The following is a 57369-nucleotide window of genomic DNA, read 5'->3' as shown; positions in this document are numbered from 1 at the left end:
GTCACCCCGACCGCCCAGAGCAGACCGATCTTGAACGAGTTCCAGAACAGCTCGTCGCCGAGCAGTTCCCGGTAGTTGGCCAGCCCGGTGAAGCTGATCTCGACGTGGCGCCCGGCCCGGGCGTCGGTGAAGCCGAGGTAGATGCCGCGCACCAGCGGGAACACCGACAGCACCACGATGGGCAGCAGCGACGGGAGCAGCAGCAGGTAGATGCCGAGCCGGTCGGAGCGGGACCGGGCCCTGCGGGGCCCGTCGGCGCGGGCGACGTCGGGCCGTTCGGCCACCGTGGTCATGCCGTCACCTCCGGGGTACGCGGCGCGGGAGCGGGCAGCGACGCGGCGGCGCTGGAGGCGCGCACGGCGAGGCTAGGGGCGACCTGCTCGCGGCGTGGCGGCAGGGTCGGGTCGGCGATGCGCTGGAGCAGCAGTTCGGCGGCGCGGCGACCGCGCTCGGCCGAGCCGAGGGAGACGCTGGAGAGCTGGGGGAACATCATCCGGGCCAGCACGGTGTCGTCCATGCCGACGACCGCCACGTCCTCGGGGACGCGCCGGCCGGCGGCCAGCAGGGCGTGCAGCGCGCCGACCGCGATGAGGTCGTTGGCGCAGACCAGCGCGTCGGGCTCGGCGCGGGCGAGGAGGCGCTCGGTGGCGGCCCGGCCGGGCTCGTACCGGAAGTCGCCGACCTCGACGAGGCGCTCATCGAGCGCGATGCCGTGCCCGGCGAGGGCGGCCCGGAAGCCGGCGTCGCGGGCCGCGCCGGGCACCGTGTCCAGCGGGCCGTTGACGAAGCCGATCCGCCGCCGCCCGGCCGCGACCAGGTGGTCGACGGCCAGCCCCACGCCGGTACGCGAGTCGGTGCGGACGTTGTCCACGGGCGCGTCGGCGGCGAGCTGGCCGACGACGACCACCGGCACCGGGCTGTCGACCAGCGCGGCGAGGTGGTCGTCGGTGACCCGGATCGGGGAGACGATCATCCCGTCGACGTAGCGGTGGGCCAGCCGGCGCAGCAGGGCGGTCTCGTTGGCGATCTGCCCGCCGGTGGCGTGCACCAGCAGCTGCCGGCCGGACGCGGCCACCACGGACTCGATGGCGCGCATCATCTCGACGTACACCGGGTTGCCGATGTCCTCGACGGCGAGCGCGACGAGGCCGGTGCGCTGCGACTGGAGCGAGCGGGCGATGGCGTTGGGCACGTAGCCGACCTCGGCCGCGGCCTCGCGCACCTTGCGGACGGTCTCCGGGCTGCCGCCGACGCCGTTGAGCACGCGGGAGGCGGAGGCGATGGAGACACCGGCGCGGGCGGCGACGGTGTGGACGGTGGGCCGGCCGTCGGCCGACTCCTTTAAACGTTTACGACCCACGCCCCGCACCTCCGCCTGTCTGCTGTAAACGTTTCCGGGAGTCTGCGCCCGACCCGACGGTCAGGTCAAGGGCTCGTTACGAAAACGTTTCCAACGGCGGTGAGCTGGGCGGGGACGAGATCAGCCGGGGCGGGCCGGTGTCCGGGCGGCCAGGGGGCGGCCGGCGAGGCGGCGGATGGCCAGGTAGCCCTCGCAGCCGAGGCAGAGCCCGAAGGCGGCGTTGAGGAACGCGGCGGCGAGCGCCGCCGCGGTGGCGACCAGCCCGAGCAGCGGCACGCCGGCCAGCCAGCCGGCCGCGCCCACCGTGGCGAAGGCCAGGCCGACGAGCTGGGCGAAGCGGACCGGCGCCACCGGCTCCAGCTCGGCCGGCGGGGCCAGCCGGGGCGCGACCAGGGCGCGGAAGAGCAGGCCGTACGGGCCGAGTCGCGGGTGGACGGCGGTCAGCGCGAAGACGACGGCCTGGGCCAGGACGAGCCAGCCGGAGCCGGTGACCAGGGCGACGGCGAGGACGACGGTGGTGAGGGCGGCGGCGAACCGCGGCCCGCGAGGGTCGAGCAGCATGGGGGCTTCCGTTCGGCGGCGAAGGGGTCGGTCAGGCGGTGGCGACCGGCGCACAGAGGCTCGCCGCGAGCCGCCCGTGGTCCACCACCCGCCGCCGGATCAGCCGGACGCCGGTCACGCCCGCGCCCCGGCGGTCAGCGGCGTGAGCGCGGCGAGCAGGTCCGCCCGGTCGGGCACGCCGGAGGCCCGCCGGACGATCCGGCCGTCGCCGTCCACCAGCAGCACCGTCGGGGTGCGCCACACGTCCAGCTCGCGGGCCCGGTCGAGCTGCTCCTCGACGCCGACCTCCAGGAGTGCGACACCGTCCACACGGCCCGCGACGTCCGCGAGCACCCGGCGGGCGGCCCGGCAGGGCGCGCAGACCGGGGCGGAGAACTGGATCAGGGTGACCACGCCCGGGCGGACGCCGAGAGCGGCCAGCGCGGCCCGGTGCGGCGCGACGGCGGCCGGGGACACGGCACGCAGCCGGCCGTCGCGACGGCGCCGCCACCAGCCGAGGACGGTGGCGGCCGCGAGCACCGCGACGAGCACGAGGACGCCGGTCAGGCGAGGCGGCTGCACGGGTCCAGGCTGCCACGACGACCGGCGGCGGGAATCCCACCGTCCCACCCACCGGACGTGACATCGCCTACTCCGGTGGTGGGAATGGCGGGCCGACCGACGGCCCCGCGATCGACAGTCGTCGCATTTGTCCTCTGGCGCGCCGACCGATCCTGGCAATATTCTCCACTTCGCGCGCAGCTTTTGGAGTTCCTTTACACGCCCGCACACCCGTCGGGCCACCGAGGAGATGCCATGCACTTCGACCACCCCGAGCTGGACCGCCGCACCCTGCTGCGGGCCGGCCTCGGCGCCGCCGCGGTCGCGGTCGTCGGGAGCGAACTCGCCTTCCCGGCCGCCGCGCAGGCCGCGCCGGGCGCGGACCTCGACTGGATCATCAGCTGCGACGAGTGGGGCGCCCGCCCACCGGCGGACCCGCTGTCGATCAGCGCGATCCCGACCAACAAGATCATCGTGCACCACATGGCATTCCCCAACAGCACGGACTACTCCGAGGAACACGCCAAGCAGCTCGCCCGCGACTGCCAGAACCTGCACCTGGACGTGAACCGGTGGTCGGACACCGGGCAGCACTTCACGGTCAGCCGGGGCGGCCACGTCCTGGAGGGCCGGCACGGCAGCCTGGAGCGGTTGCAGGCCGGCGACCGGCAGATGATCTCGGCGCACTGCCCCGGCGAGAACGGCCGGGCCATCGGCATCGAGAACGAGGGCACCTACGTCACCGACACGCCGCCGCAGGAGCTGCTCGACTCCCTGGTCAAGCTCTGCACCACCATCTGCCAGCAGTACGGGCTGCACGCGCACGACATCTTCGGCCACTGGGACTTCCGGGCCACCCAGTGCCCGGGCGCCATGTTCTACCGCGAGTTCCCCGCGCTGCGCCGGCGGGTCTTCGCGAAGCTCGGCACCGACCTGGGCGACGTGCCGGCCCGCCGCTGGCCCGACATCTGGCGCTTCGTCGGCGGCCCGGTCGTGAAGGTGGCGCAGTACCTGCTCACCTTCCGCGGCTACACCGTCCCGGTCACCGGCGTGTTCGACGCCGCCACCGTGGCGGCCGTGCAGGACTGGCAGGCGCGCAACGGCATCCCGGTCGACATCGACGCCACCCTGACGGCGCCCACCTGGGAGACCCTGGCGCCGGAGCTGGACAAGGACGCCACCGGCATCCCGGTCCAGGCGGTGCAGTTCATGCTCAACTCCAAGGGCTACGCCGACGTGGCGATCACCGGCGAGTACGACCACCCGCCCAAGAAGGCCCTCCAGGACCTGCAGGAACTGCACGGGCTGGACACCAACGGCAAGGTCAGCACGACCACCTGGTGCGCCCTGGTGGGGGGTGTGGTGCGCCAGTCGTTCCAGCAGAGCTGACGGCGCACCGGCGGGGAAGACGGTGGGGGTGGCAACGGCGCCACCCCCACCGTTGCCGTCCACACTCACCCGTCGCGCCTCGTAGGCCGCGGCCCGTCTCTCTGCGACGATGCGCAGGTCACGAGACCGAGGAGGCGAGATGACGTCCCGACTGAATCCGTACCTGAGCTTCCGCGACAACGCCCGCGAGGCGATGGAGCACTACCAGCGGGTGTTCGGCGGCGACCTGCGGATGAACACCTTCGGCGAGTTCGGCAACCCGGACCCGCAGGTGGCCGACCTGATCATGCACGCGCAACTGGAGACCGACCAGGGCTTCACCCTGATGGCCTCCGACACCCCGCCCGGGATGGAGTTCACGCCGGGCACCACCATGGCGGTCAGCCTCAGCGGTGACGACGCCGACGACCTGCGCCGCTGGTGGGAGCAGCTCGCCGAGGGCGGCAACGTCACCATGCCGCTGGAGAAGCAGATGTGGGGCGACGAGTTCGGCATGTGCGTCGACCGTTTCGGCACGTCCTGGATGGTGAACATCGGCCAACCCCAGGCCTGACCGCCGGGCGGGGGTGGCCCGAACGGCGGTGTCCACGCTGGTGGGACCGGCGTTAGCGTACGCGGATCCACGGATCCCGCCGGAGAGGACGACAGTCATGGACGGCAGCTCTCGCGCACACCTCCGACGCCTGGCCAGGCTGGCCACCGCGGCCGCCCTCGCGGTGGCCGGCCTGGGGCTGGTCGCCCCGCCGGCACACGCGGAAGCCGGACCCAAGGTCGCCGTGCTGACCCGCAACCTCTACCTGGGCGGGGACCTCACGCCGTCGATCGCCGCGCCGACCCTGCCGGCGTTCCTGGCCGCGAACGCCGCGCTGCTGAACCACGTGGACCTGGTCGACTTCCCGGCCCGGGCGGCGCTCATCGCCGACGAGATCCGCGAGCGCAAGCCCGACCTGGTCGGCCTTCAGGAGGTGGCGCTCTGGCGCACCGGGCCGCTCGGCGACCCGGCCCCGGCCACCGAGGTCCGGTACGACTACCTGGCCCTGCTCATGGCGGAGCTGGCCGAGTCCGGTCACCCGTACGACGTGGTGGTGACGCAGGACGAGGCGGACCTGGAGGCCCCGGCCGGGGCGCCCTACCTGCGGGACGTCCGGCTGACCATGCGGGACGTGATCCTGGTGCGGCACGGCGGCCGGATCACGGTGAACGGCACCTCGTCGGGCCACTTCGTCAACAACCTGGTCTTCCCGCTCGCCGCCACCGGCGGCACCGCCACGAGCACCCGCGGCTGGACGGCGGTGGACGCCGCGCTGGGCGGCCGCACCTTCCGGTTCGTCAACACCCACCTGGAGGCGTTCCACCCCGGCGTGCGCCTGCTCCAGGCGCAGGAACTGCTGCGCGGCCCGCTGAGCGTGCCCGGCCGCCTGGTCCTTCTCGGCGACCTGAACAGCGGCCCCGAACTGCCCGACCCGAACAACCGGCTCGCGTACCTGGCCCTGGTCGCCGGCGGAATGGTGGACACCTGGCCGATCCTGCACCCCGGCGACCCGGGCTACACCTCCGGCCTGGGCGACGACCTGACCCAGCCGGCCGACGACGTCGAGCACCGGATCGACATGGTGCTGGTCCGCGGCCCGGTGACGCCGGTGTCCAGTGAGGTCTTCGGCAACAAGCGGCAGACCCCCGGCGGCCGCTGGGCGTCGGACCATCTCGGACACCAGGCCGTGCTCGCGCTGCCCTGATCGAGGCGAAACGTCGGCATTCGCGCGTGGTGAACGGCACCTATCCCCACGCATGGAACGCCATCAATCATTACCCGGAGGTAGACATGAGTCACTCTCACCTCCGGGTATGACGCCCGGGCACGGAGGGCGAGACGTCGGCAAGCGGCAGCCGGGCGTACGACCGGCCCGACTCCGCACCCCGGAGGAATCGCCATGCCCCGTCCCACCACCCGTGCCCGGCTCGCGGCGCTGACCGCCGCCACCCTCACCGCCGGCGCCCTGACGGTCGTCCCACCGTCACCGGCCGCCGCCGCCACCACCTTCACCGGCAACGACTACTGCCTCGGCCAGTGCGCCGACATCCTGCCGCCCGGGGAGAACGGCAACGCCACGCTCGCCGCGATCCTCGCCCACCAGGCGCTCGGCACCCGGCCCGGGCACTCCAGCGACCAGCTCGACGAGTACGCCAACCTGGTCTACGGCTACGCCGGGCTCACCGACGAACAGATCGCGCAGTTCTACAACGACGCCTCGTTCGGCGTGCCCGACGCGCAGGTGGAGAGCACCGTGCGGCCACGGGCGGACGTCACCATCGTGCGGGACAGGGCGACCGGCGTGCCGCACGTCACCGGCACCACCCGCTCGGGCACCATGTTCGGCGCCGGCTACGCCGGGGCCCAGGACCGGCTCTGGGTGATGGACCTGCTGCGGCACGCGGGTCGCGGCACGCTCACCTCCTTCGCCGGCGGCGCACCGGGCAACCGGGAGCTGGAACAGAGCATCTGGGCCAACTCGCCGTACACCGAGGCGGACCTCCAGGCGCAGGTCGACGCGCTGCGCCAGAAGGGCGCCCGCGGGCAGCAGCTCTACACCGACGTCACCGACTACATCGCCGGCGTCAACGCCTACATCGACCAGTCCATCAGCGCCGACAACTACCCCGGCGAGTACGTCCTGGCCGGCGCCGGCAAGCCCCAGCACTTCACCATGACCGACCTGATCGCCACGGCCGGCGTCATCGGCGGGCTGTTCGGCGGTGGCGGCGGCTCCGAGATCCAGTCCGCCCTGGTCCGGGTGGCGGCGCGGGCCAGGTACGGCGCCACCGAGGGCGACCGGGTCTGGCAGGCGTTCCGGTCCCAGAACGACCCGGAGACGGTGCTCACCCTGCACGACGGGCAGAGCTTCCCGTACGGCGCCACCCCGGCCGGCGCGACCGGGACGGTGCTGCCCGACGCCGGCAGCGTCGTCGCCGAGCCGCTCGCCTACGACCAGACCGGCGGGGCCACCACGGCCCGGACCACCACGGCCCGGACCACCGACGGCAGCGCCAGCACGCAGCCGCTGCTCAGCGGCCTGGCCGGGCTGCGGTCGCACGGCATGTCCAACGCCGTGGTGGTCTCCGGGCGGCACACCACCACCGGCAACCCGGTCGCCGTGTTCGGCCCGCAGACCGGCTACTTCGCCCCGCAACTGCTCATGCTCCAGGAGTTGCAGGGGCCGGGGGTCAGCGCCCGGGGCGCCGCCTTCGCCGGGCTGAACCTCTACGTGCTCCTCGGCCGCGGCCAGGACTACGCGTGGAGCGCCACCTCCGCCTCCCAGGACCTCACCGACACCTACGCCGTGCCGCTGTGCACCACCGACGGCAGCGCGCCCACTCTCGGGTCCAACAGGTACCTGTGGCACGGGCAGTGCGTGGCCATGGAGGTCCTCCAGCACACCAACTCCTGGTCGCCGACCCTGGCCGACTCCACCCCGGCCGGCTCCTACACGCTGCGGGCGCTGCGCACGCGCTACGGCCTCGTCGCGTACCGGGGGCTGGTGAACGGGCAGCCGACCGCCTTCACCAAGCTGCGCTCGACCTACCGGCACGAGGCCGACTCCGCGATCGGCTTCCAGGCGTACAACGACCCGGCGGCCATGGGCTCCGCGGCGGCCTTCCAGCAGTCCGCCGCCAGCGTCGGCTACGCCTTCAACTGGTTCTACGTCAACTCGACCGAGGCGGCGTACTTCAACTCCGGGTCGAACCCGGTCCGGCCGTCCACCGCCGACCCCAACCTGCCCACCCGCGCCGAGGCGGCCAACGAGTGGATCGGCTGGGACCCGGACACCAACACCGCCACCTACACCCCGGCCGCCGCCCACCCGCAGTCGGTGAACCAGGACTACTACGTCAGCTGGAACAACAAGCAGGCCCGGGACTTCGGGGCGGCCGACGGCAACTTCAGCTTCGGCTCGGTGCACCGCGGCCAACTCCTCGACGGCCCGGTGCGCGCCGCGATCGCCCAGCGCAAGCTCGGCCGGGCCGACGTCGTGCGGATCATGGCCGACGCCGCGGTCACCGACCTGCGCGGCCAGCAGGTCCTCGGCGACCTGCTGCGGGTGCTCGGCACCGCCCCGGTCACCGACCCGGCGCTGGCCGACGCCGTGACCAAGCTGCGGGCCTGGCAGCAGGCCGGCGCCCGCCGCGTGGAGACCGCCCCCGGCTCCAAGGTCTACCAGCACGCCGACGCCATCCGGATCTTCGACGCCTGGTGGCCGCTGCTGGCCGCCGCGGAGTTCCGGCCCGGCCTCGGCCCCGACCTCTACGCCGCGCTGGTGGACGCCATCGAGGTGAACGAGGCGCCGTCGGGCGGCCAGAACGGCGGCCGCGACGGCACCGCCGTCTGGTCCCTCCAGGGCCAGCCGCACAAGGGCTCCTCATTCCAGTACGGCTGGTGGGGCTACGTCGACAAGGACATCCGCACGGTGCTCGGCGACCCGGTGGCCGGCGGGCTGGGGCGGACGTACTGCGGCGGCGGCAGCCTCGGGGCCTGCCGGCAGAGCCTGCTCGACACCCTCGCCCAGGCGGCCGCGGCGCCGGCCACCACCGTCTACCCCGGCGACAAGTCCTGCGGGGCGGGCGACCAGTGGTGCGCCGACGCCATCGCCCAGTCCGGGCTCGGCGGCATCACCCACCCGCTGATCGCCTGGCAGAACCGCCCCACCTACCAGCAGGTCGTCTCGTTCCCGGCGCGCCGCGGCGACGACGTCACCAACCTGGCCCAGGGGCGCCCGGCGATTGCGTCGAGCACCCAGTTCCTCACCAGTTACACCCCGGACAAGGCGGTCGACGGCAGCCTCGGCAGCCGCTGGTCCAGCAGCTACAACGACAACCAGTGGATCCGGGTGGACCTCGGCGCGGCCCGCACGGTCGGCCGGGTCGTGCTGCGCTGGGAGGCCGCGTACGGCAGCGCGTACCGGATCGAGGTCTCCGCGGACGGCGGCACGTGGCAACCGGTGTTCAGCACCGCCGCCGGCAACGGCGGGACGGACAACGTCACCCTCGCCCCGGTCACCGCCCGCTACGTGCGGGTGTACGGGGTCAAGCGGGCCACCTCGTACGGCTTCTCGCTCTACGAGTTCGAGGTCTACGGGCGGTGACACCGGCGGTCGGCCGGCGGGGCCCCACCCGCCGGCCGGCCACCCGGCATAAGGTCGTCGGATGGGCGGCGGCGGCACGGTACCGATCGGCCCGGCACTCGTCGTCGCGCTCACCGCGCTCACCCTGGCCGGCGCCGCCGTGCTGCGGCTGGCCGGGCTCGGCCGGGCCCGGACCGTGCTCACCGCGGCGGCCCGGGCCACCGTCCAGCTCGGCGCCGTCTCGCTGGTCATCGTCGCCGTCCTCCGCGCCTGGTGGAGCACCGCCGCGTTCGTGCTGCTCATGTACGTCGTCGCCGCCCTCACCGCGCGCCGGCGGATCGGGGCCGGCGCGCCGGCCCGGGTCGTCCCGCTGGCCATCGCGGCCGGGGTGGTGCCCAGCCTGGCCGTGCTCCTGGCCAGCCGGGCCCTGCCCGCGACCCCGCTCGTGGTGCTGCCCACCGCCGGCATCCTGATCGGCGGGGCGATGACCGCGACCAGCCTGGCCGGCCGGCGTACCCTCGACGAGCTGCGCACCCGGCACGGCGAGTACGAGGCCGGGCTGGCCCTGGGGCTGCTCCCCCGCGACGCCGCGCTGGAGATCTGCCGCCCGGCCGCCGGGCAGGCCCTCGTCCCGGCGCTCGACCAGACCCGCACGGTCGGGCTGGTCACCCTGCCCGGCGCGTTCGTCGGCGTCCTGCTCGGCGGTGCCGGGCCGGTCCGCGCCGGGGCCACCCAGCTGCTGATCCTGCTCACCCTGCTGGCCGTGGAGGCGGTGGCCATCGCGGTGGCCGTCGAGCTGCTCGTGCGGGACCGGGCCCGCACCGCGCCCTGAGCCGGGTGTAGCGAGGGCGCGAAGGGGTAACGGCGGCCCGATGACCTGGGTCCGCAACCTGCGCGTCCGGCCCGACCTGCTCTACGTCGCGAGCGGGTGGAGCACCCTGGTCACCGACGTCCGCGGCCGGATCGCCGGGGCGGACCCGCAGGGCTTCTTCGCCCGCAACACGCGGGTGCTCAGCCGCGAGCGGATCACCGTGGACGGCCGCGAGCCGGTGCCGTTCGCCACCGCCAACGTGGGCGGGCACGCCCAGCTCTCCTACGCCGAGCTGGGCGACGGGGAGGCGCTGCCGTCGCGGGCCGCGTACCTGACCGTGGAGCGGTTCGTCGGTCCCGGGCTGCGCAGCCGGTTCACCGTGGTCAGCTACGCCGAGCAGCCGCTGCGGTTCCGGTTGGGGCTGGCGGTCGAGGCGGACTTCGCCGACACCAGCGAGGCCGAGGCGGGCCACCGGCTCCAGCTCGGCGAGGTGCACAGCCGGTGGGATCCGGCCGCCGCGGAGCTGCTCCTCACCTACCGGCACGAGGGGCTGGACCGGTCGGTGGCGGTCCGGCTGCGCGCCGACGCCCCGGTGGCGTACGCCGACGGCGGATTCACCGTCGAGCTGGTGGTGCCGCCGGGCGGCCGCGCCGGGGCGGACCTGCTGGTCGAACCGGTCTTCGACGGTGAGCGGCTGCCCGCGCCCCCGGCCACCTTCGCCGAGCCCGACGACCCGGCCGCCCGGGCGAGGGCCCGGCTGGACGCCGAGCTGGCCCGGCTGAGCAGCAGCAACTTCGACCTCACCGCGGCCTGGCGGTGCGCCGTGCGGGACCTGGCCGTGCTGCCGCTCGGCGAGCCCGCCGGCCCGGCGGCGCCGATCGCCGGCCTCCCCATCTACCAGGAGATCTTCGGCCGGGACACGATGACCGCCTCCTGGCAGGCGCTGCTGGCCGGCCCCACCATGCTGGCCGACAGCCTCCGGCTCAACGCCCGGCACCTGGGCCGGCGGCTGGACGACTGGCGGGACGAGGAACCCGGCAAGCCGCTGCACGAGGCCCGGCAGGGGCCGGTCTCCCTGCTCGGGCTGAACCCCTACAGCGCCTACTACGGCGACTGGTCCACCGCCCCGGACTTCCTGGTGTTCCTCGGCCAGTACCTGGCGTGGACCGGCGACCTGGACACGGTGCGGGAACTGCTGCCCACGGCGGGCCGGGCGCTGGAGTGGATCGACCGGTACGGCGACCCGGACGGCGACGGCTTCCTCGACTACCACTGCCGCTCCCCGGGCGGGCTGAAGAACCAGGGCTGGAAGGACTCGGACACGGCGATCGTCGACGAGCGGGGCGAGGTGGTGCCGAACCCCATCGCCAGCAGCGAACTCCAGGGCTACTGGTACGCCGCCCTGCGGCACGCCGCCGTGGTGTTCACCGTCACCGGGCACCCGGCCCGGGGCGCCGCCCTGCTGGCCCGGGCCCGGGGGCTGCGCCGGCGGTTCCACCGGGCGTACTGGCTGCCCGACCGGCGCTGCTACGCGATGGCCCTCGGGCCGGACCGGCGGCCGGTCCGCTCGACCAACTCCAACGACGGTCACCTCCTCGCCACCGGCATCGTGCCCACCCGGGTCGCCGAGAAGGTGGCCGACCGGCTGCTCGCCCCGGACATGTTCAGCGGTTGGGGGGTGCGGACCCTGTCGGCGGAGCACCCCGCCTACAACCCGTTCAGCTACCACCGGGGCAGCGTCTGGCCCGTGGAGGCGGGCACCATCGGCCTGGGGCTGGCCCGGTACGGGTGCTGGCCGCACCTGCACCGGCTGGCCGAGGGCATGGTCGGCGCCGCGGCGCTCTTCGCGGAGCACCGGCTGCCCGAGGTGCTGAGCGGGCTGCCCCGGGACGACGCCCACCCGCACCCGGGCGTCTACCCGAACTCGTGCTCCCCGCAGGCCTGGTCGGCCAGCGCCGTGGTGGCCCTGGTCCAGGCCCTGCTGGGGCTGCGCCCGGCCGCGCCGCTGCGCGCGGTCCTCGTTGACCCGCACCTGCCCGCGTGGCTGCCCGACCTGCGGCTGGAGGGCGTACGGGTGGGCGGCGCGACGGTGGACCTGACGGTGCGGCGACGGCGCGGCGGGCGTACCTCGGTGCGGGTGCGCGGCGACCGGCTCGCCGTGGTCCGCCGCCCGCCGCGGCAGGCGATCACCCTGGCCCGGCGGGAGGTGTAGTCGGCGCAGGGCGGGGAAACCGGCCGCGCCTGGGGGCCGAGAAGGAAAGGACCGGCATGGAGAGTCGCGCGAAGTCGATGGGGCACGCCATCCACCCCATCCTGATCGTGTTCCCCCTCGGACTGCTCGCCACCTCGGTGATCTTCGACATCCTGTACCTGATCACCGACCGGACGGGTTTCCAGGTGTCCGCCGCGTACACCATCGCCGCCGGCGTGATCGGCGGCCTGGTCGCGGCGGTGTTCGGCCTGATCGACTGGTCGGCCATCCCGGCCGGCACCCGCGCCAAGCGGGTCGGCGCGGTGCACGGCCTCGGGAACGTGGTCGTGCTGGTGCTGTTCGCGGTGAGCTGGCTGCTGCGCCGGGCCGCGGACAACTGGGACCCCAACGCCGGCGCGCTGGTCTGCAGCTTCGCCGGCATCGTGCTGGCCGGTTTCACCGGCTGGCTCGGCGGCGAACTGGTCGAGCGGCTGGGGCTGAGCGTGAGCGACGGGGCGGGCGTGAACGCGCCGAGTTCGCTGTCCCGCCGGGCGCGCGCCCGCGGCGCCTGACCGAGAAGGGACGAACGGATGCGGGCGATCACTCTCGATCGGGAGGGGGCGGCGCCGGCCGCCCGGGACGACCTGGCCCGGCCCAGCCCCGGCCCGGACGAGGTGCTGGTCCGGGTGCGGGCGTCCTCGGTCAACGCCTTCGACCGGAAGGCGGCGGCCGGGATGATGCGCGGGTCGATGGACTACCGGTATCCCGTCGTGCTGGGCAAGGACTTCGCCGGCGAGGTCGAGGCCATCGGCGGCACCAGCCCGTTCCGGGTCGGCGACGCCGTGTTCGGTGTGCTCATGCGTCCCTACCTGGGCGAGGGCACGTGGGCCGAGTACGTGACCGTCGGCGGCGGGGACGGCATCACCCGCGTCCCCGACGGCGTCGAACTGTCCACGGCGGGCGTGCTGGGGCTGGCCGGTGTCACCGCCCTCGACGCGCTCGACGCGCTGGCCGTGCGGCCGGACGACACGGTGCTGGTGGTCGGGGCGACCGGCGGCGTCGGCGCGCTGGTCGTGCAGTACGCCCGGCTGGCCGGCGCCCGCGTCGTCGCCACCGCCCGTCCCGGCCCCGCCACCGACTTCGTCCGCGACCTGGGCGCCGCCGAGGTGGTCGACTACACCGGCGACCTGATCGGGCAGGTGCGCGCCCTCGCGCCGGACGGCGTCACGGCCGTGGTGCACCTGGCCGGTGACGGCGCGCCACTGGCGGGGCTGCTCGCCCCCGGCGGGCGGCTGGCCTCCACCATCGGCTTCGGCCCCGACGAGCACCCGGCGGCCGTCTCGATCTTCGGCCGGCCGGAGCGGGCGACGCTCGACCGGCTCGCCGACGACGTGCTGGCCGGCCGGGTCCGGGTGCCGGTCGACCGCCGCTACGAGCTGGACGAGGTGCCGCGGGCCCTTGCCGAGTTCTCCGGCGCCCTGGGCAAACTCGCGGTCAGCATGCCCTGACCGGCCCGGCGTTCGAACATCTGTGCGAACATGTGCTGGTGTCGAGCGAGGCCACCATCCTGCACGCCGACCTGGACGCGTTCTACGCCTCCGTCGAGCAGCGCGACGACCCCCGGCTGCGGGGTCGTCCGGTGATCGTCGGCGGCGGCGTGGTCCTCGCCGCGAGCTACGAGGCGAAGGCCCGCGGGGTGCGCAGCGCCATGGGCGGCCGGCAGGCCCGCCGGCTCTGCCCGGACGCCGTCGTGGTGCCGCCCCGGATGGCCGCCTACACGGCGGCCAGCCGGGCGGTGTTCGAGATCTTCCGGCGGACCACCCCGCTGGTCGAGGGGCTCAGCATCGACGAGGCGTTCCTCGACGTGGGCGGGCTGCGCCGGCTCGTCGGCCCGCCCGCCGACATCGCGGCGGAGCTGCGCCGGGAGGTACGCCGCCAGGTCGGCCTGCCGATCACCGTCGGGGTGGCCCGGACCAAGTTCCTCGCCAAGGTCGCCAGCGGGGTGGCCAAGCCGGACGGGCTGCTGGTCGTCGCGCCGGAGGGCGAGCTGGCCTTCCTGCACCCGCTGCCGGTGGAGCGGCTCTGGGGCGTCGGCCCGGTCACCGCCGCGAAGCTGCGCGAGCGGGGCCTGCGCACCGTCGGGCAGGTGGCCCGGCTCGACGAGCCGACCCTGGTGTCGCTGCTCGGCGCGGGCGCCGGCCGTCACCTGCACGCCCTCGCCCACAACCGCGACCCGCGCGCCGTGCAGGTCGGGCGGCGGCGCTCCTCGATGGGCGCCCAGCACGCGCTGGGCCGCGAGCCGCACTCCCCCGCCGAGTTGGACGCCGTGCTGGCCGGGCTGGTCGACCGGGTCACCGGGCGGATGCGGACGGCCCGGCGCACCGGGCGCACGGTGACCCTGCGGCTGCGGTTCGCCGACTACACCCGCGCCACCCGCGCGCACACGCTGGACAAGCCGACCGCGCAGACCGGGCCGCTGCGGGCCGCCGCCCGGTCGCTGCTGCGCACCGCGCTGCCCGAGATCGAGGCCCGGGGCATCACGCTGATCGGGGTCGCCGTCGGCAACCTGGACGACGGGCACGTGCAGCTCACCCTGCCGGTCACCCGCGACCCGGGGCCGGCGCTGGACGCCGCCGTGGACGCGGTGCGGGACCGGTTCGGGTCGCGGGCGCTCACCCGCGGGGTGCTGCTGGGCCGCGACCCGGGGTTCGAGATGCCCATGCTGCCCGACTGACCGTAGGCTCCAGCGCTCATCGCCTGGACGGCCGACCCCGACGGCAACCCGATCCAGCTCGTCCAGTCCCCGCCGGCCGACCGGACGTGAGCCCGCGCCGCCTCCTCCCCGGGTAGGAGGCGGCGTCTCCGACCCGCGGCCGGCATCGGGGCCTCCGGTCGGGCGCGACGGGGCGGCCACGCCACCAGCATCTACAGGCATGACTACCGTGCTGAACCGGGCGGCGCGCTGGCACCGCCCCCTGATGCTCTTCGTCGCGGCGATGGCGGCGCTCACCGTCGTCGCGGCCGTCGGCGTGCTGGCCGACCCCCGGGTGCTCACCGGCGTGCCGATCTGGCTCAAGCCCCTGAAGTTCGCCATCTCGTTCGTGCTCTACGGCACCACCCTCGCCTGGATGCTCACCCTGCTGCCCCGGCGCAGCCGGATCGCCGAGTGGGCGGCCACGGTGATCGTCGCCATGTCGGTGGTCGAGATGGCGATCATCGTCACCCAGGTGCTGCGGGGCACCACGAGCCACTACAACGGCACCACCCCGCTGAACGGCGCGCTGTTCTCGGCGATGGGCGCCGCCATCATGGTGCTGTTCGTCGCCCAGCTGGTCATCGGGATCGTGGCGCTGCTGCGGCCCACGGCCGACCGGGTCGCCGGCCACGCCGTCCGGCTCGGCCTCGGCCTGTCCCTGCTCGGCATGCTGGTCGCCATCCCGATGGTGACCCGTACGCCCGACTCGGCCGCCGAGGGGATCAGCGGGGCGCACAGCGTCGGCATGGCGGACGGCGGCCCGGGGCTGCCCCTGGTCGGCTGGAGCACCACCGGCGGCGACCTGCGGATCGGGCACTTCGTCGGGCTGCACGCCCTCCAGGCGCTGCCGCTGCTCGCGATGCTGCTCAACCGCTTCCTCGGCGACCGGCTGGACGAACGGACCCGCGCCCGGCTGCTGCTCGTCGCCGGCGCGGCGTACGGCGCAGCCACGCTGCTGCTCACCTGGCAGGCGTTGCGCGGGCAGCCGCTGCTGCGCCCGGACGCGCTCACCGTGGCCGTCGCGGTCGCCCTGCTGGCGGCGACGGCGACCGCGACCGGCGCCGTGCTGGCCCGGGGGCAGCGCCGCGCGGACGTGGTGGTGGTCGCATGACCGGGACCCTGTTCACCCTGACGTTCGCGGTCGCCGCACCGTTCTGGGCGCTGATGATCCTGCTGCCCCGCTGGTCGTGGACCGCCCGGATCGTCGGCTCGCCGCTGATCGTGCTCCCGGTCCTGCTGATCTACGCGGTCCTGATCCTCCCGGCGCTCGGCCGGGTGCTGCCGGTGGTCACCGCGCCGACCCTGGAGGGCGTCCGCGACCTGCTGGGCAGCGCGGACGGCGCGACGGCGGCCTGGGCCCACATGATCGGCTTCGACCTGTTCGTCGGCCGCTGGATCTGGCGGGACAGCCGGGAGCGCGGCATGCCGGCGCTGCTCATGGCGCCGGTGCTGCTGCTGACCATCCTGCTCGGACCGCTCGGCCTGGCCGTCCACCTCGGACTGCGGACCGGCTGGGCGCCGGCCCCCGTCGGCAACGGCGGCGGGACGACCAGTGCCCGGCCGGCGGGTCCTCCGGTTCCCGAGCGCACCCCCTAGGCTGGCGTCGTGGGCTGGGTGGGACGCCTGTTCGACGCACGCGACACGCTCGCGCGGATGCTGCTGCTCGACCTCAGCGGCCTCGGCTACCTGGTCTTCGGCGCCCAGGGCCACCACGCCCCGACGGCCACGCAGTGGGTGCTCGCCCTGGTCGCGTTCGGCACCGCCCTGGCGTGTCACCGCCGACCAATGGTGAACCTGGCGGCGCAGGCCGCGCTGCTGGCGGTCGCCTTCCCGCTGGTCGACGACACGACGATCAACCAGGTCGGCGCGAGCTGGGCGCTGCTGGAGCTGACCATGTGGGCCGACCGGCCCCGCACCATCTGGCTGGCCGCCGGCCTGCTGGCCGCGGTCGACCTGACCGACTCGATCGGCGACCCCGTCCGGCGGCTGCTCTCCGGTGTCTTCGGCCTGACCGTGGAGGTCGGCCTGCCGCTGCTGCTCGGCCTGGTCATCCGGACCACCCGGGAGCTGGCCCGACAGGCCGAGGAGCGGGCCGCGGCCGAGCAACGCCGCCGGGAGTCGGAGAGCCGCGCCGCCCGCGCCGGCGAGCGCAGCGCCATCGCCCGCGAGCTGCACGACGTGGTCGCACACCACGTCGCGTCGATGGTGCTGCGGGTCGGGGTGGCCCGGCACGTGCTGCCGGACCTGGATCCGCGGGTGAGCGAGGTCTTCGACGACGTGCACGGCACCGGCACCGCCGCCCTGAACGACCTGCGCCGCCTGGTCGCGGTGCTGCGCGACCCCGACGGCGTACGCGGCGACGCCGCGCTGACCGCGATCGAGCCGGCGGCGGTCCCGGCGGCGCTCGACGCGGCGGTGGACCGGGCCCGCCAGGCCGGCATCACCGTGGAGGCCGACGTCGACCCGGCGGTCGGGTCGCTGGACGCGGTGCGGGGCCAGGCGGTCCTGCGGCTGACCCAGGAGGCACTGACCAACGTGGCCAAGCACGCCGGCACCGCGGCCCGGGCCCGGCTGGCCGTGGCGGTGGTCGACGGCGCCGTGCACTGGGAGGTGTCGGACGACGGCCGGGGGTCGGTGCCGGCCGCGGTGCCGGCCGGCGGCGGCCACGGCCTCACCGGGATGCGGGAGCGGGTCGAGGTGCTCGGCGGGCGGCTGGAGGCGGGACCGACCGGCGCCGGCTGGCGGGTCCGCACGGTCCTGCCGGCCGGGGGCGTCGCGGGGCCGACCGACTCCCCCGCCCGCCCGCCGGAGCCGGCGGCGCCCCGCCCGCGCCCGGCCGGCCCGCAGGCGCCGGAGCCGGCATGATCCGCGTCCTGCTGGTCGACGACCAGCACCTCATCCGCGCCGGCCTGCGCATGCTCTGCGACGCCCAGCCCGACCTGGAGGTGGTCGGCGAGGCCGAGAACGGCCGGGAGGCGATCACCCTCGCCGCGCGGCTGCTGCCCGACGTGGTCGTCATGGACCTGCGGATGCCCGGCGTCGACGGGATCACCGCGACCAGCCGGATCCTCGCCGACCGTCCCGCCACCCGGGTGCTGGTGCTCACCACGTTCGGCGACGACGACCACCTCTATCCCGCGCTGACCGCCGGCGCCTGCGGGTTCCTGCTCAAGGACGCGCCCCCGGTCGACCTGCTCGACGGCGTACGCCGGGCGGCCGCCGGGGACAGCCCGTTCAGCCCGGAGGTGCTGCGGCGGCTGGTCCAGCGGGCGGTGCACGCGCGCGCCGGGGCGCCGCGACCGGTGCACGGCCTCACCGCGCGCGAGCGGGACGTGCTGGACCTGGTGGCCGAGGGCCTGTCCAACACCGAGATCGCCGACCGGCTGCACATCGGCGTCACCACGGTGAAGACCCACATCACCAGCCTCATGACCAAGACCAGCAGCCCGAACCGGGTACGCCTGGCTCTGTGGGCCCGCGGCGCCTGAGCGCCGGCCGGCGTCACTCCTCGATGGCGCCGCCCACCGCGCGCAGGTGCTCCCGGAACGTCAGCGCCGGGTTCTCGGCCCGGCCCGCCAGGTACGCCCCGAACCCGACCTGCGCCCGCAGCGACTCACCGGTCCGGATCCGGTCGGCCTGCCGCCGCTCGGTGTCCCGGATGGACTCCGCCAGGTCGAACAGCTCGCCGACCCGGCCGGCCGGCACGAAGAGCACCCCGTCCTCGTCGGCCAGGGCCACGTCGCCGCGGTCGAGCGTCCATCGGCCCACCCGCACCGAGGCCAGCGCCGCGGCCGGCCGGGGGTCCAGCCGCTGCGGCCCGGTGGGGATGGCGCCCAGGCTGAACACCGGCAGCCCGACCGACCGGATGTCGCCGGTGTCCCGGTGCAGGCCCCACACCACGAGGCCGGCCAGGCCGGCGGCCCGCGCCTCCAGGACCACCAGGTCACCGACGCACGCCTCGTCGGTGCGCCCGTCGTTGTCCACCACCAGCACGTCGCCGGGGGCGGCCCGGTCGATCGCCTCCAGGAAGATGTCGACGCTGCCGACGTGCCGGGCCGGCAGCACCCGGCCGGCCAGCCGCCCGCCGGCCAGCACCGGCCGCACGCCGGCCGGGGCGCAGCGCACCGGGACGGCGGCCCGCAGGCAGGCGTCGGCGACGTGGGCGGTGGTCAGCGCGGCGAACCGCCGGGACAGCTCTGCGCGGTCGATGCTCATGGGCCGACGCTAGCCAGCCGGCCCGACCGTGGGAGGGGCCAGTTCGCGGCCCGTGGCTTGGGCCCGTCGCCCCCGCCGGCAGCGGCGAGGTCAGGCCGGACGGGGCGTGCGCGTCGGCGGGCGGAACGGGTCGGGACGGCCGCGGGCGCGCCGGGCCACCCAGGTGCGCCGCCGGGACCGCGGGGTGCGCCGGACCGGCCGGTGCATCTGCGCCCGCAGTGGCGGGCGCCGTTCCGCCTCGCCCGCGCCGGCCGCCCGGCGCACCATGCGGTTGGCGTCGTCCGGGTCGCACCCGGTGGCACGCAGCACCTCGCTGTCCGCCGTCCGCAGGTCGGTGATCACGCCGTCGGCGAAGGAACGCACCCCGTACGCCCAGGCCCGCCCCGCCAGCTCGGCGCTCTCCCGGACCAGCCGCCGGGTGCCGGTCAGGTCCTCGCCGTCCCGGCACTCCCGGCGCATCACCCGGATCGCCTCACCGAGGCGGGTCACGGCGTCGGCCAGCGTCGGCGGGATCGGCTCGCCGTACTGGAGGGCGGTGGCGGAACGGCGGGCCACCGAACGGGCGTACAGGATCACCCGCTCCAGGTGTTGCGCGGCGGCGGCGTACCGGTGGAACTGGGCGCGGCGGCGCCAGCGGACCGGCGCGAGGGTGACCACCTCCTCGGCCCCGCTGAGCGCCTCGTTGAGGCGGCCCACGTCGGCGTCGAGCCCGCGCATCCGCTCCAGGGACCGGACCGCCGCGTCGGCGTCCCGGGTGGTCAGCGCGCGGGCGACGGCGTCCAGTTCGGTGGTGAGCGTGGTGACGATCGGCTCGGTCGCCCGGTCCAACACCCGCAGCGGGTTGACCGGCAGCAGCAGCGCCACCACGAGGAGGCCGACCAGGCCACCGACCAGCGCGTCGAAGATCCGGGGCAGCTCCAGGCCGGGCTCGACCGGGGCGAGGGTGGCGATCAGCACGGCGGTGCCGCCGGCCTGGCCGACGAGGGCACCGCCGCGCCCGGCGACCAGCAGCGCGGTCGCGATGGCCAGGGTGACCACGAGGCCGGTCTGCCAGGACCCGGAGCCGAGCACCGTGCGCAGCACGTCACCGACCACGATGCCGAGCCCCACCCCGACCAGCAGTTCGAGGGTACGCCGGGCCCGCTGGCCGATGGCGGTGGCGATGGTGCCGACCGCGGCGGCGGGCGCGAAGACGTGCGCACCGGACCCGAGCAGGCGCTGGGCGAGCAGCGCGGCGAGCGCGGCGGCGAGCCCGGACTGGACGGCGATCACCACGGTGACCTCCAGTTGGCGCAGCCGCAGCCGGCCGGCCGCACCGCCCTCGGCGCGGGCGTGGGCCAGCGCCCGCCCGGTCCGCTCGGTGGCCCGGTCCAGGGGCGAGCGGACGGTGTCGGGGCGGTCCTCGGCCATGGCGGCGGTTACCCGGCGCGGCGCGGGTGAATCTGCGGTCGCCGGCGGCCGGCGACCGGGTCAGCGCCGGAAGGTGCGGTCGAGCAGGTCGAACAGGGCGGCCCAGTGCCGCTCGGTGGCCCGCTCGTCGTACATCGGGGTGTCCGCCTGGGTGTAGCCGTGGCGGGCGCCCGGGTAGACCTCCGAGCGGTAGGTGACGCCGGCCGCGTCGAGCGCCTTCTCCAGGGTGGCGATCTGCTCGGCGGTCATCGACGGGTCGTGGTCGGCGTGGCCGAAGTACAGCTCGCCGGTGACCGCGCCGACGCCCAGGTGCGGGCTGTCCGGGGCGTCGGTGACCACCCGGCCGGCGTGGAAGGCGGCCGCCGCGGCGATCCGGTCCGGGTGCGCCTCGATGGCCCGCAGCGCGTTCGTGCCGCCCATGCAGTAGCCGACGACGGCCGCCGGGCCGGGCGCGACGCCGGGCTGCGCGGCGAGGAAGTCCAGGTAGGAGGCGGTGTCCCGGGCCACCACCTCGGGCGTCAGCGCGCCGATCATCGGGGACACCGTCGCGAACAGCGCGCCGCGGCGGCTGTCGTCGCCGAGGCCGGAGAGGTCGACCAGCGGGGCCCGGCCGAAGCGGTGGAACAGGTTCGGCACCAGCACCACGTGGCCGCGGGCGGCCATGGTCTCCGCCATCTCGGCCAGCCGCGGGCGCAACCCGAACGCGTCCATGAAGACCAGGACGGCGGGGAAGGGCCCGTCGCCGTCGGGCCGGACGAGGAAGGAGTCCGCCACCCCGTCGCCGGTCGGCACGTCCACGGTCGTCGTCTGCACTCTCCGAACCTCCCCGAGCTGCGCGTCCGCCGAGCACGCTACCCCCGGCCCGGCAGACCGGCACGGCGAGCCCTTCCGGCCGGCCCGCCGACCGGGCATCCTGGGTGGATGGGAGAGGTGCGACCGATGCCCGGTTTCGGCGACCTGTTCACCGACCTGCGCGGCGAGGACCGGACGCTGCGGGTCAGCTACCACCCGGACCGCGGCGCCGTGGTGCTGTCGCTGTGGAACGGCACGCTGTGCCGCGGCTCGTTCCGGATGCCCACCGACGACGTGGACCGGCTCCTCGCGCTGCTGACCGCCGTCCGGGTCGCCGCCGCCGGGGACGACGCGGCCGGTCCCGGGACGGCCGCCGGCGAGAGCGCGGCCGCGGTCCCGGAGCCGTCCGTGGAGCGCACCGGCGACGTGTCGGGCACCGCCCGGCGCGCGGTCCTGCCGACCCCGCCCGCACCCCGGGTGGCCTGACCGGGTGGAAACCGGACGAAGGGGCACCTCTCCCCGCCTTCCGAACTAGCGTCCGGGTAGGACCTCGGAAGGGAGGGACGATGCGTCCCGTCTCACCACACGCCATTCGCCACCGCCGCCCCGCCGCGCACGCCGCGCTCGGGACGGCCCTCCTGGTCGCCGGCCTGGCCGTACCGGCCACCCCCGTCGCGGCCGCCCCCGCCTCGGCCTCCGGCCCGGCCACCGGCGCCGCCGTCACGCTCGCGGCCGCCGGCCAGCCGACGCTGCGGCAGGGCTCCCGGGGCGCGGCGGTCAGCGCGCTCCAGGCACGGCTCACCGCCCTGCGCTACGACGTAGGCGGGGTCGATGGCATCTTCGGGCCGTCGACGCACCACGCGGTCGTCGCCTTCCAGAAGGTCAACGGGCTGGTCCGGGACGGCATCGTGGGACCGCGCACGCGGGCGGCGCTCGACCGGCCGGTCGTCCCGAAGCCGAAGTACACCCACCCCGGCTACTCGGTGGAGGCCGACCTCACCCGGCAGGTGCTCTACCTGGCCAAGGGCGGGGCGGTGGTCCGCATCCTGGACGCCTCCAGCGGCAAGGCCAGCACCCCCACACCGACCGGCGACTGGACGGTGGGGCGGCGCATCGACGACTGGCGGCAGAGCGACCTGGGCCTGCTGTGGCGGCCGAACTACTTCCACCGCGGCTACGCGGTGCACGGCGCGAGTTCCGTGCCCACCTATCCGGCCAGCCACGGCTGCGTCCGGGTGCCGCTCCGGGCGATGGACCGGCTCTGGACCACCATCCGCGTCGGCACCCCGGTGCACGTCTACCGTTGACGGCCGCACCACCGCGGCGGAGGCCGGCGGGCGGGTCGTTTGCGGCGGCGGCGCGCGGGAACACGGCTTCCTCCAGCCGAGAGGGAGGCGTCGAGGTGGACCAGGACGAGTTCATCGGCGCGGTCGCGAAGCGCTGCGGCATGTCGTCGGAGCAGGCCACGGCCGTCACGCGGGCCACGTTGACCACACTGGCGGAGCGGATCGACGGCGGGGAGGCCCGGGATCTGGCCGACCGGCTCCCCGAGGCGCTGCGGGCGTACGCGTTCGGCGGCAGCGAGACCGGCGAGCGGTTCGGGCTCGACGTCTTCGTGGAGCAGGTCAGCGGGCGCGCCGACATCGACGTGGACCGGGCCAAGGACGGCGTGACGGCCGTCTTCGACGTGCTCCGCGACGCCGTCGACCCGGCCGGCTACGCGGACGTGGTCGCCCAGCTCCCGGCGGAGTACGGCGAGGTGGCCGACCAGACCGCGCCGTTCGTCCAGCGCAGCCAGTGACGGGCGGCGGGCGATGAGCGTGGGCGACGAGGAGCCGCTGCGCCGGCCGCCGGAGGCCGACGCGCAGGAGCAGCGGCAGGACGAGACGGTGGTCGGGCCGCCGGACACGATCTCGGACGCGGTGCCCGAGGCGAGCGAGGCGGACCTGGCCGAGCAGGGCGTGCTGGTCCCGCCCAGTGACCGCACCGGCCTGCCCGACGCGGTGCGCGACGACGTCACGCCGGCCGACGCGGTGGAGCAGAACCAGGAGATCCCGACCCCGGACGAGGACCGCCGGGACTGACCGCTCAGCGGTCCGGACTGTCCGCCGCCGCCATCACGCGCAGCGCGTTCGGGTCCAGGCCGATGCGCACCGGCGTCTCCCCGTAGGGCTCGCCGTCGACCTCGATCCGCGCGGGCCGGTCGGTCTCCAGCCAGAGCTGCCGGACGGCCAGGAACGGCTTGTCGCCCAGGGTACGGCGGTGCCCGGCCGCCGCGTTGCGCGCCGTCTCGCGCAGCAGGCCGCGCCGGCTCGGCCCGCCGACCGGGTACGCGACCAGCAGCCGGTCGTCGGCGTTGGCGTCGGCGGTGATCGGGCGGCCGGCGTGGAAACCGCCGTTGGCCACGTACACCTGGTGGGTGTCGAAGCCGTGCTCCCGCCCCTCGGCGCGCACCGTGACCCGCAGCGGCCGGTGCCGGGCCAGCAGCCCCAGCGCGGTCAGCGGGTACGCGAGCCGGCCCACCACCCGCTTCAGCCGTGGCGGCGCGGTCAGCATGATGTCCGCCGACAGCCCGATCCCGACGTGGTTGGTGAACCGGGTGTCGCCGATCAGCCCCAGGTCCACGTCGATGACCTTGCCGTCGGTGAGCAGCCCGACGGCGGCGTCGAGGTCGAGCGGGACACCGACGGTGCGGGCGAAGTTGTTGGTGGTGCCCAGCGGCAGCAGGCCCAGCGCCATGTCCCGGTGGGCGAGCAGCCGGGCGGCCGCGCCGATGGTCCCGTCGCCGCCCCCGGCGACCAGGAGGTCCGGCCCGAGGCCGGCGGCCTCGGCGAGCACCCGGTCCAGCTCGCCGGGCCGGTCGACCGGGTACGCGCCGAGCAGCGTGAAGCCGGCGGCGCGCAGTCGGGAGTGGACGGTCTCGTAGAGCCGGCGGCCCCGGCGGGAGTGGGCGTTGACGACCAGCGCCGCCCGCCGCCCGCCCCGGATGGCCGCCCCCAGCTCCTGCTTGGTCCGCACGGTTCCCGACCCTATCCGCCGATCGGCCACCGAGGCGGAAACCGCGGGCCGGTGGCGCCGGTCAGTGCGCGGCGACGGCGACCGCGACCGGCTCGACCTCGGCCAGCCGCGCCGGCCGGACCACGGTGAGCAGCACGACCAGGGCCACCGCCATGCCGCCGGCGACCACCGCGGCCATCGCCACGCTGCCGGTGCCGAGCACGCCGACCAGCGGCGCGGCGAGCGCGCCCACGCCGAACTGGACGGCGCCGAGCAGCGCGGCGGCGGTGCCGGCCGCCTCCCCGTGCCGGGACAGCGCCAGGGCGGGCGCGTTCGGCATGGCGAGCCCGGCCGCGGCGAGGACCACCCACAGCGAGGCCAGCACGGCCGCCAGGCCGCCGACGCCGGTGGCGGCGAAGGTCAGCAGCACCAGCCCGGCCGCGGTGCCGACGGCGAGCGCGGTGACCAGGATCCGCTGCGGGGTGTACCGGCGCAGCAGCCGCACGTTGAGCTGGGTGGCGGTGATGAGGCCGACCGCTCCGGCGCCGAACGCCAGCCCGAACTGCTGCTCGTCCAGCCCGTACCGCTCCTGGAAGACGAAGGACGACCCGGCCACGTACGCGAAGAGCGCCGCCATGGCGAGCCCGGCGACCAGGACGAGCCCGACGAACGTCCGGTCCCGCAGCAGCGCGCGGTAGTCCCGGCCCACGGCGGCGAGGCCGCCGTGGCGGCGGCGCTCCGCCGGCAGGGTCTCCCGGAGCCCGACCGCCGCGACCACGACCAGCAGCAGGCCGAAGACGGCGAGGGCCACGAACACGCCCCGCCAGTCCGACCAGCGCAGCAGCCCGGAGCCGAGGGTGGGCGCCAGGATCGGGGCCGCGCCCATCACGAGCATGAGCCGGGAGAAGAGCCGGGCGAAGGCGGCGCCGCTGAACAGGTCGCGGACCACGGCCATGGCGACCACCGAGGTGGCCGCGACGCCCAGCCCCTGGAGCACCCGGAGCGCGCCGACCACCTGGACGGTCGGCGCCACCACGCAGAGCAGCGAGGCCAGGATGTGCAGGGCGATCCCGGCGAGCAGCGGCAGGCGCCGGCCGACGGCGTCGGAGAGCGGGCCGATCAGCAACTGGCCGAGGGCGAGCCCGGCGAGCGTCCCGGTGAGGGTGAGCTGCACGGCCGCCGAGGTGGTCTCCAGGTCGGCGGTGATGGCCGGCAGCGCGGGCAGGTACATGTCGATGGTCAGCGGCCCGATCGCGATCAGCGAGCCGAGAACCAGCACGAGGCGCAGCTGCTGCCCGCGGCTCATCAGGTCGCCGGGTGTCTCGACGGTCGGGGCGGGTGAGGACTGCGCAGTGGTCACACCTGGCAGCAAATCACCGGGCGCCGACATCATTCCCGCCGTCGCCGAAGGTGCCTGAGGTCACATCGGCTCGTTGAACCGTCCGCCGCAGGTCGCACCGAGAGGAGAGACAGGTGCCCGAGTTCCCCGAGCCGGCCGCCGAGGTCGGCCGGATCGAGCCGGCGCCCCGCCGGATCCGCGCCTTTCTGGCCGGCGAGACGGTGCTCGACACCGGCCGGGCGCGGTACGTCTGGGAGTGGCCGCCCTACCCGCAGTACTACGTCCCCGCCGCCGACGTCCGGCAGGACCTGCTGGTCGACGAGGGACGCACCGAGGAGACCGCGTTCGGCGCGGCGCGGCTGCACGGGCTGCGGGTCGGCGAGTTCGCCCGGGCCGCCTGCGCCCGGTGGTACGGCGCCGGCGCGCCGCCCGGGCTGGCCGACACCATCCGGTTCGACTGGGCCGCGCTGGACGCCTGGTTCGAGGAGGACGAGGAGGTCTTCGTCCATCCGCGCAACCCGTACGCCCGGGTGGACGCGCTGCGCTCCACCCGCCACGTCCGGGTGGAACTGGACGGGACGGTGCTGGCCGAGTCGACCTCGCCGGTGCTGGTCTTCGAGACCGGCCTGCCGACCCGCTACTACCTGAGCCGCACCGACGTGCGCTTCCGGCACCTGGTGCCGTCACGGACCCGGACCGCCTGCCCGTACAAGGGCCGCACCAGCGGCTGGTGGTCGGTGCGCGCCGGCGACCGGCTCCATCCGGACCTGGCCTGGTCGTACGACTTCCCCACCGCCGCGCTGCTGCCGATCGCCGGGCTGGTCGCCTTCTACAACGAGAAGGTCGACCTGGTCGTGGACGGGGAACGCCTGCCCCGGCCGCGGACGCACTTCTCCTGACCCGGCGCGGCGGGCCGTGGCCGACGCCACCGCCTGCGTAGGGTGGGGCCGCAGTCCGTGACCTCGCGGCCGCGCCGTCGGGGTCCACGTCGCCACCGCCGAACGGGCACGGGAGGAGCGTCAGCGTGACCGCCACTGACTGGACCACGGACGTCGAGGGCACCGGCCGGTACGCCGAGGTCAACGGCATCAACCTCTACTACGAGACGCACGGCGCCGGGCACCCGCTGATCCTGCTGCACGGCGGGTTGGGGTCGGGCGAGATGTTCGGGCCGGTGCTGCCCGCGCTGGCCGCGCGGCACCAGGTCATCGCCGTCGACCTCCAGGGTCACGGCCGCACCGCCGACGTCGACCGCCCGCTCGACCTGCGCACGATGGCCGACGACATCGCCGCGCTCATCGACCACCTGGGGCTGGACCGGCCGCACCTGGTGGGCTACTCGCTGGGCGGCGGCGTGGCGCTGCGCGCCGCGGTCGCCCACCCGGAGAAGCTCGGCCGGCTCGTCGCGGCGTCCGCGCACGTGCGGTCGGACGCCGTCTACCCGGAGATGCGGGCGCAGCAGGGCCAGGTGACCGGGGCCGCCGCGGAGTTCATGACGGACACGCCGATGTACCAGCTCTACCAGCGGGTGGCGCCGCGCCCGGAGGACTTCTCCCGGCTGCTCGACAAGATCGGCGCGCTCATGGCGGAGGACTTCGACCTGACCGACGAGGTCGGCGACCTGCGGGTGCCGACGCTGATCGTCGCGGCCGACGCCGACATGGCGCCGCCGAGCCACTACGTGGAGGTGTTCCGGCTGCTCGACGGCGGCCTGCGCGACGGCGGCTGGGGGAACGAGGGCCGGCCCAAGGGCGGGCACGCGCTGGCGATCCTGCCCGGGCTCACCCACTACAACATCTTCACCTCGCCGCTGTTCGCCGCGGTCACCCTCGCCTTCCTCGACGAGCCGGCGGGCTGATCACCGTCACCCCTTGCGGCCGGTGGTCGCGATGCCCTCCACGAAGTGCCGCTGGGCCAGGAAGAACAGGATGATCATGGGTACGGTGGCGATCACGCTGCCGGCGAGGACGATCTCCCACTGCTGCTCGCCGCCGTACCCGAACCGGTCGAGGATCACCTTGAGCCCGCGGGGCAGCGTGTAGAGCTGCTCGTTGCGCAGGTAGATCAGCGGCTTGATGAGGTCCGTCCAGCTCGCCTTGAACTCGAAGACGAACGCCACCAGCAGGGCCGGACGGACCAGCGGGAAGGCCAACTTCCAGAACAGCTGCGGATAGCTCGCCCCGTCGACCCGGGCCGCCTCGAAGTACTCCCGGGGCAGGGAGAGGAAGAACTGCCGCAGCAGGAAGATGTAGAACGCCGACCCGAAGAGGTTGCCGGCCCAGAGCGGCACCTGGGTGTCGATGAGGCCGAGCCGGTTCCAGATCAGGTACGTCGGGATCATGGTGACCGCGAACGGCAGCATCATGGTGGCGAGCACCAGGCCGAAGAGCAGGTTCCGGCCGGGGAACCGGAAGTAGGCGAACCCGAACGCCACCCAGGCGCTGGACAGGGTGGCCGCGGCGGCGGCCGCCACCCCGACCACCACGCTGTTGAACAGCCAGGTCAGCAGCGGCATGGCCTGCCACGCCTGGGCGTAGTTGTCCGGGGCGAACGGCGTGGGCAGCAGGCCGGGGGCGAAGACGTACTCCCGGGGCCGCAGCGACGCGCTGACCAGCCAGACGAACGGCACCATGAAGATCACCGCGGCGCCCACGAGGGCGACGACGAACAGGATCCGCTGCCAGCGCGGTCGCCGACCGTCCTCCGGGGCCGCCGGTCGGGGTGGCGCCGCCGGCGCCACCACGGCGGTCGCCACGCCGGTGCCCACCGGCTGACTCGTCGTGGTCACCGGTCCTCCCCCTCGTAGTAGACGAACCGGTTGCTCAGCTTCACCTGCACGGCCGTGATGATCAGGATGATGAGGAACAGCAGCCAGGCCATCGCCGAGGCGAAGCCCATGTGCAGGAACTGGAACGCCTCCCGGAACAGGTGGATCACATAGAACGAGGCGGCGTCGCTGCTGAACGAGCCCTGGGTCTGCCGGTTCCCGAAGTACATGGTGTAGACCTCGGTGAACATCTGCAGCGACGCGATGGTGTTGACGATCAACGTGAAGAAGAGCGAGCCGGAGATCATCGGCAACGTGACGTGCCGGAACCGCGCCCACGCGCCGGCCCCGTCGAGGTCGGCGGCCTCGTACAGGTCACGGGGGACGTTCTGCAACGCGGCCAGGTAGATGATGACCGTGGAGCCGAGGCTCCAGAGGCTCATGAGCACGATGCCGGGCATCACCCAGTCGGGGTCGGTGGTCCAGCTCGGACCGTCGATCCCGAACACCGCCAGGCCGCGGTTGATCAGCCCGTCCTGGGTGTTGAGCAGCAGCAGGAAGAGGATGCCGACGGCCACCGCCGGGGTCATCACCGGCAGGTAGAACACCGTACGGAAGAAGCCCTGCCAGCGGCCGACCCGCTTGAGCAGCAGCGCCAGCCCGAGCGAGATCAGCATCACCAGCGGCACGTGCAGCGCCGCGTAGTAGACGGTGTTGCCGAGGCTGCGCGCCACCTGCGGGTCCGACACGAGCTGCCGGTAGTTGTCCAGCCCGGTCCAGCGCGGCGCGTTGATGACGTCGTACTCGGTGAAGCTGAGCCAGAGGCTGGCGACCATCGGACCGGCGGTGAACACCAGGAACCCGACGATCCAGGGCGCCAGGAAGACGTACGCCCAGCGGGCCTCCCGCCGGGCCAGCGGCGTGCGGCGCCGCCGGCCCGGGACGGGTGGTGTGACGGTGGTGGCCATGGCCGGGGTCAGCCCGCGGCCTTGTCCAGCGCGGCGGTCGCCTCCTGCTGGGCCCGGGCCAGCGCCTCGGCCGGCTGCGCCTGACCGGAGAGCACCCGGTTCACGGCGTCGGTCCACGCCTTGTCGAACTCCGCGCCGGCCGGCGAGGCGGGCATGGCGAACGCCGCGTCCTGGGCCTCGCGGATGGTGGCCACCGCGTCGTCGAAGCGCTTGTTGCCGGTCGGCTGGTACAGCTCGTCGAAGATCTTCTTGTCGGCGGCGGTGTTGCCGGTCCAGACGCCGGTGAACGGCAGGTTGGCCGCCTTGCGGGCCTCGGCCCGCGCCTTGGCGGCGGCGAACCAGGTGTCGGTGGCGGTCATCTGCTTGACGAAGGCGCAGGCCGCCTCCGGGTTCTTCGCCCCCTTGGTGATCACCCACGCCTGGCCGGAGGACATGGTCAGCGGCTTGCCCTGCCGGTCCACGAAGGGCTTCACCACGAGTTCGGCCTTGGGGCTGTTCTTGGCGGCCTGGTTGAGGAACCACTCCTCCATCGGCCACGCGGCGATCTGGTTCTTGGCGAGGGGGTTCTCGGCGCCGAAGAAGTCGAAGGTGTCCCGGAACGACTTGAACTTGCCCCAGCCGCCCTGGTCCTGGATGAGCTTCACGCCGGTGGTCAGCGCCTCGACCACCTTCGGGTCGGTCAGGTTGGCCTTGGCGCCGTCGGCCGAGATCATCTCGGCGCCGTTGGCCTTGGCCCACATGGGCAGGAACTCGGGGATCTTCGGGTCGATGCCGATCCGGCTGAGCCGGCCGCCGGAGACCTTGGCCAGCTTCGCGCTGACCGCGGACAGGCCCGCCCAGTCGGCGAGGTTCACGTCGTCGGCGGTGAGACCGGCCTGCTTGAGCAGCGCCTCGTTGAGGTAGAGCACCCGCACCTGGGAGAACTCGGGGATGCCGTAGACCGTGCCGTCGAGGGTGACCTGGTCCTTGGCGGCCTGCCGGTACTGCCCCAGGTCGATCTTCTGCTTCTCGACGCAGTCGGTCAGCGGCTGGATCGAGCCGCGCTTGGCGTACGTGCCGATCAGCTTGCGGTCCATGTAGACGAGGTCCGGCGGGTTGCCCGAGGCCACCGCGGAGAGGAACTGCTGCTCGTCGAAGGCGCCCTCGGTGATGTTCAGCTGGACGTCCGGGTGGTCCTTCTTGAAGGCGTCCACCCGCGTCTTCGCGATCTCGTCGGACAGGCCGAAACCCATGGTGCTCAGCGCACCGCTGCCCTTGGCGCCCCCGCCGCCGGAGTCGCCTCCGCCGCCCACCCCGCCGCAGCCGCTGACGGCCAGGGCGAGCACCCCGGCCAGCGCGGTCGCCCGCAGTCTCCGTGACATGGCCACCTCCCGTGAACGCGCGGGCCACCCTGCCCGCGCGACCAGCACTTCTCCGGTTCGCGGGAATTTCAAACCCGGTCCGGAGAAGTCGTTGATCATTCGATATCCGCCACTCAGGAGGGGGCGGAACGGGTGGCCGTCCGGCGTCGCCCGGACCGCCGCTCCACGACCACCGCGGTGAGCAGCAGCAGGTTGAGCACGCCGAGCGCCACGGCGGGCGGCAGCAGCACCCCGAGCGGCAGCAGGAGCAGGGTCAGCACGGCCACGGCCGGCTGGGCGGGCGGGACCGGCTGCCCGGTGAGCCGCAGGAAGAGGAGCCGGCCGCCCAGGTAGAGGGCGGCGCCGCCGTACAGGGCGACCGAGGCGGACCAGCTCAGCCTGGCTTCCCCGGCGTGCCCGTCGCCGCCGTGCGCCCCGGCCACGTGCGCGAGCACCTGCTCGATGCCGAGCGCCAGGTAGATGACCGCGGTGATCAGCAGCAGGTGGGTCTGGCTGTAGGCGTCCGCGGCGATGTGGTCCCGCCGGTCCCCCGTGGCGGCCGCGAGAACTCCCGCGGCGGCCGGCGCGACCCGGTCGAAGTACAGCCACCAGAGGCTGACGGTGACCGCGAAGCCGACCAGCGCCACGCCGAGAACCGGCAGCGTGGTCACCGCCGACGCGGCGCCGACTCCGGCCGCGACGACCGACTCCCCGAGCGCGATGATCAGGACCAGGCCGTGCCGCTCGGTGAAGTGGCTCGCGCTGCGCAGTGGCCAGGTGCCGCGCCGCGCGTACGACAGGCGTTGCCCGCCGATCTCGACGACGAACGCCACCACCCACAGCACCGCGTGCGCCGCCCCGCTCAGCAGCGCGCCGACCAGCAGCGGAACCCAGCCGGCGACGCTGACCGCCGCGAAGAACCGGATCCGCGCCCGCAGCCCCGGCACGCCGGCCGCCGCCCAGTGGTAGAGCGCCAGGTGGATGGCGCGGAGCAGCACGTAGGCGAGCGCCACGAGCAACGGGCCGTCCAGTCCCGAGCCCGGCGTCCACGCCTCCGGCATGGCCAGCGCGGCCACGAACAGCGCCGCCATCGCGACCAGGAACCCCCCGCGCACCACGCCGACCTCGGCCCGCGTCTGGTTGCCCAGCCAGGTGTACGAGGACCAGGCGAACCAGAGCAGCACGAGCAGGATCAGCCCCTGACCCATGGTGGTCGGGGTGGGCTCCGGCCCGATCAGCGCCATGATCCGGGTGAGCGCGAAGACGAAGACCAGGTCGAAGAAGATCTCGAACGGCGTCACCCGCCGCCCGGCCGGCGCCGGACCGGGCGGCCGGGGCCACGCCGGACGCCGCCGTTCCCCGTCCCGCCCCACGTTCGTCGCCCCTCCGTCACCCGACCGACCGGTCGCCTCCGCCGACGGTAGGCGGCGCGGTGGAAGCGGTGCGGGGATTCCGGTGATTGGCCCGGCGCCCGGTCAGACCCCTGCGGCGTCGCCCCAGGCGGCCCGCACGAGGGCCGGGAGCACCGCGGCCGCCGGTCCGTGCAGGTTCACGGCGCACACCGCGTCCAGCGGTGTCTCCTCCGGGTTGACCTGGATCACGGTCCCGCCCCCGCGGGCCGCGACCTGCGGGATCTCGGCGGCCGGATACACCAGCCCGGACGTGCCGACGGTGAGCAGCACGTCGCAGCGGTACGCCGCCTCGACGGCGGCCTCGAGGGCCCGCTCCGGCAGCGCCTCGCCGAACCACACCACCCCGGGTCGCACCGGGGCGGCGCAGCGCTCGCAGCGGGGCGGTGCCAGCCGCCGGCCCTCCCCCGGCTCCGCCGCGCCGTCGGGCACGGGCGCCGGCGCGGCGCAGGCCGAACAGCGCGGCGCGAACAGGCTGCCGTGCAGGTGGACCGGCGCGGCGGAGCCGGCCCGCTCGTGCAGGTCGTCGACGTTCTGGGTGACCACCACCGTGTCCGGGATGCGGGCCGCCATGGCGGCCACGGCGCGGTGCCCCGGGTTCGGTTCGGCGCGCCGAACAGCGGCCCGCCGCCACTCGTACCAGCCCCAGACCAGCGCGGGGTCGGCGCGGAACGCCTCCGGGGTGGCGAGGGTCCGCGGGTCGAACCGCGCCCAGAGCCCGGTGCCGGCGTCCCGGAAGGTGGCGATGCCGCTCTCGGCCGACATGCCGGCGCCGGTGAAGACCACCAGCCGCCGCGCCCGGGCGAGCAGCGTCGCCGCGTCCGCCAGATCCATCCGCTCCCGCTCCCGTCGACCGGTCAGCGCGCCACGGCCAGGTGGACGTCCACCCGGTCGCCCAGCGCGATCCCTTCGGCCCGGCGCACCGCCGTCTTCAGCGGCACGACGTAGCGCCCGTCCTTCGGCCAGAGCGACGTCTGCCAGCCCGTGGCGCCGATCCGCGCGGTCACCGGGATCATCCCCCAGCCGTAGGTCACCGACGCCGAGGCCGCCTCCAGCTCGGCGCAGAGCTCGTCGGGGACGGTGACGAAGTGCCACGGCGCCGGCCCCCGCCAGAACCACACCTCGCCGCTGAACTCCAGCTCCATCAGAGGTTCATGGGCACGGGGTCGGTGGCCAGCTGGCGGAACCGCACGCGCGGGTCGGGCACCAGCCGCCGGGAGGCCAGGTCCAGCAGGCCGCCCACCCCGGTGATCGTGGCCGCCTGGGTGCCGTCCGGCAGGGTGAGCTCCTGGACGATCTGGAAGGTCTTCCCCTCGCCCCAGCGGAACTCGCAGGACACGTCCACCTCGTCGCCGCCGCGCAGCTCCCGCAGGTAGCGCACGGTGACCTCCAGGGCCACCGGACCCACCCCGCCGGCGAGCAGCCGGTCCTGCGCGATGCCGGCGGCGCGCAGGCACTCCCACCGGGCGTGCTCGCCGTACTGGAGGTAGACGGCCTGGTTCAGGTGGCCCTGCGTGTCGAGTTCGTAGCCGCGGACGGTGACGCGCACCCGGAACGGATCTGCCATGCCCCGAGCCTAGACAGTGGTTACGACATCACTCGGCGGCCTCGTCGGGCCGACCGAGCTGCGCGACGTGGGTCGGGTCGAGGACCCGGGAGAGGAACGAGCGGGTCCGCTCGTGCTGCGGCGCGCCCAGCACCTCCTGCGGTGGCCCCTGCTCGACCACCACCCCACCGTCCATGAAGACGACCCGGTCGGCGACGTCCCGGGCGAACGCCATCTCGTGGGTCACCACCATCATGGTCATGCCGTCCTCGGCGAGCTTGCGCATGACGGTCAGGACGTCGCCGACCAGCTCGGGGTCGAGCGCGGAGGTCGGCTCGTCGAAGAGCATCAGCTTCGGGTCCATCGACAGCGACCGGGCGATGGCGACCCGCTGCTGCTGCCCGCCGGAGAGCTGGGCCGGGAACGCGCCGGCCTTGTCGCTCAGGCCCACCCGGTCCAGGTTGGCGCGCGCGATCCGCTCGGCCTCGGCGCGTCCGCGCCGCAGCACCCGGCGCTGGGCGACGGTGAGGTTGTCCAGCACGGTCAGGTGCGGGAAGAGGTTAAACGACTGGAAGACCATGCCGATGCCGCGACGCACCGCGTCGATCTCGACGTCCGGGTCGGTCATCTCGGTGCCGTTCACCCAGATCTTCCCGGCGGTCGGCTCCTCCAGCAGGTTGACGCACCGCAGCAGGGTCGACTTGCCGGACCCGGACGGTCCGATGACGCAGACCACCTCGCCGTGGCCCACCTCGAAGTCGATGCCCTTGAGCACTTCGAGCGGGCCGAAGGACTTGTGCAGGTCGCGGATCTCGACGGTGGGCTGGGACTGGCTGGTCGTCATGGGATCACCGAGCCTTGGCGTAGCGGAGTTCGAGGCGGCGTACCACCTGGGACAGGGGCAGGGTGATGATCAGGTAGGTGAGGCCGGCGACCAGCAGCGGGGTCGCGTTCACCCGGTCGTTGAGCGTGTCCCGGCCGAACTTGGTCACCTCGATGGTCTGCGCCGTCACGCCGAGCACGTAGGCGAGCGACGAGTCCTTGGTGAGCAGGATCAGCTCGTTGGTCAGCGGCGGGATCACGATCCGGAACGCCTGGGGGATGACGATGGTGCGCATCGCGGTGAAGTGCGACATGCCGAGGGTGCGCGCCGCCTCCATCTGCCCCTTCGGCACGGCCTGGATGCCGGCCCGGATGGTCTCGGCCATGTAGGCCGCCGCGGTCAGCCCCAGACCGATGGTGATCGACCCGAACACGCCGCCGGGGATCTCCCGCTCGGGGAAGGCGATCGGGATGCCGTACCCGACGAGGAAGAGGACCAGCAGCGCGGGCAGGCCCCGGAACAGCTCGATGTACGCCGTGGCCACCCAGCGGTAGGGCGCGACCCGGGACAGCCTCATCAGCGCGAGGACGGTGCCGAAGACGAGGCCGAAGGCGAACGCGCCCAGCGTGTAGAGGATCGTGTTGCGCAGCGCGACGGTGATGATCGTCGGGAACATCGACTCGATGATGTCGACGCGGAAGAACGCTTCCCTCAGCCGGCCCCAGTCCGCCGCGAGGATCACCACGGCGATGACGGCCACGAAGGCCAGGTACTGGAGCCAGAGGGACAGCCGCTCCCGTTGGCGGCGTCGCAGCTTCACGGTTCGGCGCTCCTAGGCAGGTGCGGAGGGCGCGCGCGGGGCGCGCGCCCTCCGGCCGGGTGGGTGGCTCAGGCGTTCGGCTTCTTGCCGATCCACTTCTCGTAGATCGTGTCGTAGGTGCCGTCCTGCTTCGCCTTGGCGAGCACCTCGTTGATCTTCTTGAGCAGCTCGGGGTTGCCGTCCTTCTTCACCGAGAAGCCGTACTGCTCACCGGTGTCGAACTCGGCGGTCACCTCGAACCCGCCCGGGTGCTCCTTGATGTACTCGGTCCAGACCGGCAGGTCGTTGATGGCGGCCTCGATCTGGCCGTTGGCCAGGGCCTGCTGCTCGGCGGCGAGGTCCTCGAACTCGACGAGCTGGAGGCCCTTCTCCTTCTCGAACTTCTTGGCGTAGTCGCGGCCGGTGGTGGCGGCCTGGACGCCGACCTTCTTGCCCTTGAGGTCGTCGAGCGACTTGTACGCCTTGCCGGTCTTGACCAGCAGGGCCTGCGTCGCGTCGAAGTAGGGATCGGAGAAGTTCATGACCTTCTGCCGTTCCTCGGTGATGGTCATGCCGGCGGCCGCCGCGTCGCACTTGCCGGTGTTCAGGTCCTGGCCGGACTTGATCCCCTCGAACGGGGTGTCGACGATCTTCTGCTCGACGCCCAGGTCCTTGGCGACCAGGTCCATCACGTCGACGTCGAACCCGACCACCTTGCCGGCGCTGTCCTTGGACTGGAACGGCGCGTACGGCAGGTGGGTGCAGACGGTGAGCTTGCCCTTCTCGACGAGCTTGACCCCGCTCGCCTGGGTCTCACCGTCCTCCTTCTTGGCGCATCCGGCGGTGGCCGCGAGTGCGGCGATCGCCACGATGACGCCGGCCCTGCGGACCGCGCTGGAGAAAGTCACGGCAGTGTCCCTCCGATCGACCCCGGTGTGCCAGGCAGCCAGGGGTGGTGCAAAGACGATGTGCCAGGGGACGGTACCCGATCGGCGGAGGCACACCAAGATCACCGCGGGCGTCCGCGCCCAAGCTGTGACCGATCCGGCCGGGGAATCCGGCACCCGGCACGCAACCGGGCGGCCTTGCCGGCAAGGACTGAACGATGGTTCACTTCTTGCGTGGCCTACCGGAGCACCGAGCGCGTGAAGGCTCGGCTGAGCGCCTCGCGCGAGCGGATCATCGCCGCCGCGCTGGCGATCATGGCCGGGCACGGCTACGCCGGCTGCTCGGTCGCGGCCGTCGCCGAGCGGGCCGGCGTCGCCACCGGCAGCGTCTACCGCCACTTCCCCACCAAGGCGCACCTGTTCGCCGAGGTGTTCCGCACCGCCTCGCAGCGCGAGGTGGACGCCGTCGCACGCGCCGCCGCGCTGCGGTCCACCGCCGCCGAGCAGGTGGCGGCCGTCGTCGAGACGTTCTCCGGTCGCGCGCTGCGCTCGCCGCGGCTGGCGTACGCGCTGCTCGCCGAGCCGGTCGACCCGGCGGTCGACGCCGAGCGCCTCACCTTCCGCCGCGCGTACGCCGACCTGATCGCCGGCTACGTCGCGGCCGGCGTGGCGAGCGGCGAACTGCCCCCGCAGGACCCCGAGCTGACCGCGACCGCGCTGGTCGGCGCCCTGGCCGAGGCCATGGTCGGCCCGCTGGCCGCCGGGGTCGCCGGCCCGGGCACCATCCCCGACCTGATCAGGTTCATCCACCGCGCGCTGGGAGTGTCGCCGTGACCACACACGAGGTCGTCAACCAGGTTCCCCCGCTGGCCGGCTACGACGCGGCGGACGACCCGGCGCTGCTCGACGGGCTGGCCCGCGAGGGCGCCGGCTGGGCCGCCGCGGAACTGCACGAACTCGGCCGGCTCGGCGGGGCCGCGCCGGCGATCGAGCACGGGCGGCTGGCCAACGAGCACCCGCCGGTCCTGCGCACCCACGACCGCTACGGCCACCGGATCGACGAGGTGGAGTTCCACCCGGCCTGGCACGAGCTGATGCGCACCGCGGTCAGCCACGGCCTGCACGCCGCGCCGTGGGCGGACGACCGGCCGGGCGCGCACGTGGCCCGGGCGGCCAAGTTCTACACCTGGCGTCCCGACGCCGGGCACGGCTGCCCGATCTCGATGACCTACGCGGCCGTCCCCGCGCTGCGGCACGCCCCGGACCTGGCCGCGCGCTACGAGCCGCTGCTCACCGCGACGGCGTACGACTTCGGGCTGCGCGCGCCGCTGACCAAGCGGGGGCTGCTGGCCGGCATGTCGATGACGGAGAAGCAGGGCGGCTCGGACGTGCGCGCCAACTCCACCGTCGCGCACCCCGACCCGGACGGCACCTACCGGCTCGTCGGGCACAAGTGGTTCACCTCGGCACCGATGTGCGACATCTTCCTCACCCTCGCCCAGGCGCCGGGCGGGCTCACCTGCTTCCTCGTCCCCCGGGTCCTGCCCGACGGCACGCGCAACCCCATGCGGCTCATGCGCCTGAAGGACAAGCTCGGCAACCGCTCCAACGCCTCGGCGGAGATCGAGTACGAGCACGCGGTCGCCTGGCGGGTCGGGGACGAGGGCCGTGGCGTGCGCACGATCATCGACATGGTCAACCTGACCCGCCTCGACTGCGTCATCGGCGCGGCGGCCGGGATGCGGCAGGGGGTGATCACCGCCGTCCACCACGCCACCCACCGGGCGGCCTTCGGCCGGTACCTGGTCGACCAGCCGCTCATGCGCAACGTGCTCGCCGACCTGGCGGTCGAGTCCGAGGCCGCCACGGTCCTCATGATGCGGCTCGCCGGCGCGACCGACCGGTCGGCGCGCGGCGACGCCGGCGAGACGGCGTTCAAGCGGCTCGCCCTCGCCGTCGGCAAGTACTGGGTGTGCAAGCGCTGGCCGGCCCACGCCGCCGAGGCCCTCGAATGCCTGGGCGGCAACGGCTACGTCGAGGAGTCCGGCATGCCGCGGCTGTTCCGGGAGTCGCCGCTGAACTCCATCTGGGAGGGCTCCGGCAACGTCGCCGCGCTGGACGTCCTGCGCGCGGTCGCCAAGGAGCCCCAGGTCATGGAGGCGTTCCAGGCGGAGGTGACCGCCGCCGAGGGCGCCGACCCGCGGCTCGACGCCGCGCTGCGCCGGCTGCGGGCCGACCTGTCCGACCGCGACGACCTGGAACTGCGGGCCCGTCGGGTCGTCGAGCGGCTCGCCCTGGTCCTCCAGGGTTCACTGCTGGTGCGGCACGGCCACCCGGCCGTCGCGGACGCGTTCTGCGCCTCCCGCCTCGGCGGCGACCACGGCCAGGCGTTCGGCACCCTGCCGAGCGGCGTCGACTTCGCCGCGATCATCTCCCGCGCCACACCGAAGGTGGGGTGACGGGCCGCGGGTCAGCGGGCGGCGACGATGCGCAGCGCCATCTCGGCGTAGCGGGCGGCGATGTACTCGGGGACCAGGTCGCCGCCGTCCCGGTACCACCGGCCCACGTCGACGCCGAGGGACAGCAGGGCGGCGGCCGCCATCCGCGGGTCCGGGGTCTCGAAGACCCCGGCGCTCACGCCGGCCTCCACGAGCTGCCGGATCGCCTGCTCGATGTGGTGGCGGATCTCCCGGATCTCGGCGAGGTGGGCGGGGCTGAGCGCGGCCAGCTCGTAGTTCACCACGCGCGTGGTGGTGTGGTCCCGGGCGTGGGTCACGACGAAGTCGTGGACCACCCGCCGCAGTGCGGCGGCCGGGTCGGTGGACGAGGCGACCGCCTCCCGCACCAGCCGCAGCACGTGCTCGTGCCCCGAGCGCGAGATCAGGTAGAGCAGTTCCTCCTTGGACTTGTGGTGCACGTAGAGCGCGGCGGGGCTCAGCCCGGCCGCGGCCGCGATGTCGCGGGTCGTCGTGCCGTGGAAGCCCCGCTCGGCGAAGGCGGTGACGGCCGCCTCGAGCAGCCGGGCGCGGGTCGCGTCGGCGCGGGACTGCTCGGGGCTGTCGGTCACCACGCGTCCACCCTTCCCTCCTGAGCCTCGGCCGGCATTAGTACCACAACCAGCCGCCGGCAACCTGTTGACGACGCCCGCCAGGGTGTCGCACACTCCCTCAGACACATTCTAAGCAAGCGCTTAGTAACTTCGGAGGGGGTGGCCGTGTCGGAAGCCGCGTCGCGCAGATTCGCCGGTCGTACGGCGATCGTCACCGGTGCCAGCCGAGGCATCGGCCTGGCCGTCGCCGAGCGGCTGGTCGCCGACGGCGCCAAGGTCGTCGTCACGGCACGCAAGCGGGAGGCGCTGGACCAGGCGGTCGCCCGGCTGGGCGCCGAGCACGCGATCGGTGTCGCCGGGCACGCCGACGACCCCGACCATCAGGCCGAGGTGGTGACCCGGGCCGTCGACACCTTCGGCAGCGCGGACTTCCTGGTCAACAACACCGGCATCAACCCGGCGTACGGCCCGCTGGTCGAGCTGGACCTGGCCGCGGCCCGCAAGGTCTTCGAGGTGAACTGCCTCGCCGCGCTGTCCTGGGTGCAGCAGGTCCACCGGGCCTGGATGGCCGGGCACGGGGGCGCCGTGGTCAACGTCTCCTCGGTGGCCGGCATCCGGCCGGCGTCCGGCATCGGCTTCTACGGCGCCAGCAAGGCGATGCTCACCCACCTCACCCAGCAGCTCGCCGTCGAGCTGGGCCCGGACATCCGGGTGAACGCGGTCGCCCCGGCCGTGGTGAAGACGGCGTTCGCCACCGCCCTCTACGAGGGCCGCGAGGAGCAGGTGGCGGCCGCGTACCCGCTCAAGCGGCTCGGCGTGCCCACGGACGTCGGCGGCGCCGTCGCGTTCCTGCTCTCCGAGGACGCCGCCTGGATCACCGGTCAGCTGCTCGTCGTCGACGGCGGTCTCACCCTGAGCGGAGGTGTCTGATGCCGGTACGGGACAAGGGCGTCGTGGTCACCGGCGCCGGGCACGGCATCGGTCTCGCGCTGGCCACCCGGCTCGCCGCCGAGGGAGCGCGGGTCGTGGTCAACGACCTCGACGGCGAGGCGGCCCGGGCCGTGGCCGAGGAGATCGGCGGCTGGGCCGCCCCCGGCGACGCCGCCACCGAGCAGGGCGTCGCCGCGCTGGTCGAGACGGCCCGCGGCCACCTCGGCGCCGTCGACGTCTGGTTCGGCAACGCCGGGATCGACCGGGGGCGCGGGCTGGACGCCGCCGAGGCGGAGTGGGCCGCCAGCCACGAGGTGAACGTCATGGCCCACGTACGGGCCGCGCGACTGCTGGTCCCCGACTGGGTCGAGCGCGGCGCGGGCCGCTTCGTGGTGACCGCGTCCGCGGCCGGGCTGCTCACCACGCTGGGGAATCCGGCGTACGCGGTCAGCAAGCACGCCTGCGTGGCGTTCGCCGAGTGGCTGTCGGCGACGTACCGGCATCGCGGGATCGTGGTGCAGGCCGTCTGCCCGCAGGGCGTGCGGACCCGGATGCTCGACGACTCCGGGCCGCTGCGGGACCTGCTCAGCCGGGACGGGGCGCTCACACCGGAGGACGTGGCCGAGGCGACGTGGCAGGCCCTGCACGACGACCGGTTCCTGGTCCTGCCGCATCCCCGGGTGGCCGACTACTACGCGCACCGCGCCACCGACCCGGACCGCTGGCTGGGCGGCATGAACAGGATCCAGCGACAGCTCGAGGACCAGGGGGCGTTCCGGTGAAGGCATGGCAGGTGACCGCGCTCGGCGAGCCGCGTGACGTGCTGCGACTCGTCGACGTGCCCGACCCGGAGCCGGGCCCCGGGCAGCTCGTGGTCCGGGTGCTGGCGTCGCCGGCCAACTTCCCCGACGTCCTCATGTGCCGCGGCGAGTACCAGGTCCGGCCGGAACTGCCCTTCACGCCGGGGGTCGAGCTGTGCGGCGAGGTCGTCGCGCTCGGCACGGGGGTGGCCGGGTTCGCCCCCGGCGACCGGGTGCTCGGCGGCGCCGCGCTGCCGCACGGCGGGTTCGGGGAGTTCGCGCTGCTGGACGCCGCGACCACGTTTCCCGCGCCCGCGGCGCTCGACGACGCCGAGGCATCCGCCCTCTACATCGGCTACCAGACCGGCTGGTTCGGCCTGCACCGGCGGGCCGCGCTGCGGGCCGGCGAGACCCTGCTGGTGCACGCGGCGGCCGGCGGCGTCGGCAGCGCGGCCGTCCAGCTCGGCAAGGCGGCCGGCGCCCGGGTGATCGGGGTCGTGGGTGGTCCGGACAAGGCCGCGGTGGCCCGCGCGCTCGGCGCCGACGTGGTGGTGGACCGGCGGGACGAGGACTTCGTCGAGGTGGTCCGGGCCGAGACCGGTGGCCGGGGCGCCGACGTCGTCTACGACCCGGTCGGCGGGGACACCTACCAGCGTTCGACCAAGTGCGTGGCCTTCGAGGGCCGGATCCTCGTGGTCGGCTTCGCCGGTGGCCGGATCCAGTCCGCCGCGCTCAACCACGCCCTCGTGAAGAACTACTCGATCGTCGGCCTCCACTGGGGCCTCTACCAGCGCCACGACCCGGCCGCCGTGGCCGAGTGCCACCGTGCCCTCACCGCGCTGGCCGCCCGGGGCGCCGTACGGCCCCTGGTCAGCGAGCGCCTCCCGCTCGACGAGGTGGCCGCCGGGGTGCAGCGGCTCGCCGACGGCGCCACCGTCGGCCGGGTGGCGTACGTCCCGGCTCCGGCCCGTTCCATCCCCACCCACCGAGGAGTTGACGCCCCATGACCACCACCCGCACCGCCGTCGTCACCGGAGCGGCCCGTGGCATCGGCGCTGGCGTCGCGAGGCGGCTGGCCCGCGACGGCTTCGCCGTCGCCGTCGTCGACCTGGACGAGGCGGCGGCCCAGCCGGTCGTCGACGAGATCGAGGCAGCGGGCGGCCGGGCCCTGGCCGTCGGCGCGGACGTCGCCGACGAGCAGGCCGTACGGGCCGCCGTGGACCGGATCGCCGGCGAGCTGGGCGAGCCGACCATCCTGGTCAACAACGCCGGCATCACCCGGGACAACCTGCTGTTCAAGATGACCGCCGACGACTGGGACGCGGTCGTGAACGTGCACCTGCGGGGCTCGTTCCTGATGACCCGCGCCGTGCAGGGCCACATGACCGGCGCCGGCTGGGGGCGGATCGTCAACCTGTCCAGCACGTCCGCGCTGGGCAACCGCGGCCAGGCCAACTACGCGGCCGCGAAGGCGGGGCTCCAGGGCTTCACCAAGACCCTCGCCCTGGAACTCGGGAAGTTCGGGGTCACCGCGAACGCGATCGCCCCGGGGTTCATCGAGACCGAGATGACCGCCGCCACGGCGGCCCGGCTCGGCGTGCCGTTCGAGGAGTTCAAGCGGGCCGCCGCGGCGCAGATCCCGGTCGCCCGCACCGGCACGCCCGAGGACATCGCGCACGCGGTGTCGTTCTTCGTCAGCGAGGGCGCGGGCTTCGTGAACGGCCAGGTGCTGTACGTCGCCGGCGGGCCGAAGGCCTGAGTGGGAGGGGCGGAACGATGAGGGTCTTCCAGGGCATCGAGGAGCTGGAGCAGGCGGTCGGCACCCACCTCGGGCACTCCGGCTGGCACCGGATCACGCAACAGCAGATCGACGCCTTCGCCGAGGCGACCGGTGACCACCAGTGGATCCACGTCGACCCGGTGCGGGCCGCCCGCAGCCCGTTCGGCGGGACCATCGCACACGGGTACCTGACGCTGTCGCTGGTGCCCATGCTGGTCTGGCAGGTCTACCGGGTCGAGGGGCTGACCATGGGGGTGAACTACGGCGCCAACAAGCTCCGCTTCCCCGCCCCGGTCCCGGTCGACTCCGAGGTGCGGGCCGGCGTGGAGCTGCTGTCGCTGGCGCCCGGCGGTGGCGGCTACCAGCTGACCGCGAAGGTGACCGTCGAGCTGAAGGGCGCCGCGAAGCCCGCCTGTGTCGTCGAGACCGTCAGCGTCCTGGTCCCGTGAGCGCCCCGACGCTCCCGGACCCGCCGGGCCTCGACCTGGCCCGGCTGGCCGGCTGGTTCGCCGCCTCGGTGCCCGGGGCGGCGGAGGTGTCGACCGCCCGGCTGATCGCCGGCGGGAAGTCCAACCTCACCTACGAGGTCGGCGACGGGCGGACGACCTGGATCGTGCGGCGGCCGCCGCTGGGGCACGTGCTGTCGACCGCGCACGACATGGCCCGGGAGTACCGGGTCATGTCGGCGCTGCAAGCCACCGACGTGCCGGTGCCGGCGACCTACGCGCTCTGCGCGGACACCGACGTGCTCGGCGCGCCGTTCTTCGTCATGGAGCGGGTCGCCGGCACGGCGTACCGGCACGCGGCCGAACTCGAACGGCTCGGCCCGGAACGCACCCGGGCGATCTCGACGCGGCTGGTCGACACCCTGGCCACCCTGCACGCGGTCGACCCCGCGGCCGTGGGGCTGGCCGACTTCGGCCGACCCGAGGGGTTCCTGGCCCGGCAGGTGCGGCGGTGGCGCAAGCAGCTCGACGCGTCGTACTGCCGGGACCTGCCGGCCGCCGACGAGCTGTACGCCCGCCTCGCGGCCGACGTGCCGGCCGATTCGGCGCCGGGCATCGTGCACGGCGACTACCGCCTCGACAACGTCCTCGTCGACGACGGCGACCGCCTCGCCGCGGTCATCGACTGGGAGATGGCGACCCTCGGCGACCCGCTCACCGACCTCGCGCTGCTGGTGCTCTACCAGCGCCTCGGCCGGCTCGTGGGCACCGCGGTGGCCGAGGCGTCGTCCGCGCCCGGATTCCTGACCGAGGACGAGATCCTCGACCGGTACGCGACCGCCCGCGGGCACGCCCTCCCGCCACTCGGTTTCCATCTCGGCCTGGCGGCCTTCAAACTGGCCGTGATCCTCGAGGGCATCCATTTCCGCCACCTGCGCGGCCAGACCGTCGGCGCCGGCTTCGAGCAGCTCGGCGAGGTCACCGAACTGCTGCTCGACGCCGGCCTGACCTACCTGAAGGAGCACTGATGGACTTCGCCCTGGACCCGCGGACCGAGGGGCTGCGCGACAACCTCCTGGACTTCATGGACAGCCAGGTCCACCCCGCCGAGCAGGTCTTCCACGAGCAGCTCGGGCAACTCGACGACCGCTGGGCCTGGGACTCGGTGCCGGTGCTCGCGGAGTTGCGCGCCGCGGCGCGGAAGCGGGGGCTGTGGAACCTCTTCCTGCCGGGTGAGCACGGCGCCGGCCTGACCAACCTCCAGTACGCCCCGCTCGCCGAGATCACCGGGCGGAGCCACCTGGCGCCGGCCGCGGTGAACTGCGCCGCTCCGGACACCGGCAACATGGAGGTGCTGGCGATGTTCGGCACCGCCCAGCAGCGCGAGCGGTGGCTGGAACCGTTGCTGGACGGCGAGATCCGGTCCTCGTTCGCCATGACGGAGCCCGACGTGGCGTCGTCGGACGCCACGAACATCGCCACCCGGATCGAACGGGACGGCGACCACTACGTGATCAACGGCCGGAAGTGGTGGATCACCGGCGCCATGAACCCGAACGCCCGGATCCTCATCGTGATGGGCAAGACCGATCCGCACGCCGAGCGGCACCGCCAGCAGTCCATGGTGCTCGTCCCGCGGGACACCCCGGGCCTGGAGATCACCCGGGGCATGGAGGTGTTCGGGTACGACGACCACGACCACGGCGGGCACGCCGAGCTGGCGTTCCACGACGTACGGGTGCCGGTCGAGAACCTGATCGGCGCCGAGGGCGACGGCTTCGCGATCGCCCAGGCCAGGCTCGGCCCCGGCCGCATCCACCACTGCATGCGCTCGATCGGTCTCGCCGAGCGGGCCGTCGAGCTGATGTGCGCCCGCGCCGAGCAGCGGGTCGCGTTCGGCCGGCCACTGGCCGAGCAGGGCGTGGTCCGGGAGTGGATCGCCGAGTCACGGGTGCGGATCGAGCAGCTGCGCCTGCTGGTGCTCAAGACGGCCTGGCTCATGGACACCGTCGGCAACAAGGGCGCGCACACCGAGATCCAGGCCATCAAGATCGCCACCCCGGCGACCGTCCAGTGGATCCTGGACAAGGCGATCCAGGTGCACGGCGCCGCCGGGCTGTCCCAGGACTTCCCCCTGGCCAGGGCCTACGCCGGTATCCGCACGCTGCGCTTCGCCGACGGACCGGACGAGGTGCACCGCAACGCCCTGGCCCGCCACGAGCTGCGCCGCCAGGCCGCCGCCAGGCGGGGGAACGACAGCGGGAGGGGTACGGCCTAGGGTGGTGGGCATGGCAGGCCCCGCCCCCTCGGCCGACGGCTCCGCGGCCCGGAATCCGCTCACCGTCCTCACGCTGGACGACCTCCGGCAGCGCAGCAGCGTGAAGTGGCGGATGCACCCGCCGGACGTGCTTCCCCTCTGGGTCGCGGAGCAGGACGTGCCCCTGGCCGCGCCGGTGGCCGACGTGCTGCGCCGTGCGGTCGACCTCGGTGACACCGGCTACTCGCACGGCACGGCGTACGCCGAGGCGCTCGGCGAGTTCGCCGCCGCCCGCTGGGACTGGCAGGACTTCCGGGTCGACCGCACCACCGTCGTTCCCGACGTGATGATGGGCGTCGTCGAGGTGCTCCGGCTGGTGACCGGTCCCGGTGACGCCGTGGTCGTCTGCTCCCCCGTCTACCCGCCCTTCTACGCGTTCGTCGACCACTCCGGCCGGCGGGTGATCGAGGCCCCGCTCGGACCCGACCTGCGGATGGACCCCGCCGCTCTCGACGAGGCGTTCCGCCGGGCCCGGGCCTGCGGCAGCCGGCCGGCGTTCCTGCTGTGCAACCCGCACAACCCGACCGGCGTGGTGCACCGCCGGGACGAGCTGGAGGCGGTCGCCGAGCTGGCCCGCCGGCACGGGGTGCGGGTGGTCTCCGACGAGATCCACGCCCCGCTGGTGCTGCCCGGGGCGCGTTTCACCCCGTACCTCACGGTGTCCGGCGCCGAGGACGCGTTCGCCCTCACCTCCGCCTCCAAGGCGTGGAACCTCGCCGGCCTCAAGGCGGCGCTCGCGGTCGCCGGGCCGGAGGCCGCCGCCGACCTGCGCCGCATGCCCGAGGAGGTCAGCCACGGGCCCAGCCACCTGGGCGTCCTCGCGCACACCGCCGCGTTCCGCGCCGGCGGGCCGTGGCTCGACCTCCTCCTCGACGGCCTCGACGCCAACCGCACCCTGCTGGAGACCCTGCTGGCGAAGCACCTGCCGGCCGTCACCCACCGGCCGCCCGAGGGCACCTACCTCGCCTGGCTGGACTGCACCCGGTTGGGCATCCCCACCGAGCAGCCGGCCGGCGGGCCCGGGGCGGCCAGCGACCTCGCGGGGCCCGCGAGGTGGTTCCTCGACCACGCGCGGGTCGCCCTCAGCTCCGGGCACGTCTTCGGCACCGGCGGAGCCGGCTTCGTACGCCTCAACTTCGCCACCTCGCCCGCGATCCTCACCGAGGCCGTCACCCGGATGGGCCGGGCCGTCGACGCGCGCCCGCCACAGGCTGAGCCCGCGGTCCCCGCTCCGCGGCCCGGCTCAGCGGCGCGTGGCCGCGCTCACGGGGCCGTTTCGGACTGATCCACCTCGGGTATCTGCGGCAGACCGGCGGGCGGCAGTCCGATGTGATCGCTGCCCTCCGCGGACAGGCGTGGAGGGAAAGGCAGGTCACTCGGTGATGAACTCGTCCTTGAGGCCGACGATGTCGAGGACCTTGACGGTGATCGGCGAGGGCTCGCGCACCACCACGGTGCCGCCCGCCGAGGCGACGCGCCGGCGAACCGTGAGCAGGGCGTTGACACCGGCGGCACAGAAGAAGCTGACCCCGCTCAGGTCGAGCACCAGAACCGGGGGCGGGCGGCCGCCCATCAGTCGGTCCACGAGGCCGACGAGCCGGTCGACGGTAGCCAGGTCGAGCGGGCCGCCGACCCGCACCACCGCCGCCGGACCCTCCCGGGCGAGCGCCAGGGACAGGGTCGGTGGGCGGGCGGTCTCGCGGATCTCGGGATGCTGCGCGTGGTCGACGGACATGAGCTGCTCCTCCGGTGAGGACGTCAGACCGGGTTGATGCGGCCGCCCACCATCGGCGGCGCGGCGCTGGTCCTGGGCTCATGTCCGAACCCACCCCGACCCTAGCCCCGTTCCGCCCGATTGGCACCCCCGCCGACCGGGGAAAGTGGGCTTCTCGAGAGGAAAGGCACCGGTCGCGCTCTTCTCCGGGCGGCCGGAGCGGTGGCGTCACCGTCGGTGCGACCGAACGGGCACGTGGATTACAGGAGGTAGCGGTGGTGTCCGGTGCTGCTGATCCGTCTCTGGCCTCGGCGTACGGCCGACTGTTGGCGCTGCTCGCCGACTCGCCGCACGTCGACGTGTTCCTGGACCAGATCGTCCGGGTCGCGGCGGAGGTCGTCGCCCCCGCGGTGGCGTGCGGGCTGACCGTGCGCCGCGACGGTGGCGCCATGACGGTCGCGAGCAGCGGCGACCTCGCGGCGCAGGGCGACGAGATCCAGTACGGGGCCGACGAGGGCCCCTGCCTCGCGGCGCTGCGGCAGGGTCGGGTCGTCGAGGTGTCCGACCTGCGTGACGACCGACGCTGGCCCGGCTACCGGGAACACGCGCTGCGGCTCGGCATCCGCAGCTCGCTGTCGCTGCCGGTGACCGTCGACCGCGAGACCGTCGGCGCGTTGAACCTCTACGCCACGCAGCCGCACGCCTTCACCGACACGGCACACCGGCACGCCCTGGCCTTCACCGAACAGGCGGCGGTGGCGCTGACCGTCATCCTCCGGCAGACCGACCAGGCGCTGCTCCACCAGCAACTCACCGACGCGATGGCCTCGCGCAGCGTCATCGACCAGGCCCTCGGGGTGATCATGGGTCAGCAACGGTGCACCGCCACGGAGGCGTTCACCCTGCTGCGGCAGGCGTCCCAGAACCGCAACCGCAAGCTCCGGGACGTGGCGGCGGAGATCATCACCCAGGTCACCGGCGAGTCCCCGCAGCCGGCCCCCGGATTCGTGTCGCCCCGGCACCACACCTGAGCGCGGGACGCCAAAAAGTTTTGTTCGGTTCCTACAACTCGCGCCGCTCAGGGTTCGGCGGTTACGACATGGCGCCGCCGGCCGGCACGCGGAAAGGTGATCACTGCCGGGGGTTGTCGCCTCGCGGCGCGTACATCGTGGGTCCAACGGAGGGGTCGGTCGGGTGTTCAGCCGTGTCGCCATCGTCAACCGTGGAGAGGCCGCGATGCGGCTCATCCACGCCGTCCGGGAGCTGGCCGCGGAGACCGGGACCCGGATCGAGACCGTCGCCCTGCACACCGACGTCGACCGCGACGCCACGTTCGTGCGCGAGGCGGACGTCGCGTACGACCTCGGGCCGGCCTCCGCGCGCCCGTACCTGAACCTGGCGGCGCTGGAGCGCGCGCTGGTGGAGACCCAGGCGGACGCCGCCTGGGTGGGCTGGGGTTTCGTGGCCGAGGATCCGGCGTTCGCCGAGCTGTGCGAGAAGATCGGGATCACCTTCGTCGGGCCGAGCCCCGAGGCCATGCGCCAGCTCGGCGACAAGATCGGCGCGAAGCTGATCGCCGAGGAGGTCGGCGTGCCGGTCGCGCCGTGGAGCCGCGGCGCGGTCGAGACGCTGGACGCGGCCCGGGCGGCGGCGGCCGAGATCGGCTATCCGCTGATGCTGAAGGCCACCGCGGGCGGCGGCGGTCGCGGCATCCGCGTGATCACGAACGAGGCCGAGCTGGACGACGCGTACGAGCGCACCAGCCAGGAGGCGGCGCGGGCGTTCGGCAGCGGGATCGTGTTCCTGGAGCGACTGGTCACCGGCGCCCGGCACGTCGAGGTCCAGGTGATCGCCGACGGCCAGGGCACCGCGTGGGCGCTCGGCGTCCGGGACTGCTCGGTGCAGCGGCGCAACCAGAAGGTCATCGAGGAGTCGGCGTCGCCGGTGCTCAGCCCGGAGCAGGCCGCCGAGCTCAAGGCGTCGGCCGAGCGACTGGCCGTCGCGGTCGGCTACCGCGGCGCGGCGACCGTCGAGTTCCTCTACCACCCCGGCGACCGGCTGTTCGCGTTCCTCGAGGTCAACACCCGCCTTCAGGTGGAGCACCCGATCACCGAGTCCACCACCGGGTTCGACCTGGTCAAGGCGCAGCTGCACGTGGCCGCCGGTGGGCGGCTGCTCGGCGAGCCGCCGGTGGAGCGCGGGCACGCCATCGAGGCCCGGTTGAACGCCGAGGACCCGGACCGCGACTTCGCGCCCTCCCCCGGCCGCATCACGCGGCTGGACCTGCCCGCCGGCCCCGGCATCCGGGTGGACACCGGCGTCAGCGAGGGCGACACCATCCCCGCCGACTTCGACTCGATGATCGCGAAGATCATCGCCTACGGCCGGGACCGCGACGAGGCGCTCGGCCGGCTGCGCCGGGCCATGGCCAACACCACGGTGGTGATCGAGGGCGGCGCGACGAACAAGAGCTTCGTGCTCGACCTGCTCGACCAGCCCGAGGTGATCGACGCCAGCGCGGACACCGGCTGGATCGACCGGGTCCGCGGCCAGGGCCGGCTCGTCGCGCACCGGCACTCCGCCGTCGCGCTGGCGGCCGCCGCCATCGAGGCGTACGAGGAGGAGGAGCGCGTCGAGCGGCAGCGGCTGCTGTCGACGGCGTCCGGCGGTCGCCCGCAGGTGCAGCACTCCAGCGGCCGTCCGCTGGACCTCAAGCTGCGCGGCGTCGGCTACCGCATGCGCGTGGCGCGGGTCGGCGCGCACCGGTTCCGGGTCGGCATCGAGACGGGCGAGGGCGTCCGCACGGCCGACGTCGAGCTGGACCGCTTCGACCGGCACACCGGGCAGATCGTGGTCAACGGCGTCCGGTACCGCGTGCTCACCGACACGTACGGGCCGACCCACCTGGTCGAGGTGGACGGCGTCACGCACCGGGTCAGCCGCGACGAGGGCGGCGTGCTCCGCTCCCCCATGCCGGCGCTGGTCGTCGCCACGCCGCTGGCGGTCGGCGCCGAGGTCGAGGCGGGCGCTCCGGTGCTGGTGCTGGAGGCCATGAAGATGGAGACGGTGCTCCGGGCGCCGTTCCGGGCGCGGCTGAAGGAGTGCGCCGTCGCCGTGGGCACCCAGGTGGAGGCCGGCGCGCCGCTGCTGCGGCTGGAGCCGCTCGCCGAAGAGGGCGCCGAAGCCGCCGACGACCCGGCCGCGGCCACCGTCGAGCTGGACCTGCCCACCGGGCCGGTGGAGATCCCGGCGCGGCAGCGCGCCGCCCGGGGCCAGGAGGACCTGCGCGGCCTGCTGCTGGGCTTCGACGTCGACCCGCACGACGACCGCAGGGTGCTCGACGACTACCTCGCCGCCCGCCAGGCGGCCACCGAGGACGGCCACCGGCCGCTGGCCGCGGAGCTGGAGCTCGTCAACGTCTTCGCCGACCTCGCCGAGCTGAGCCGCAACCGGCCGACGGGCGAGGACGGCGACGGCCACGTCCCGAGCGCCCGCGAGTACTTCCACACCTACCTCCAGAGCCTCGACATCGAGCGGGCGGGGCTGCCGGCCGCGTTCCAGGCCAAGCTCGGCAAGGCCCTCGGCCACTACGGGGTCACCGACCTGGAGCGCTCCCCCGCCCTCGAGGCCGCCGTCTTCCGGATCTTCCTGGCCCAGCAGCGCGCGTCCGCCGACGCCACGGTCGTGGCGACACTGCTGCGGTCGTGGCTGCGGGAGCCGCCGCCGGACGAGACGCTGCGGGAGCCCGCCGGCCTCGCCCTGGAGCGGCTGGTGGCCGCGACGCAGGTCCGCTTCCCGGTGGTCGCCGACCTCGCGCGGGGCGTGGTGTTCGCCTGGTTCGCCCAGCCGCTGCTGCGCCGCAACCGCGCCCGCGTCTACGCCGAGGTCCGCCGGCACCTGCGCCACCTCGACGCGCACCCGGACGCGCCGGACCGCGCCGACCGCGTCGCGGCGATGGTGCGCAGCACCGAGCCCCTCGTGCGGCTGCTCGGCCAGCGGCTCATGCGCGACCACCTGGACAACGCGGTGATGCTGGAGGTGCTGACCCGGCGCTACTACGGCAACAAGGGCCTCACCGGCGTCCACGCCCGCGAGGTCGCGGGCTGCACGTTCGTGGTCGCCGAGCGCGCGGACTCGACGGTGGTCTCCGCCGCGGTGCGCTTCGACGCGCTCGGCGGCGCGCTGCGCGGGCTCGCGGAGCTGGCCGGCGGCACGGACGCCGTCGACGCCGACATCTACCTGGCGTGGGAGGACCAGCCGGAGGGCTTCGACGCCATGGCGGCCGCGCTGCACGAGGTCGTCGCCGCGCACCCGCTGCCGCCGCAGGTCCGCCGGGTCACCACCACCGTCGCGGGCCGCGCCGGCGCGGTGATGCACCACCACTTCACCTTCCGGGCGTCGGACACCGGGATGACCGAGGACCGGCTGATCCGCGGCCTGCACCCGTACATCGCGCAGCGGATGCAGCTGGAGCGGTTGAGCAAGTTCGACCTGACCCGGCTGCCGTCGGCGGACGAGGAGGTCTACCTCTTCCAGTGCGTCGCCCGGGAGAACCCGTCGGACCAGCGCCTCGTGGCGTTCGCGCAGGTGCGCGACCTGACCGAGCTGCGCGAGCAGGACGGGCGGCTGGTCGCGCTGCCGACGACCGAGGACACGGTGGCCGCCTGCCTCGACTCGATCCGCCGGGCGCAGTCGCGGCGGCCGTCGAAGTCGCGCTTCCAGACCAACCGCATCGTGATCTACGTCTGGCCGCCGAGCGAGCTCACCCGCGAGGAGATGGAGATGATCGCCGGGCGGGTGCGCCCGACGACCGCGGGCGCCGGGCTGGAGGAGATCCTGTTCATCGCCCGGCAGCGCGACCGCCGGACCGGCGAGCTGACCAAGATCGCCGTACGGATCTCCTTCACCGCCACCGGCGGCGCCGAGCTGAGCGTCGGTGAGCCGCCCGTCGAGCCGGTCGAGCCGCTGGACGACTACCGGCTGAAGGTGCTGCGCGCGAGCAGCCGCAACACGGTGTACCCGTACGAGCTGACCGGCCTGCTCGGCGACTTCGTCGAGCACGACCTCGACGAGAAGCACGCACTGGTGCCGGTCGACCGGCCTCGGGGGCGCAACAGCGCGGCGATCGTCGCGGGCGTGGTCACCACGCCGACCCCGCGGCACCCTCAGGGCGTCACCCGGGTCGTGCTGCTCGGCGACCCCACGAAGTCGCTCGGCGCGCTGTCCGAGCCGGAGTGCCGCCGGGTGATCGCCGCGCTCGACCTGGCCGAGCGGATGGGCGTGCCGCTGGAGTGGTACGCGCTGTCCGCCGGCGCCCGGATCTCCATGACCTCCGGCACGGAGAACATGGACTGGGTGGCGGCGGCGCTCAAGCGGATCGTCGAGTTCACCCAGGACGGCGGGGAGATCAACATCGTCGTGGCCGGCATCAACGTCGGCGCGCAGCCGTACTGGAACGCCGAGGCGACGATGCTCATGCACACCAAGGGCGTTCTGGTGATGACGCCGGACTCGGCCATGGTGCTCACCGGCAAGCAGTCGCTGGACTTCTCCGGCGGCGTGTCGGCCGAGGACAACTTCGGCATCGGCGGCTACGACCGGGTGATGGGCCCGAACGGGCAGGCCCAGTACTGGGCGCCGAACCTGCCCGCCGCGCGCGACGTGCTGATGGCGCACTACGACCACACGTACGTGGCGCCCGGCGAGTCGGCGCCGCGGCGGGCGGTGACGACCGACCCGGTCGACCGGGACATCTCGGACTTCCCGCACACCGTGGCGGGCAGCGACTTCAGCACGGTGGGCGAGATCTTCTCCGCCACGGCCAACCCGGACCGGAAGAAGCCGTTCGACATCCGCACCGTGATGCGGGCGCTCGCCGACCAGGACCACCCGGTGCTGGAGCGCTGGGCGGGCATGGCCGACGCGGAGACCGCGGTGGTGCAGGACGTGCACCTCGGCGGCATCCCGGTGTGCCTGCTCAGCATCGAGTCCCGGTCGGTGCCGCGGCGCGGCTTCCCGCCCACCGACGGCCCGGACACCTACACGGCCGGCACCCTGTTCCCCCGCTCGTCGAAGAAGGCCGCGCGGGCGATCAACGCGGCCAGCGGCAACCGGCCGCTGGTGGTGCTGGCGAACCTGTCCGGCTTCGACGGCTCGCCCGAGTCGATGCGCAAGCTGCAACTGGAGTACGGGGCCGAGATCGGCCGCGCCATCGTCAACTTCCGCGGGCCCATCGTGTTCTGCGTGATCTCGCGCTACCACGGCGGCGCGTTCGTGGTGTTCTCGAAGGCGCTGAACCCGGACATGACCGTGCTGGCGCTGGAGGGCTCGTTCGCCTCGGTGCTGGGCGGCGCCCCGGCCGCGGCGGTGGTCTTCTCCGGCGACGTCAACGCCCGCACGGCGGCCGACCCCCGGGTCCGTGACCTGGAGGCCCGCGTGGCGGCCGCGACCGGCGCGGACCGCGCCGCGCTGACCGCGGAACTCGACGAGCTGCGCTCGTCGGTGCGGGCGGAGAAGCTGGGCGAGGTGGCCACCGAGTTCGACCGGGTGCACAGCATCCAGCGCGCCGTCGAGGTCGGCTCCGTCGACGCGGTCGTCCGCGCGGCGGAACTGCGCCCCCGGGTCATCGAGGCCATCGAGGCCCGCCTGCGGTGACGCCCGGCGCGGCCGGGGGCGAGCGCCCCCGGCCGCGCCGCACGAAGGAAGGGCCCCGGAGCGAACTCCGGGGCCCTTCCTTCGTGCGGGGGGATTACTTGGTGAGCGGCGACAGCTTCGGGTCGTTGGCGTACGCCTCGGCCGCGTTGGCCTTGGTGACGGCCACCGGCGGCAGGAGGTAGGTGTCCACGACCTTGACGCCGTTGTTGTACGACTTGGTGTCGTTCACCTCGGGGGTGTCGCCGGCCTGCAGGGACTTCACCATGGCGATGGTCTGCTTGACCAGGTTCCGGGTGTCCTTGTTGATCGTCATGTACTGCTCGCCAGCCATGATCGACTTGACCGACTCGACCTCGGAGTCCTGGCCGGTGACGACCGGGACCTTCTTGCCGGCACCCTTGATCGACGTGATGATCGCGCGGGCCAGGGTGTCGTTCGGGGAGAGGACGCCGTCCAGCTCCTTGTTGCCGTAGGTCGAGGTCAGCAGCTGGTCCATGCGGGCCTGCGCGCCCTCGGCCTTCCAGCCCTGGATGGCGGTCTGCTTCACGTCGGTCTGCTTCGAGGCGACGACGACGTTGCCCTTGTCGATCTCCGGCTTGAGCACGTCCATGGCGCCGTTGAAGAAGACACCGGCGTTGTTGTCGTCCGGCGAGCCGGAGAACAGCTCGATGTTGTACGGGCCGTTCGGCTTCTTGGCCTTCATGCCGTCCAGCAGGGCCTGGCCCTGGAGCTGGCCGACCTTGAAGTTGTCGAACGCGACGTAGTAGTCGAGGTCCGGGGTGTTGGTGATGAGGCGGTCGTACGCGATCACCTTCGCGCCGGCGGCGTGCGCCGCGGCGACCTGGGTCGACAGCTGCGCGGCGTCGGTCGCGCCGATGACGATGACCTTCGCGCCCTTGGTCACCATGGCGGTGATCTGGGCCTGCTGGTCCGCGACGGTGGTCGACGCGCCGGCGTACTGGACGTCGCTCTTGAAGCCGGCCTCCTTGAGGCCGTTGGTGAACAGGTCACCGGCGAGGACCCAGTTCTCCGAGGTCTTCGACGGCAGGGCGACGCCGATCAGGGAGTCGGCCGCGAAGCCCTTGGTGTCGCCCTTCGAGCCGCCGGTGTCGCCGTCGCGGCCGGAGCCGCAGGCGGTTGCGGTGAGGGCCAGCGCGGCGATGGCGCCGATGGCCATCGACTTGCCGATCAGTTTACGCATGGCTGGTGGTGCCCTTCTGGAGAGGTGTTACGGGGTGTGAGGCGGGGTGGAACGTCAGCTCGGCACGGCCGTGCGGGCGGTCTCCCGGTCCGCGTCGGCTGCCGTGGGCGGGGCGGGGGTGTCGCGGCGGAACGAGCGGGTGAGGCTGCCGATGACGGAGAACTTGCCCTGCTTCTTGTTGTAGACGTCGAGCGCGACGGCCAGCAGCAGCACGAGGCCCTTGATGATCTGGACCCGGTCGGTGCCGACGCCGAGCAGCTGGAGGCCGTTGTTCAGCACGGCCATGACCAGACCGCCGACGATCGAGCCGCTGATGGTGCCGATGCCGCCGGCGACGGCCGCGCCACCGATGAAGACCGCGGCGATCGCGTCCAGCTCCCAGCCGTTGCCGTCCTGCGGCCCGGAGGCCGCCGAACGGGCCACGAAGATCATGCCGGCCAGGGAGGCCAGGACGGCCATGTTCATCATGACGAAGAAGTTGACCCGCTTGAGCTTCACACCGGAGAGCTCCGCGGCGCGGGAGTTGCCACCGACGGCGTAGATGTGGCGACCGCCGGCGGTGTTCCGGGTGTAGAAGGAGTAGGCCAGCACCAGCGCCACCAGGATGATGCCGGAGACCGGGAAGCTCGTGCCGACCCGGCCGCTGGCGAAGCGCAGCGACGCGAAGACGATCACGCCGACCATGACGGCCATCCGGAACACCGAGATCCACATCGGGGCCGGCTCCGCGTCCATCTCCCGGCGGGTCTTGCGGGCCTGGAACTCCCGCCACACCACGGCCACACACGCGGCCAGGCCGAGCAGGAGCGTCAGGTTGTTGTAGCCGGTGTTCGGGCCGACCTCGGGCAGGAAGCCCGAGCCGATCACCCGGAAGCCCTCCGGCACCGCAATCGTGTTCGCGTTGCCGATGAACTGGTTGCCGCCCCGGAAGAGCAGCATGCCGGCCAGGGTGACGATGAACGCCGGCACCCCGACGTAGGCGACCCAGAAGCCCTGCCAGGCGCCGATGATCGCGCCGATCACCAGGCCGAACAGGATGGCGGCGGGCCACGGCAGCGACCACTCCGCCATCGACTTGGCCACCAGGATGCCGGTGAAGGCGGCGATCGAGCCGACCGAGAGGTCGATGTGCCCGGCGACGATCACCATGAGCATGCCGATGGCCAGGATGAGGATGTACGAGTTCTGGTTGAACAGCGCGATCAGGTTGTCCGATCGCAGGGTCAGGCCGTCCGTGAGGATCTGGAACAGGACGACGATCGCCACCAGGGTGAAGATCATCCCGAACTGGCGGGCGTTGGACGTGGTCCCTCCGAAGAGGTTCTTCTGCAGGTCCTTGATTCGGCTCATCGTGTCTGCATCTTCTTCGTCGAGGTCATCTGCTTCATGAGGGTTTCCGGGTCCGCGTCCTGCCGGGCGATCTCGCCGGTGATGGCGCCTTCGAACACGGTGTAGATGCGGTCGCAGAGCCCGATCAGCTCGGGCAGCTCCGAGGAGATGACGACGACGCCCTTCCCCTGGTCGGCGAGCCGCTGGATGATGCCGTAGATCTCGTACTTGGCGCCCACGTCGATGCCGCGGGTCGGCTCGTCGAGGATCAGGAGGTCCGGGTCCGTGAACATCCACTTCGCCAGGACGACCTTCTGCTGGTTGCCGCCCGAGAGCTTGGAGACGCCCTCGTCGACCGTCGGCGCCTTGGTGCGCAGGTCCCGCCGGTAGGCCTCGGCCGCCTGGTACTCGGCCACCTCGTCCAGGACGCCGTGGCGCGAGATCTTCGCCAGCTTCGCGGCCACCGTGGAGGTCTTGATGTCGTCGAGGAGGTTCAGGCCGAGCGCCTTGCGGTCCTCGCTCACGTACGCGAGCCCATGGGCGATCGCGTCCGCCACCGACTTCAGGACGATCTCCTTGCCGTCCTTGATGATCGTGCCCGACTCGTACACCCCGTAGGAGCGGCCGAAGACGCTCATGGCCAGCTCGGTGCGGCCCGCGCCCATCAGGCCGGCGAAGCCCACGATCTCGCCGCGCCGCACGGTGAAGCTCTCGTTCTTGCAGACCTGGCGCTCCGCCGAGATCGGGTGGCGGACGTTCCAGTCGCGGATCTCGAAGAAGACCTCGCCGATCTTCGGGGTGTGGTCCGGGAAACGGCTGCTCAGCTCGCGGCCGACCATGCCCCGCACGATCCGGTCCTCGTCGACGCCGTCCGCCTTGACGTTCAGCGTCTCGACGGTCCGGCCGTCGCGCAGGATGGTGATCTGGTCGGCGATCGCCTCGATCTCGTTGAGCTTGTGCGAGATCATGATCGAGGTGATGCCCCGCGAGCGGAAACCGCGCAGCAGGTCGAGCAGGTGCTGCGAGTCGGCCTCGTTGAGCGCGGCCGTCGGCTCGTCCAGGATCAGCAGCTTCACGTCCTTGGCGAACGCCTTGGCGATCTCCACCAGCTGCTGCTTGCCGACGCCGATGTC

The 57369-nt window shown here is 73.8% G+C and carries 54 protein-coding genes and 1 pseudogene (2 of these 55 cut by a window edge); 31 read left to right on the top strand and 24 right to left on the bottom strand.

What is annotated here, in order from left to right; genetic code table 11:
- The 4 genes from FXF50_RS03065 to FXF50_RS03050 form a co-directional block, all read right to left on the bottom strand.
- Positions 1–293, bottom strand: the beginning of a protein-coding gene (locus tag FXF50_RS03065; protein ID WP_148425631.1) for a carbohydrate ABC transporter permease. 640 nt of this gene lie to the left of the window's left edge; only the first 293 of its 933 coding nucleotides appear in the window; its start codon is at positions 291–293; the stop codon falls past the left edge of the window.
- Positions 290–1360, bottom strand: a complete 1071-nt coding sequence (locus tag FXF50_RS03060; protein WP_148425630.1) for a LacI family DNA-binding transcriptional regulator — start codon at positions 1358–1360, stop codon at positions 290–292. The genes FXF50_RS03065 and FXF50_RS03060 overlap by 4 nt, the downstream gene beginning before the upstream one ends.
- A 120-nt stretch (positions 1361–1480) precedes the next feature.
- Positions 1481–1921, bottom strand: a complete 441-nt coding sequence (locus FXF50_RS03055; RefSeq protein ID WP_148425629.1) for a DUF4395 domain-containing protein — start codon at positions 1919–1921, stop codon at positions 1481–1483.
- Between the two features lie 114 nt (positions 1922–2035).
- Positions 2036–2482, bottom strand: a complete 447-nt coding sequence (locus FXF50_RS03050) for a thioredoxin family protein (RefSeq protein WP_255509854.1) — start codon at positions 2480–2482, stop codon at positions 2036–2038.
- 234 nt (positions 2483–2716) lie between these two features.
- Between FXF50_RS03050 and FXF50_RS03045 the strand changes: the two genes are divergently transcribed.
- The 13 genes from FXF50_RS03045 to FXF50_RS02985 all read left to right on the top strand — a co-directional run bounded on the left by FXF50_RS03045 (position 2717) and on the right by FXF50_RS02985 (position 18212).
- Positions 2717–3850: an N-acetylmuramoyl-L-alanine amidase gene (locus FXF50_RS03045; protein ID WP_148425628.1), complete on the top strand. Its 1134-nt coding sequence runs from the start codon at positions 2717–2719 to the stop codon at positions 3848–3850.
- Positions 3851–3989: 139 nt separating this feature from the next.
- On the top strand, positions 3990–4403 hold the full coding sequence (locus tag FXF50_RS03040) for a VOC family protein (protein WP_148425627.1): 414 nt from the start codon (positions 3990–3992) through the stop codon (positions 4401–4403).
- Between the two features lie 97 nt (positions 4404–4500).
- Positions 4501–5586 carry an endonuclease/exonuclease/phosphatase family protein gene (locus tag FXF50_RS03035; RefSeq protein WP_148425626.1) on the top strand — a complete coding sequence of 362 codons (1086 nt, stop codon included), beginning with the start codon at positions 4501–4503 and terminating at the stop codon, positions 5584–5586.
- Positions 5587–5781: 195 nt separating this feature from the next.
- Positions 5782–8988 (top strand): penicillin acylase family protein, encoded by a 3207-nt coding sequence (locus FXF50_RS03030; RefSeq protein ID WP_148425625.1) that lies wholly within the window; start codon positions 5782–5784, stop codon positions 8986–8988.
- Between the two features lie 61 nt (positions 8989–9049).
- Positions 9050–9799: an ABC transporter permease gene (locus FXF50_RS03025; protein ID WP_148425624.1), complete on the top strand. Its 750-nt coding sequence runs from the start codon at positions 9050–9052 to the stop codon at positions 9797–9799.
- 40 nt (positions 9800–9839) lie between these two features.
- Positions 9840–11990 carry a glycogen debranching N-terminal domain-containing protein gene (locus FXF50_RS03020; RefSeq protein WP_148425623.1) on the top strand — a complete coding sequence of 717 codons (2151 nt, stop codon included), beginning with the start codon at positions 9840–9842 and terminating at the stop codon, positions 11988–11990.
- Positions 11991–12046: 56 nt separating this feature from the next.
- On the top strand, positions 12047–12541 hold the full coding sequence (locus FXF50_RS03015; RefSeq protein ID WP_148425622.1) for a DUF2231 domain-containing protein: 495 nt from the start codon (positions 12047–12049) through the stop codon (positions 12539–12541).
- Positions 12542–12559: 18 nt separating this feature from the next.
- The gene (locus FXF50_RS03010; RefSeq protein ID WP_148425621.1) at positions 12560–13477 is read left to right on the top strand and encodes an NADP-dependent oxidoreductase; all 918 of its coding nucleotides are present in this window, start codon (positions 12560–12562) and stop codon (positions 13475–13477) included.
- Between the two features lie 38 nt (positions 13478–13515).
- The gene (dinB, locus tag FXF50_RS03005) at positions 13516–14703 is read left to right on the top strand and encodes a DNA polymerase IV (RefSeq protein ID WP_148425620.1); all 1188 of its coding nucleotides are present in this window, start codon (positions 13516–13518) and stop codon (positions 14701–14703) included.
- Positions 14704–14902: 199 nt separating this feature from the next.
- On the top strand, positions 14903–15835 hold the full coding sequence (locus FXF50_RS03000; protein ID WP_148425619.1) for a hypothetical protein: 933 nt from the start codon (positions 14903–14905) through the stop codon (positions 15833–15835).
- Positions 15832–16320: an ABA4-like family protein gene (locus tag FXF50_RS02995; protein WP_148425618.1), complete on the top strand. Its 489-nt coding sequence runs from the start codon at positions 15832–15834 to the stop codon at positions 16318–16320. The genes FXF50_RS03000 and FXF50_RS02995 overlap by 4 nt, the downstream gene beginning before the upstream one ends.
- Positions 16321–16329: 9 nt before the next feature.
- Positions 16330–17589 carry a sensor histidine kinase gene (locus FXF50_RS02990; protein WP_148425617.1) on the top strand — a complete coding sequence of 420 codons (1260 nt, stop codon included), beginning with the start codon at positions 16330–16332 and terminating at the stop codon, positions 17587–17589.
- Positions 17586–18212, top strand: a complete 627-nt coding sequence (locus FXF50_RS02985; RefSeq protein WP_148425616.1) for a response regulator transcription factor — start codon at positions 17586–17588, stop codon at positions 18210–18212. The genes FXF50_RS02990 and FXF50_RS02985 overlap by 4 nt, the downstream gene beginning before the upstream one ends.
- 13 nt (positions 18213–18225) lie before the next feature.
- On the opposite strand, the gene FXF50_RS02980 is transcribed toward FXF50_RS02985, so the two are convergent.
- The 3 genes from FXF50_RS02980 to FXF50_RS02970 form a co-directional block, all read right to left on the bottom strand.
- Positions 18226–18939, bottom strand: coding sequence for an RraA family protein (locus tag FXF50_RS02980; protein WP_148425615.1), 714 nt, complete (start codon positions 18937–18939; stop codon positions 18226–18228).
- Positions 18940–19029: 90 nt separating this feature from the next.
- Positions 19030–20349, bottom strand: a complete 1320-nt coding sequence (locus FXF50_RS30105; protein WP_148425614.1) for an FUSC family protein — start codon at positions 20347–20349, stop codon at positions 19030–19032.
- Positions 20350–20409: 60 nt separating this feature from the next.
- Positions 20410–21162, bottom strand: coding sequence for a dienelactone hydrolase family protein (locus tag FXF50_RS02970; protein ID WP_148425613.1), 753 nt, complete (start codon positions 21160–21162; stop codon positions 20410–20412).
- Positions 21163–21288: 126 nt separating this feature from the next.
- Between FXF50_RS02970 and FXF50_RS02965 the strand changes: the two genes are divergently transcribed.
- The 4 genes from FXF50_RS02965 to FXF50_RS02950 all read left to right on the top strand — a co-directional run bounded on the left by FXF50_RS02965 (position 21289) and on the right by FXF50_RS02950 (position 23225).
- Positions 21289–21627, top strand: a complete 339-nt coding sequence (locus FXF50_RS02965) for a hypothetical protein (protein ID WP_148425612.1) — start codon at positions 21289–21291, stop codon at positions 21625–21627.
- An 80-nt stretch (positions 21628–21707) separates the two neighbouring features.
- Positions 21708–22448, top strand: a complete 741-nt coding sequence (locus FXF50_RS02960; RefSeq protein WP_148425611.1) for a L,D-transpeptidase family protein — start codon at positions 21708–21710, stop codon at positions 22446–22448.
- A gap of 95 nt (positions 22449–22543) precedes the next feature.
- Positions 22544–22942 (top strand): DUF2267 domain-containing protein, encoded by a 399-nt coding sequence (locus tag FXF50_RS02955; RefSeq protein ID WP_148425610.1) that lies wholly within the window; start codon positions 22544–22546, stop codon positions 22940–22942.
- 13 nt (positions 22943–22955) lie between these two features.
- Positions 22956–23225, top strand: a complete 270-nt coding sequence (locus FXF50_RS02950) for a hypothetical protein (protein ID WP_148425609.1) — start codon at positions 22956–22958, stop codon at positions 23223–23225.
- Between the two features lie 4 nt (positions 23226–23229).
- Here the strand turns inward: FXF50_RS02950 and FXF50_RS02945 are convergent, their stop codons facing one another.
- Entirely contained in the window at positions 23230–24159 is a 930-nt protein-coding gene (locus FXF50_RS02945; protein WP_148425608.1) for a diacylglycerol kinase family protein, read from the bottom strand.
- Positions 24160–24220: 61 nt separating this feature from the next.
- Positions 24221–25444, bottom strand: a complete 1224-nt coding sequence (locus FXF50_RS02940) for a multidrug effflux MFS transporter (protein WP_148425712.1) — start codon at positions 25442–25444, stop codon at positions 24221–24223.
- Between the two features lie 167 nt (positions 25445–25611).
- On the opposite strand from FXF50_RS02940, the gene FXF50_RS02935 reads away from it, so the two are divergent.
- Positions 25612–26376 carry a DUF427 domain-containing protein gene (locus FXF50_RS02935; RefSeq protein WP_148425607.1) on the top strand — a complete coding sequence of 255 codons (765 nt, stop codon included), beginning with the start codon at positions 25612–25614 and terminating at the stop codon, positions 26374–26376.
- A gap of 188 nt (positions 26377–26564) precedes the next feature.
- Positions 26565–27335, top strand: a complete 771-nt coding sequence (locus FXF50_RS02930; protein WP_255509866.1) for an alpha/beta fold hydrolase — start codon at positions 26565–26567, stop codon at positions 27333–27335.
- Positions 27336–27341: 6 nt separating this feature from the next.
- Here the strand turns inward: FXF50_RS02930 and FXF50_RS02925 are convergent, their stop codons facing one another.
- The 10 genes from FXF50_RS02925 to FXF50_RS02880 all read right to left on the bottom strand — a co-directional run bounded on the left by FXF50_RS02925 (position 27342) and on the right by FXF50_RS02880 (position 36037).
- Complete coding sequence (locus FXF50_RS02925) at positions 27342–28265, bottom strand: carbohydrate ABC transporter permease (RefSeq protein ID WP_255509853.1); 924 nt, start codon at positions 28263–28265, stop codon at positions 27342–27344.
- Positions 28262–29212, bottom strand: a complete 951-nt coding sequence (locus FXF50_RS02920) for a carbohydrate ABC transporter permease (RefSeq protein WP_091306381.1) — start codon at positions 29210–29212, stop codon at positions 28262–28264. The genes FXF50_RS02925 and FXF50_RS02920 overlap by 4 nt, the downstream gene beginning before the upstream one ends.
- An 8-nt stretch (positions 29213–29220) precedes the next feature.
- Entirely contained in the window at positions 29221–30573 is a 1353-nt protein-coding gene (locus FXF50_RS02915) for an extracellular solute-binding protein (protein ID WP_148425605.1), read from the bottom strand.
- Between the two features lie 113 nt (positions 30574–30686).
- Positions 30687–31853 (bottom strand): low temperature requirement protein A, encoded by a 1167-nt coding sequence (locus FXF50_RS02910; protein WP_255509852.1) that lies wholly within the window; start codon positions 31851–31853, stop codon positions 30687–30689.
- Positions 31854–32027: 174 nt separating this feature from the next.
- Positions 32028–32795, bottom strand: a complete 768-nt coding sequence (locus FXF50_RS02905) for an NAD-dependent deacylase (RefSeq protein WP_148425603.1) — start codon at positions 32793–32795, stop codon at positions 32028–32030.
- 23 nt (positions 32796–32818) lie between these two features.
- Entirely contained in the window at positions 32819–33106 is a 288-nt protein-coding gene (locus FXF50_RS02900; protein WP_148425602.1) for a DUF1905 domain-containing protein, read from the bottom strand.
- Positions 33106–33528 (bottom strand): thioesterase family protein, encoded by a 423-nt coding sequence (locus FXF50_RS02895; protein WP_148425601.1) that lies wholly within the window; start codon positions 33526–33528, stop codon positions 33106–33108. The genes FXF50_RS02900 and FXF50_RS02895 overlap by 1 nt, the downstream gene beginning before the upstream one ends.
- A gap of 28 nt (positions 33529–33556) precedes the next feature.
- The gene (locus tag FXF50_RS02890; protein WP_148425600.1) at positions 33557–34351 is read right to left on the bottom strand and encodes an amino acid ABC transporter ATP-binding protein; all 795 of its coding nucleotides are present in this window, start codon (positions 34349–34351) and stop codon (positions 33557–33559) included.
- A gap of 4 nt (positions 34352–34355) precedes the next feature.
- Positions 34356–35150, bottom strand: coding sequence for an amino acid ABC transporter permease (locus tag FXF50_RS02885; protein ID WP_148425599.1), 795 nt, complete (start codon positions 35148–35150; stop codon positions 34356–34358).
- 68 nt (positions 35151–35218) lie between these two features.
- Positions 35219–36037 (bottom strand): basic amino acid ABC transporter substrate-binding protein, encoded by an 819-nt coding sequence (locus tag FXF50_RS02880; RefSeq protein ID WP_091306358.1) that lies wholly within the window; start codon positions 36035–36037, stop codon positions 35219–35221.
- Positions 36038–36250: 213 nt separating this feature from the next.
- On the opposite strand from FXF50_RS02880, the gene FXF50_RS02875 reads away from it, so the two are divergent.
- Together FXF50_RS02875 and FXF50_RS02870 are read left to right on the top strand one after the other, a co-directional pair.
- Entirely contained in the window at positions 36251–36850 is a 600-nt protein-coding gene (locus tag FXF50_RS02875) for a TetR/AcrR family transcriptional regulator (protein WP_148425598.1), read from the top strand.
- Positions 36847–38475: an isovaleryl-CoA dehydrogenase gene (locus FXF50_RS02870; protein WP_148425597.1), complete on the top strand. Its 1629-nt coding sequence runs from the start codon at positions 36847–36849 to the stop codon at positions 38473–38475. Before FXF50_RS02875 ends, FXF50_RS02870 begins: the two co-directional genes overlap by 4 nt.
- An 11-nt stretch (positions 38476–38486) precedes the next feature.
- On the opposite strand, the gene FXF50_RS02865 is transcribed toward FXF50_RS02870, so the two are convergent.
- On the bottom strand, positions 38487–39086 hold the full coding sequence (locus FXF50_RS02865; RefSeq protein ID WP_222865969.1) for a TetR/AcrR family transcriptional regulator: 600 nt from the start codon (positions 39084–39086) through the stop codon (positions 38487–38489).
- Between the two features lie 144 nt (positions 39087–39230).
- Between FXF50_RS02865 and FXF50_RS02860 the strand changes: the two genes are divergently transcribed.
- The 8 genes and pseudogenes from FXF50_RS02860 to FXF50_RS02825 form a co-directional block, all read left to right on the top strand.
- On the top strand, positions 39231–39995 hold the full coding sequence (locus FXF50_RS02860; RefSeq protein ID WP_148425596.1) for an SDR family oxidoreductase: 765 nt from the start codon (positions 39231–39233) through the stop codon (positions 39993–39995).
- Positions 39995–40777, top strand: coding sequence for an SDR family oxidoreductase (locus tag FXF50_RS02855; protein WP_148425595.1), 783 nt, complete (start codon positions 39995–39997; stop codon positions 40775–40777). The genes FXF50_RS02860 and FXF50_RS02855 overlap by 1 nt, the downstream gene beginning before the upstream one ends.
- Positions 40774–41802, top strand: coding sequence for an NADPH:quinone oxidoreductase family protein (locus FXF50_RS02850; RefSeq protein WP_148425594.1), 1029 nt, complete (start codon positions 40774–40776; stop codon positions 41800–41802). The genes FXF50_RS02855 and FXF50_RS02850 overlap by 4 nt, the downstream gene beginning before the upstream one ends.
- Positions 41799–42554: a 3-oxoacyl-ACP reductase FabG gene (gene fabG, locus FXF50_RS02845; RefSeq protein ID WP_148425593.1), complete on the top strand. Its 756-nt coding sequence runs from the start codon at positions 41799–41801 to the stop codon at positions 42552–42554. Before FXF50_RS02850 ends, fabG begins: the two co-directional genes overlap by 4 nt.
- A 17-nt stretch (positions 42555–42571) precedes the next feature.
- Positions 42572–43024, top strand: coding sequence for a MaoC family dehydratase (locus FXF50_RS02840; protein WP_148425592.1), 453 nt, complete (start codon positions 42572–42574; stop codon positions 43022–43024).
- The gene (locus FXF50_RS02835) at positions 43021–44049 is read left to right on the top strand and encodes a phosphotransferase family protein (protein WP_148425591.1); all 1029 of its coding nucleotides are present in this window, start codon (positions 43021–43023) and stop codon (positions 44047–44049) included. The genes FXF50_RS02840 and FXF50_RS02835 overlap by 4 nt, the downstream gene beginning before the upstream one ends.
- Positions 44049–45299, top strand: a complete 1251-nt coding sequence (locus FXF50_RS02830) for an acyl-CoA dehydrogenase family protein (RefSeq protein ID WP_148425590.1) — start codon at positions 44049–44051, stop codon at positions 45297–45299. Before FXF50_RS02835 ends, FXF50_RS02830 begins: the two co-directional genes overlap by 1 nt.
- A 10-nt stretch (positions 45300–45309) precedes the next feature.
- A pseudogene (locus FXF50_RS02825) lies at positions 45310–46557 on the top strand (MalY/PatB family protein); the annotation flags it as partial.
- Between the two features lie 153 nt (positions 46558–46710).
- Here FXF50_RS02825 and FXF50_RS02820 read toward each other — a convergent pair.
- Entirely contained in the window at positions 46711–47073 is a 363-nt protein-coding gene (locus FXF50_RS02820) for an STAS domain-containing protein (protein ID WP_148425588.1), read from the bottom strand.
- A 257-nt stretch (positions 47074–47330) separates the two neighbouring features.
- Between FXF50_RS02820 and FXF50_RS02815 the strand changes: the two genes are divergently transcribed.
- On the top strand, positions 47331–48083 hold the full coding sequence (locus FXF50_RS02815; protein WP_187399482.1) for a GAF and ANTAR domain-containing protein: 753 nt from the start codon (positions 47331–47333) through the stop codon (positions 48081–48083).
- A gap of 163 nt (positions 48084–48246) precedes the next feature.
- Positions 48247–53706, top strand: coding sequence for a carboxyl transferase domain-containing protein (locus FXF50_RS02810; RefSeq protein ID WP_148425586.1), 5460 nt, complete (start codon positions 48247–48249; stop codon positions 53704–53706).
- Between the two features lie 94 nt (positions 53707–53800).
- On the opposite strand, the gene FXF50_RS02805 is transcribed toward FXF50_RS02810, so the two are convergent.
- The 3 genes in view from FXF50_RS02805 to mmsA are tightly spaced (at most 54 nt apart) and all read right to left on the bottom strand, a layout consistent with a single transcriptional unit that may run on beyond the window.
- Positions 53801–54907 (bottom strand): sugar-binding protein, encoded by a 1107-nt coding sequence (locus FXF50_RS02805; RefSeq protein WP_148425585.1) that lies wholly within the window; start codon positions 54905–54907, stop codon positions 53801–53803.
- 54 nt (positions 54908–54961) lie between these two features.
- Positions 54962–56257 carry a multiple monosaccharide ABC transporter permease gene (gene mmsB / locus FXF50_RS02800; protein ID WP_148425584.1) on the bottom strand — a complete coding sequence of 432 codons (1296 nt, stop codon included), beginning with the start codon at positions 56255–56257 and terminating at the stop codon, positions 54962–54964.
- On the bottom strand, positions 56254–57369 hold the 3' portion of the coding sequence (mmsA, locus tag FXF50_RS02795; protein WP_148425583.1) for a multiple monosaccharide ABC transporter ATP-binding protein. It continues 432 nt past the right edge of the window; only the last 1116 of its 1548 coding nucleotides appear in the window; its start codon lies off the right edge, out of view; it ends in the stop codon at positions 56254–56256. Before mmsA ends, mmsB begins: the two co-directional genes overlap by 4 nt.

Source organism: Micromonospora sp. AP08 (assembly GCF_008085935.1).
GTDB lineage: Bacteria > Actinomycetota > Actinomycetes > Mycobacteriales > Micromonosporaceae > Micromonospora > Micromonospora chersina.
The sequence above is the reverse complement of the archived record's forward strand: the minus strand, read 5'-3'. Positions and strand labels throughout refer to the sequence as shown.

Bases quoted from the DNA above. Each gene is read 5' to 3' on its own strand.
- FXF50_RS03055 (WP_148425629.1), bottom strand. From the start codon at position 1,921: ATGCTGCTCGACCCTCGCGGGCCGCGGTTCGCCGCCGCCCTCACCACC.
- FXF50_RS03045 (WP_148425628.1), top strand. From the start codon at position 2,717: ATGCACTTCGACCACCCCGAGCTGGACCGCCGCACCCTGCTGCGGGCC.
- FXF50_RS03040 (WP_148425627.1), top strand. From the start codon at position 3,990: ATGACGTCCCGACTGAATCCGTACCTGAGCTTCCGCGACAACGCCCGC.
- FXF50_RS03035 (WP_148425626.1), top strand. From the start codon at position 4,501: ATGGACGGCAGCTCTCGCGCACACCTCCGACGCCTGGCCAGGCTGGCC.
- FXF50_RS03030 (WP_148425625.1), top strand. From the start codon at position 5,782: ATGCCCCGTCCCACCACCCGTGCCCGGCTCGCGGCGCTGACCGCCGCC.
- FXF50_RS03025 (WP_148425624.1), top strand. From the start codon at position 9,050: ATGGGCGGCGGCGGCACGGTACCGATCGGCCCGGCACTCGTCGTCGCG.
- FXF50_RS03020 (WP_148425623.1), top strand. From the start codon at position 9,840: ATGACCTGGGTCCGCAACCTGCGCGTCCGGCCCGACCTGCTCTACGTC.
- FXF50_RS03015 (WP_148425622.1), top strand. From the start codon at position 12,047: ATGGAGAGTCGCGCGAAGTCGATGGGGCACGCCATCCACCCCATCCTG.
- FXF50_RS03010 (WP_148425621.1), top strand. From the start codon at position 12,560: ATGCGGGCGATCACTCTCGATCGGGAGGGGGCGGCGCCGGCCGCCCGG.
- FXF50_RS03000 (WP_148425619.1), top strand. From the start codon at position 14,903: ATGACTACCGTGCTGAACCGGGCGGCGCGCTGGCACCGCCCCCTGATG.
- FXF50_RS02995 (WP_148425618.1), top strand. From the start codon at position 15,832: ATGACCGGGACCCTGTTCACCCTGACGTTCGCGGTCGCCGCACCGTTC.
- FXF50_RS02985 (WP_148425616.1), top strand. From the start codon at position 17,586: ATGATCCGCGTCCTGCTGGTCGACGACCAGCACCTCATCCGCGCCGGC.
- FXF50_RS02980 (WP_148425615.1), bottom strand. From the start codon at position 18,939: ATGAGCATCGACCGCGCAGAGCTGTCCCGGCGGTTCGCCGCGCTGACC.
- FXF50_RS30105 (WP_148425614.1), bottom strand. From the start codon at position 20,349: ATGGCCGAGGACCGCCCCGACACCGTCCGCTCGCCCCTGGACCGGGCC.
- FXF50_RS02965 (WP_148425612.1), top strand. From the start codon at position 21,289: ATGCCCGGTTTCGGCGACCTGTTCACCGACCTGCGCGGCGAGGACCGG.
- FXF50_RS02960 (WP_148425611.1), top strand. From the start codon at position 21,708: ATGCGTCCCGTCTCACCACACGCCATTCGCCACCGCCGCCCCGCCGCG.
- FXF50_RS02950 (WP_148425609.1), top strand. From the start codon at position 22,956: ATGAGCGTGGGCGACGAGGAGCCGCTGCGCCGGCCGCCGGAGGCCGAC.
- FXF50_RS02940 (WP_148425712.1), bottom strand. From the start codon at position 25,444: ATGAGCCGCGGGCAGCAGCTGCGCCTCGTGCTGGTTCTCGGCTCGCTG.
- FXF50_RS02920 (WP_091306381.1), bottom strand. From the start codon at position 29,212: ATGGCCACCACCGTCACACCACCCGTCCCGGGCCGGCGGCGCCGCACG.
- FXF50_RS02915 (WP_148425605.1), bottom strand. From the start codon at position 30,573: ATGTCACGGAGACTGCGGGCGACCGCGCTGGCCGGGGTGCTCGCCCTG.
- FXF50_RS02905 (WP_148425603.1), bottom strand. From the start codon at position 32,795: ATGGATCTGGCGGACGCGGCGACGCTGCTCGCCCGGGCGCGGCGGCTG.
- FXF50_RS02900 (WP_148425602.1), bottom strand. From the start codon at position 33,106: ATGGAGCTGGAGTTCAGCGGCGAGGTGTGGTTCTGGCGGGGGCCGGCG.
- FXF50_RS02895 (WP_148425601.1), bottom strand. From the start codon at position 33,528: ATGGCAGATCCGTTCCGGGTGCGCGTCACCGTCCGCGGCTACGAACTC.
- FXF50_RS02890 (WP_148425600.1), bottom strand. From the start codon at position 34,351: ATGACGACCAGCCAGTCCCAGCCCACCGTCGAGATCCGCGACCTGCAC.
- FXF50_RS02855 (WP_148425595.1), top strand. From the start codon at position 39,995: ATGCCGGTACGGGACAAGGGCGTCGTGGTCACCGGCGCCGGGCACGGC.
- fabG (WP_148425593.1), top strand. From the start codon at position 41,799: ATGACCACCACCCGCACCGCCGTCGTCACCGGAGCGGCCCGTGGCATC.
- FXF50_RS02840 (WP_148425592.1), top strand. From the start codon at position 42,572: ATGAGGGTCTTCCAGGGCATCGAGGAGCTGGAGCAGGCGGTCGGCACC.
- FXF50_RS02830 (WP_148425590.1), top strand. From the start codon at position 44,049: ATGGACTTCGCCCTGGACCCGCGGACCGAGGGGCTGCGCGACAACCTC.
- FXF50_RS02820 (WP_148425588.1), bottom strand. From the start codon at position 47,073: ATGTCCGTCGACCACGCGCAGCATCCCGAGATCCGCGAGACCGCCCGC.
- FXF50_RS02805 (WP_148425585.1), bottom strand. From the start codon at position 54,907: ATGCGTAAACTGATCGGCAAGTCGATGGCCATCGGCGCCATCGCCGCG.
- mmsB (WP_148425584.1), bottom strand. From the start codon at position 56,257: ATGAGCCGAATCAAGGACCTGCAGAAGAACCTCTTCGGAGGGACCACG.